Source organism: Actinomyces sp. HMSC065F11 (assembly GCF_001813085.1).
In the GTDB taxonomy this organism is placed as follows: domain Bacteria; phylum Actinomycetota; class Actinomycetes; order Actinomycetales; family Actinomycetaceae; genus Gleimia; species Gleimia europaea.
On record NZ_KV811482.1, the window covers coordinates 57,672 to 113,799 of the forward strand.

Here is a 56,128-nt window from a genome sequence, read left to right on the forward strand (position 1 = left end):
CACAAGAGTTGATCGAGGGCTTTACCGGTATTGCTGCGGTGCTGATGCTCATATACGTTTCCAACTGGATCTTCTCCAAGTCTCATGGGGCCAAATGGAATGAGTACATGCAATCTGTTGCCGGATCTAAGACTCAGTCGGGTGGCGTATTCGGACTAGCCTTGGTTGCGTTCCTGGCGGTATTGCGTGAGGGCGCGGAAACCATATTGTTCTTCTCTCCTATACTCACCGCGGCGCGTTCCGGTTCGGATTACGCATTCATTTGGCTTGGGGTGGGAGTTGCACTAGTCATTTTGATAATCCTATTCCTACTGGTGTGGGTATTTGGAGTTCGTCTACCAATCAGGAAGTTCTTCCGGTGGACTTCGGTTCTGTTGGGCATGTTGGCAGTTACCATTGCGGGTGGCGCTGCTAAAGAGTTCCAGGATGCAACTTGGCTGCATACAACTGATGTTCCGGGCGTACCGGAAATAGCTGTGCTTGGTCTTTACCCAACGGTTCAGACTTTGGTGGCACAGGCAATTGTGGTTGTAATTCTCATAATTTTGGCTGTTGTGCAATATCGCATCAGCAAAAACACAAAACGGGAGAGCTGTGCTAGCGCAGCAAATAACGAACAAAGATCGGTGAAAGATACAACTTCTGTTTAGTCAGTAACGTTACATCAGTTCTAACATCTCCAATTTTGGCCGGGAAATCCCGAAACACGAAAGGAAAAATAAATGAAGATCAAGAAAGCAATGGTTGCTCTTGGAGCGGCATTCGCGCTTACCTTGAGTCTTGCTGGTTGCTCGAATGATTCTGGTGACAAGCCCAAGGATGAAAAGGGTACTTCTGTGCAGACTACCGCCGACGAAAAGACGAGCTCTGCTGAAAAAGGGCAGGCAGTAGGAATTAACGAAATTCCGGTTGGCGATTCAGGCCCGCAGACCAGTGGTCCGTTAACTGTTGATTTGGTTTACTTCCAGGCAATCGACATGGAGCAAGGCTCGGTGCTAGTACCGCCGGCTTCCGAATCTGACATGCACTTCGAAGTTGACGTTGCTACCAATGAGAAGGCTGCTGAAATCGGTTATGAAGCCGATCAGTTCATGCCTTACTTGGAGATAAACGTGAAAATTTATGATCAGGCCACGGGTGGCTTGGTCAAGGATTTAGGGACGATGATGCCCATGGTGGCTTCTGACGGCCCGCACTACGGAAATAACATCAAGCTGGAACCGGGCGAGTACCGTGTTGAAGTTGAGATTCCTTCACCTGCTGACAAGTTCATGCTGCACACTGGAAAAGATACCTCCGCTGTTGACGGGCGTTTCTGGACCGAGCCACTGAAGTTCACTTTCGAAAACTGGAAGTGGGACGGCCAGCTGCTTTAAGCTAACCGCGTGTGAGAGCTCGGGGCATTGCCGCCGAGCTCTCACACTTATGTACAGTTTCATGATCGGTTATTTTAACTAAATAATCTAGTAGCTATTTTTAACTTTTTGCAGGGATTTACATGTTGGAATTGTTCATTGTTTCAATTCAAACGGCGCTTCCTTTGTGTCTAGCGGTGAGTATTTTGGTAGCCAGCCGAGCTCATGCACCTATGGAGCGACAAACGGTTGCCAAACTAACTTTTGCTTCAACCGCTATTGGCCTTTTGGGCGCGGGTGTTTTCACATGGTTGCGGTTGAACACCCCGCACGTTGATATTCCTGTTTTTACCGCCTGGGCGGGAATCGCGCTGTTTATTACCATGTTCGCGTTTTTGGTAATGCTTTGGTTGTTTGGCGATAGGGATTTGCATGATATAAACCAGGGAATGCGCCACCGGGGGCTGACCGTAACCGCGATATTGGCTATATGTACCTCTGCTCTTTACTATGCGGTTCCATATTTTTATTCCACCGATTCGATTGTGCACACGGGTGGATCAGTTTTTGAAACCGCCTCCCTTTTACGTTTGGCCGGGTTTTCTTTAGGAACAATTTTGGCGGTGGTTGCCTGTTGGGGATATGTCCAATGTGCGAAAAAAGTTCCTTGGTGGGTGCGCACCCTAGTCACTTCGGTAGTTTTCATGGCGATGATACTGCCCCGCATGATTTTGCTGTATCAACAGTTCGCTACGAGGCGGATAGTGCCGTCTTTCCCCGGCCTATTTGACATAGTTTTGTGGATTCAACGCAATGAGGCGATGACTCAGCTGATACTAGTGTTTCTAATTGCTTTCCCTGGTTTTATAGCGCTGTGGACGCAGGTTAAAAAACCTCCACATAATCCTGCAGAGCGCCGTTTACAAAAAGCAGACACCATAAGCCGCCGTCAATTTTTTGGTTTATCTTCGGTCCTTGCAATTGCGTTTGCCTGGTCGTTGACGGATGGAAAGAGACGCTCAGAGTATGTTCCTGAACTAACAGATTTGGAAGCCACGACCTTGGAAGGCGATTTTGTATACGTGGATCGTCTGCTGGTTTCTGATGGTCACCTACATCGTTTTGGGTACAAAACAGCAAACGGAGTGGAAGTTAGATTTTTGGTGGTGCGTAAAAATGAGGTCGCTTTTGGCGTAGGTTTAGATGCCTGTGAAATTTGCGGAGATTCGGGATATTACGAAGATAAGGGAAAAATAATTTGTTCTAAGTGTGACGTGATGATGAACGTGCAAACCATTGGATTCCCCGGCGGTTGCAACCCGATCCCAATCAAATATGAGGTGGAAGATACTCGCTTAAAGTTTTTCGCTGAAGAGTTAGAAAGCCACGAGAAGGTGTTTAGCTGATATGTTTTTCTGGATTATGATAGCCCGCGCGTTGCGTAGGCAGGCAGTTAAACGCCTGATGATAGCTGTGACAGTAATGTTGGGTGCTTCCCTTACAACATCGATGCTGGCGGTGATGTTTGATGTTGGAGATAAAGTGCAAGAAGAACTCAGCTCTTATGGTTCTAATTTGCAGGTTCTTCCCCAAGGTAGGGCAATGGCCGCGGATTTGTACAATATTGACTCTTCCGAGCAGGGCGGCGGCGCGCTGCGGGAAGATGAATTACCGAATATGAAAACCATATTTTGGACGTACAATATTGAAAACTTCACTCCCTATTTGGAAACAAAGCTTGAAGTAGACGGTAAAGAAGAGCAGGTGCGGGGTACCTGGTTTGATAAAGAACTCGCCATTCCAACCGGAGAAAAGGTTATGACGGGTATGGACGGCATGCGGGAATGGTGGAAATGGGAGGGAACTTGGGGAAAGACGCCTAAAGAGGTAATAGTGGGTTCCCGTATTGCCACAAAGAATGATTGGAAAGTTGACGATACTTTACAAATTCGTGATAAAAACGGTGATGTTGTCGATGTGGTTATTTCCGGAATTTTTACGGGCGGAGATGCAGAAGATTCGCAAATATATGCAGATCTTGATCTGGTTCAACAGCTTACCGGGCGGGATAATGAGGTTGATCGGGTAGAGGTACGCGCAATTACTACGCCGGATAATGATCTGTCTCGTAAAGCTGCTGAAGATCCTACATTGCTCACTTTGGACGAGTGGGAAACATGGTATTGCACGGCCTATGTTTCCTCTATTGCCTATCAGATAGAGGAAGTTATGACCAACGCAGTGGCTAAGCCCGTACGTCAAGTTGCAGATACTGAGGGGGAGATCCTTAATAAAACTGAGCTTATCATGGCTTTTGTTGCCCTATTTGCAGTGATTGGATCGTCTTTAGGGATTGCGAATTTGGTGTTCGCTTCGGTTATGGAGCGTTCACGTGAAATTGGTTTAATGAAGGCTATAGGTGCACGAAACCGAGAAATTATTCGACTCATGTTGGCAGAGGTTCTTATCGTTGGGTTGTTTGGCGGAGTTGTTGGATTTGCTTTAGGTTTCGGATTGGCTCAACTAATCGGACACATTGTTTTTGGATCCGCTATAGCTATGCGGCCAATTGTGGCCCCTCTAATGGCGTTAATTGTGTTTGTAACCGTACTTTTGGGATCTTTGCCTGCCATCCGTTCACTGGTACGTGTGCAGCCGGCCCAAGTGTTGCACGGGAGGTAACCGTGAAGAATAAGCATACTGCGATGTATTTGCGCATGATCTGGAAGGCGTTTTTAAATCGGATTACCCGTGTTTTCATTGCCTCCCTGTCAATAGCGGTGGGGGGTACAACTTTGGCCGCATTGGGTTTGGTGGCCTTCACTGTTCCGGCCCAAATGAGTAAGGAGTTGCGTGCGTTTGGTGCCAATATGGTTGTATTGCCTGATTCTTCAGAAAACCTTACGGATGGCACATTGCAGGAAACTGATTCCATAGTTGGCAACAGCGTACTTAAACGCGCCGGATACCAGTATGGAAACCTACTATACAATCAGCAGCCATTGCAGGTAATGGCAACGGATTTGGACGCTGTGCAAGGTGTCCGCCCATATTGGAACTTAGATGGGAAAATGCCTGCTAATGATGATGAATTCTTGGTGGGCGCAGATGTGGCTACGCGTTATCGTTTCTCAATTGGGGATGAGGTTGGTCTGATGCAACCCACGTCTGAAAATGCGGTCTCTAAACAGATGAAGGTTTCTGGAATTATTCACACCGGAGGGCCGGAAGACGAGCAGATAGTAATGAGCACTAAAACACTAAGTGAATTTTTAGGAGATCGTGGTTATGACATCATCGAGTACTCAATAGATGCAGACTCTAAAGTAATTGCGCAATACGCCAAACAAATAAACACTAAAGTAAAAAATGCTGACGCTCAAGTAGTGCGCCGTATTTCAGAGGCGGAAACCGGAATCGCCACCACTTTGCGTACCTTAATTTGGATAGTTTCGGCAATAATATCGCTGCTCACCTTGATAGCGGTTTCCACAACTCTTAATTCGATAATTTCGGAACGCTCCAAGGAAATCGGATTGAAGAAGGCTCTTGGTGCACTGCCCGGTGATGTTATGCGCGAATTCGTAGGAGAATCGCTTATGCTGGGAGTATTCGGGGGGACGTTAGGTGCAGCTACAGGGGTGTGGATCGCAGCGGAAATATCACGCCGTGTGTTTGCCATAAACCTGAATATAAATTGGTGGGTCGTGCCAATAACACTCATATTTTCAATAGTCATAGCGATGCTGGGCTGTTTGATGCCAGCACGCAGAATCACCAAAATAGATCCTTCACAAGTTCTAGGGGGAGAATAATGCCCGCAGATTCTATATATTCAGTACGCTCGGCTAGTCGGCACTACGGCGATCTTGCGGCACTCGACAACGTGAGCTTGGAAATTCCGCGTGGTCAATGGCTTTCCATAGTGGGCCCATCTGGTTCGGGGAAATCGACCCTGATGAATATTTTGGGTTGTTTGGATTCCCCCACTTCGGGTGAGGTTCTTTTAGAAGGCGACCGCCTAGATAAAATGGGCGAGGTGGAGCTGGCAGATGTGCGCCGTCATAAAATCGGCCTAGTGTTCCAACAGTTCCATCTTGTTAAACACCTAACCGCTGTGGAAAACGTGATGTTGGCGCAGTACTATCATTCGGTTCCTGATGAGCAGGAAGCGCTTGAAGCACTGGAACAGGTGGGGATGAAAGACAGAGCTACGCATCTACCTCATGAGCTTTCTGGAGGGGAGCAACAGCGTGTTTGTGTGGCCAGAGCTTTGATAAATCGTCCGGCCGTGATACTCGCTGATGAACCCACCGGAAATTTAGATGAGACTAATGAAAAAATAGTTATAGATTTCTTTCATCGCCTGCATGAAGAGGGAACAACTTTGGTAGTGGTAACGCATGATGCCGAAGTGGCTGCACAAGGGCAGCGACAAATAATTTTAGAGCACGGGCGAATTGCCCAAGAGGTTACCGATCTGGCCGATTCTCCTATAAAAGAATTACGTTTCGGTGAAACTTATTAACAGGAGCCGAATAATCACAAAATGCCAAATATTTAAAAGTTAGAAAACTTGGAGGGCCTTATGGGAAGTTCCCGATTGTTAGCTATAGCAGCGATTGTGGGAGTTGCAGTACTTGGCGGATGCTCGGCCGATGTGCCGGCTGCAAACACTTTGCCAGATGGGGAATATGAAGGAGTTTCACAAAAAGAAGCTGATGGTTCTTACGGCACAGTGAATTTCACAATTAGTGGAGGAAAAGTCACTAAGGCAAACTTTTTAGTAAAGGATGCTGATGGTACGCCCCATGATGAAGATTATGGTTTGGGAACCGATGGCAAAGCACATGATCCGATTTTTTATCAAAGAGCGCAAGACGCGATAAAGCACGAAAATAGCTATGTGCAAAAGTTCCAGGAGACGTCGGATCAAAATCAGGTTGAGCGCATCGCTGGTGGATCTCTTTCACACAGATTATTCATGCAGGCGGTTGAAGACGCCGTGCTTAACGCTGGCGCCGAAAAGTAAGACCCGGTAATCTGAGTGATCGGGCATGGTTCATGTAGCTTTCCCGCTATGGGTACGTTGGTGTGCGCCACTTGGGAACCGGCGGGGAATGTTGAAGAAATTCAGCGTCTTATTCGTCAACGAGTTAGGGAACTAGAAAATAGGCTTAGCATATTTAAGCAAACTTCGCAGGTGGTCGCACTTAGCCGTATTTTAAATGCTGGTTCGGAAGATATTTTGAAAAAATTCAGAAGCTCCCTCTTTCATTCTTCCAACGTTTACAGCTTGGCAGAGAGCGCGGAAGTTGGTTTGGAAAATCATGATGCTGGAGCTGAATTACTTTTCCGATTGGAAGATATATTGCAAGCAAATCGGTTTTCTTCCGATCTGGCACGAGTCATGGAAGCATCCGTAAAATTCGCGAATTTGACTCAAGGCGCATTTTACCCGTTTTTGGGCCGTCAAATGCATGTTTGGAAAAAATTGGTGGCTGAAAGGGCGAATAGAGAATTTGAGCTTAGTGATTCCATAATTGATTTTGGAGGTATCGCCAAGGGGTATGCGGCAGATCAGGTGCGTGATTTGGTAGTTTCTAAGGGGGGGAAAAACGTGGTGGTGTCATTTGGTTCCTCCTCTATTTCGATTGCGGGTGACCCAGTATGCGTTGGCCTGCAAAGCCCTTGGGAGGGATTAGAAGAGTTTGGGCACTTGTTGCTTACTCATCCGGCGCTTTCTGTTAGTGCTGATACAGCTACGCGAATAGGTTCGGGTAAGCGCGTTAGCCATGTTTTAGATCCAAGTACTGGAAAACCGGCATCTACGGACCTTGTTGCCGTTTTAGTTTGTACGGCTGATGGTATGGAGTGTGAGGCTTGGGCAACCGCGTTCTTAGTGTTGGGTTTGGAAAGAGCTATGGATTTGGATGCGACTCAACAGCACATAGACACGGTTTTTTTCACGGCAGATGGTCGGGTGCTAGCTAGTCCTAATTTGCAGATTACTGCTCATCCGGGAGTGCAGCAGTGGCTGGAAGCACAGCGAGTTAGGACTCAATAAAAAGCTTTTAGTTTTGGGTGTAATGCTGATTTAAAACACTGTTAAATACAGCGGTATTAGATAGGCTGGCATATTCCGAATTTGCATCGCACAAGAAGATTGAAGTCTGAGCTGTCGTCGATCCTGATTCCCTCAACTCTCGCGCTTTGTCGAGCTTGCGAATAATTTGTTCGGGCGCGTGTTTACTGGACTTTTTCACCATTGCTCCATTCTCCCCACCTAGTGGCGGGGTATCAATGGACCACACTCAAGTCACCTGGACCTAAAAACTTAGGACACTCCAGGGTGCGCCAGATTAAAAGCACCCGCAAGCCGATCGTGAAAACCCTTTTGCATAAACTTGACGACCAGGCATCCCTAAAATCATCCTACAATACGAGCAGTGTTGGTGAGCAAAGCGCGAGGTAAGTAACCAGCATGGGATTTTAATCCTCAAATGGTTAAGTGGTCTTTACAGTATCGTGTGTGAAGTGAAAAGCGTAGCTTGCTGGGGGCGAGCTGGTGTGTGATGTGTTTGTTTGCAGGGGAAAGCTATTTTTATGATCATTTAGATTCGCACCAAACACCTTAAAGACATTGGTAAGGCTTACCTAACAGGTTATTATAGCCTTGGCTCGCGACGGGTGAAGCCTTAGACTCGCACAATGCGTTCTAATCGACACTGAAGTAGAAGTAAGAGACACATGAAAAACAAATATATAGCTGGAATCCCAGCAGTTCTTTTTGGAACGATGATAGCGATAGCGCCTATGACAATCGCTCAGCCTTGTCCAATTCATGGTGACCATCCGATGATGGCTTGTCACTGGAGTGCTAAAGCCTCGCTCGGTATTGGCGCCATGATAGCCGTACTGGGTCTTATTAACTTCTTAGTAAAGGCTCCAACACGCATTGGCCTAAATATCTCAGTAGCAGCCACTGCGGTATTGGAAATATTAGTGGTTACGTTGCTCATAGGCGTATGTGATATGCCAACCATGCATTGCAGGCAGGTAATGTTGCCAACTCTCGTAATAGTGAGCGTTTTGGCGTTGCTGTGTGCGCTTGTGGCTATATGGTTTGACTGCCGTAGTGAAAAGATCGCGAAATAAAAGTGCGTAAACACTGTAAATAGGCACTCAAGAAGGGTTGTTCCATGGCAGGAAAAAGTTCGTCGGTAGGTGTCGGGCTACGAAAGCTTCCACAGGAAAATCTTAAATATTACTCGGGACGCACGTTAGGTCTTTCAATCACAGTAATTGTTTTAAGTGTTATTTTTTTCTCCGGTACCTTCATGTCATTAGCTCTTAGCCGAGGGTTTTCTGCTATGGAGGAACGCATGGGGGCTGATCTGATTGTGTTTCCAAACGAACACCAGCAGGCAGCCGAAAGCTTTCTACTTGGTAAGTCCAAAGAAAAATTTTATTTTAACGATGACTCTATATTGGAAGAGGTACGTAAGGTAGAGGGAGTTAAAGCTGCAACCCCTGAAACCTACTTGACCTCACTTGATGCTGGCTGTTGCGCGGTGGATGTACAGATCATTGGATTCAACCCAAAAACCGACTTTGTAGTGCAACCGTGGATAGCCAGTGAGTATGCTGGTGAGCTTAAAGATGACGAAGTTATAGTAGGCGCTGACGTGTTTGCTGACCCAAATGGGCAGGTGCGTCTTTTTAATGAGTTTTGGCATGTTGCTGCTAAGTTAGCGCGCACAGGAACTTCGTATGACACCGTTGTGTTCGTAAATCAAAACACAGTGGAGAAAATGTTTAAATATTCTTCGCAAGTGGAGTATATTCACAACCCTCCAAACGGTAGAGCAATTTCGTCTATCTTGGTAAAAGTTGATCCGAACTATCCGGCAGAAGCCGTAGGGGATGCTTTGGCCAATAAAATGCAACATGTGGGTGTAGTTTCCTCTGCGGGAATGGCATCGCAGGTAAAGGCTAATGCAATAACTATAATCGGTTACATTTGGTTGATAGTTGCAATGTTTTGGTTGGTTGGCCTGATAGTTTTGGTAGCAGTTGTGGCCACATCCGTAGGTGAACGTAAAAAGGAATTGGCATCATTACGAATAATGGGAGCGACTCGTAAGAACCTCATGTTTATGCTAGGGAAAGAGTGCTTTTTCATCGGCTTGGGTGGTGGATTGATTGGTGGCGTATTAGGGGAGGTAATAATGTATCCCTTTGCCAATCTTATACGTGCCAAGTTGGAGCTTCCCTATGTTGATATAAGTTTTGCAACAGCGTCTGTAATAGTTGCTTGCTGTGTAATCGGAGCCCTCCTCATTTCTATACTCGCAGCGATAATAGCTGCTGGTAAAACCTTGAAAAATGAGACTTATTTGACTTTGCGTGCGGCAAGGTAAAGGGAGGGAAAATGGCGAATTCTGTCGTTGTGCAAGCCAGTGGATTAACCCGCGAGTTTTACCGGCGTGGAAGCTATTTTAACGCTGTGGAAGAGGCAAATTTACAGGTTAGTAGCGGGCAGATGGTAATGATTCAGGGCAGATCCGGCAACGGGAAGAGCACCTTGCTTAATATGCTTGCTGGATTGTTGCAACCAACTAGAGGGCAGGTTCGCATATGCGGCCAGCTTTTAGGCGACTTGGATGATTCTGAGCTTTCGACTTTGCGTGGCAGCAGAATTGGATATGCTACGCAACAGGAAACTCTTATCGCTAGTCTTAACGTTCGTGAAAATATTTTGTTACCGGCGTTGATCGCTAAAGAACGGGGTATAGAAAAACCTTACGACGTCAATGCGCGGGCTGAATCACTAATGAAAGCTTTGCAAATTGAGGGCCTAAGCGAGGTTTACCCGCGGGAACTATCTGGGGGTGAGACGCGCCGTGTAATAATTGCGCGCACATTGATAAACATACCTGAGGTGGTCATAGCAGACGAGCCCACGGGAGATCTAGATGAGGAGTCTACCGGATTGGTAATGAATTTGTTGCGATCAGCTACTGATGACGGTGCCGCGGTGATAGTGGTTACACACGATTCGGACACATCTAGCTTTGCCGATCAGATATACACGATAACCAAAGGCGTGCTGAAATAGAATCCAAATCCGACGCGTCTAGTGTTCCCTGAATTGCACTGCACGTATCCGACACTTTCGACTGGAATAATTGCACCTTGCCTTCGGTGTCGGTGAATATAAGTGGAGTTTTGTTTTCGCATCCCTTGATAACTTGGGTTATTACGGCATTTTCATCAGCATCTATATCTAACGTTATTTCGCGTTGAATTTTATTTAGGGTGCTGGCTAGCGCTATAGGGTGCGGATTTCGATAACCTTATTCGCGTGAGTACTGAAGCGCAGGAATGGAATGCACGTTACGCCTCGGAAGAGCGCCTGTGGAGCGGTAAAGTCAACGCTCTCCTACGCAGAGAAATTGAAGACATGAAGCCAGGTACCGTCCTCGATGTTGGGGCGGGCGAGGGGGCAGACGCGATCTGGCTGGCCCAGCAAGGCTGGCAGGTGAGTGCCGTAGACATTTCACAGATTGCTATAGACCGAGCCGAGACTGCGGCTCACAAGGCCTCAGTGAATGTGCGCTGGATTGTCGCTGACGTTCGCGAAGTTAGTGGGGAATATGACCTAGTCAGTGCCTTCTACCCCGTGATTCAGAAGAGCTCCGACTTCTTCGATCATGTTTGTGCGCTCGTGAAACCAGGCGGAACCCTCCTGTTTGTGCACCACATGCCTGACCCGGATAAGCCACGCGGACACGGCCCGGACTTTTCGAAGGTTATGAGCGCGCGCGAAGTCCTCGAAAATCTGTCGCCAAAGTGGACGATCGAGAAATACGAAGTCATTGAACGAGGCGCAAACTCAAAGCACCCCTATGACGAACTGGTACGCGCCCGAAAACTCGTGTAACCAAGAAAAGCGGCCAGTAGACAGTAAGCACCGACAACGGTGCAAATCAAGGGGAATCTGGCGGGTTATTATTCGCATTTCGCCGAGCCCTAATCTTGTCCGCCTTCGCCAGAGTCCTATCCTCGCGGTACGTGCGCAACCGTTCACCAGTCTTTTGTATCTGCTCCACACCTCTCTGGCGGCTTTGGTTGACTGCTTGTACAGAGTCGCCTACAAAACCCGATACAGACTCTTTCCACCCCCGTATTTGAAGTTCGCTTTTTTCTTCAAAGCTGAGATTAACGTGAAGGGCAAAACGCTGAATTGAGCTTTCTGCCCTGTTAGCTGCTTCGATTATCTTTCTAGCTCGTTGGTAATGCGTGGCCCAAACACTGTTCCCCAAGTTCGCAGTGGCACGAATAGAATCGTTCATTCTCAGTAACCGACAGGCTACAGATTCGATTCTTTCCTGACGTGTTCTTTGGATTGAAGCGTGGTAGCCGTCGAAGTGGTCGGGTTCCAATTCTTGTGCGTGTGCGATCTCCAAGACATAAAACCGGTCATGTAGCCAAATACTCCAGCCAAGATTACCGAGCCAGAATGAAAGGTTCTCATCTAGGCTCTGGAAGGATTCGGCTGTTTTCTTCGAGTTACCTTGGCTTGCCGCCAGTTGTTCCACCAAACTCGATATCTGCTCAAGCGCGGTAGTTTCCATGGTGTGGAGGGAGGCGCCTAGGTGACTGATCGTTAACCATTTGGTTGCTGAAACACTGTTATTTGTTCGGTAGTAATCTTCAACTTCTTTGAGAGCATTCGAGATGCCTTCGAGTTCTCCCAAAGACTCCACTTTGCTCTGTCGCAGAAGCGCGTCGAGCTTTGCGTCGATGGTCTCGAGATAATCCTTGATTTCAGCTATCGCTGCTTCGATAGCTGCTTGTGCGATTAGGCTAGCTCCCGCAGTCGCGAATGCCGGGGCCAAGGTGCCAGTACTCCGTATCTCAATTTGTCGAAAAAACTGACCCGGGTTTCCGACAAGATTGAAATCACCGCGCCGAAACGCTCCTCTCACGGGCCCTTTGGTGACGCGTTGCCTCATAAGCTTCGCTGACTCCGGGCTGAGTTTCACGTAGCGGCTTGAGCGCACTTGAAATTCGCTGAATGTGGAGAAAACATTCTGAGCGCGAAATAGGACTTGGGGAGAAACCTTTGAAACGGAAAACCCATCACAGTTATCGAACTCTTCTAAATCCTCATCCTGACTGAAGATAATGAGGCCTTCGCCATCAGAGAAGAATTCGATTTGTGATCCGGAACTCGTCATAGCCAAGACTCTACCGAAAAGCTATGCCTTAAAGAGAGATATTTGGGTCGAGAAAGCTGGAACGTGCATTAACTTTCACACCCCGGTCGTGAGATGTGAAATGAGCATGGTTGTGTTGGGAGTGCTACTGTCGCCTGGACTCGTGATGCCACTTCGAGAGAGTTAGTTTAAATTTGAACAGAACCGCATTCGTTTTGAGAGGAACAGGAATGTCTAAGCCCGTATTGCAGGTTGTTGTTTCAAGTGTTCGCCCCAGTCGAGTGAGCCCAATCGTGGCCGAATGGTTTGCGGAGGAGGCGCGTAAACACGGCGCATTTGAGGTTGAGGTTACCGACCTGGCAGAGCTGAACCTGCCTCTAATGGACGAGCCGAATCACCCCATAATGCAGGCCTACCAGCACGAACACACTAAGCGTTGGGCAAAGATCGTGGAACGCTCGGATGCATTCGTTTTTGTTCTTCCGGAGTACGATCACGGCTACCCGGCGCCGCTTAAGAACGCGATTGACTATCTATTTAAAGAGTGGGCGTACAAGCCGGTCAGCTTTGTTTCATACGGCGGTATCTCCGCTGGCCTCCGTGCTGTGCAGCAGTTGAAGCCAGTGCTTTCGGCACTGAAAATGGTACCAATCACCGAGCAGGTTATGATCCCGATGATTGGCGCACATATTGTGGACGGCAAGTTTGCGCCAAATGAGATTATCGCCGGATCTGTGGCGCCCGCTCTGGATGAGCTGGCCAAGATGGAACGCGCACTCGCCTCGCTACGCTAAAACCTGATACGGCCCATCCATTTCGTGTCCGAGGACGAAGCGAGCAAACAGTCCAGGTAAAGTTTGTTGCCGGCACCAAAAGGTGCCGGCAACAACTGTATGAGCTTGCCTAGCCTCGGCCTCGAACACACATCACGTTAATCTCGGGCATGGGCGCTAGCGGGCTAGACGAGGTCTGCGAAGAACTTATCCCACGGAATATCTAGGGGAGCGTCCTCGGCAACCACGGAGTAGAGGAAGCGGCACAGCGGGTATTCCTCCTCGCGAACCACGCCGCGCTCGGTCAGCTTGCGCAAAGCCGCGCCAACAACGTTGATCGCGGCAACGCCCTCGAGCGTGACACCCTTCATCAGCTCGTCGCGCACGCGAGAGAACGGGATGCCCTCACCAACGTAGCCGCCCGCCTTCACGTTGCGGCCACCCATGGAGGTCACGAACATGTCGCCAACGCCGCCTAGACCGTCAGCCGTTTCCGGCTTGCCGCCCATGAACTTAACGAACGAGCGCAGCTCCTTCTGGCCCTGAGCAAAGAGAGCAGCCCCCATGTTGTACATGACGTAACGGTCATTTTCCTTGCCCTGGCTGCGAAGCAGGCCGTCTGCGAAGCCAGCAGCAAAAGCGTAAATGTTCTTCGTCGCGGCGCCAGTCTCGTGGCCAACGAAGTCAGTGGACGTCCATACGTGGTAGTAGTCCGTGCGGTAAAGGCCAGCCAAGTACTCCAAAGCTTCCTTGTCTTCGCCGGTGAACACAACCGCGGTGTCGTGGTGAACCGCAACCTCACCTGCAATGGAGGGGCCAACAACGGCGTTCCACGTGATCGAGTCGGCGAGCTTAGGATCGAAATAGGAGCGATAAACATCGGGCAGTAGCTTCAGGTTGCCATCCTCATCCGCGCGCATACCCTTAGTTACGCACAGGAAGTGCTGACCGGGCTGCATCATGGCGGCCAACTGCTCGCCCGCCCACTCAACGCCAAACGAGTTCACACCACCCATCACGACGTCCGCGTCCTTGATGACCTCCGTAGCCTCTTCAAGCTGGTGGGCCTGAACCGACTCGGGGACCTTCAAATCAAGGTTGGGGTGCACACCCGTGGTCTGGATCGATTCAATAATCTCGCGGTCCAAGAAGGTGCCAACCAGGTGCACCTCGTTGCCGTTCTCTGCCGAAGGGAACGCAAGTGCCGTCCCCATAATTCCCGAACCAAATACGACTATTTTTGCCATCACTTCTCCTAGTCTTCAACATTCTTCATATCGGTCATAAGCTCCGCAAGGAGTGGGTAAATACGGCTATGTAGCCGCATCCAAGTAACATATTTTTCGTGAGCCTGCGGATTCGGTTCCGTCCTCTCACCCAAATGAGCCATCGCTCGCGCAGCCGATTCAACATCGGGATACGCGCCAACGCCAGCCATTGCAATCATGGCAGCTCCGTGTGCGGACAGCTCATCAACCTCAGACATTACGATTGGAAGGCCCGTAGCGTCTGCAAAAATCTGCCTAATAAAGGGGGACCTGGCCGACCCTCCTGTGGCACGAAGTTCAACCAGCTTTCGGCCCGTCACTTCCTGCACGCGATTCAGATTCTCTGCCAGTAGCATCGCAGTGCCCTCAACAATAGATCTGAAAACGTGGGCACGCGTATGCCCCGTGGTGAATCCCACCATTGCTCCAGTCGCAAACGGATCCCAATCTGGTGATTGGCCTGCATTCCAATGCGGTAGCGTCAACAAGGCGTCAGAACCAGGGGCAATACGGCTCGCCTCTGCCTCCAAAGCTGGGTCCAAGCCTCCCTCTAGAGCAGGATCGCCAAGATTCTTCCTAAACCAGTTGTAAAGCACCGAACCAGAGTTCTGAACGATCTCCAGTACGTAAGTGCCCGGAATACCGCCGATCAGTGTGCGGTAAGCGCGATCGAACTGATACTCGTTCGAATGCGTTCCCGACACAACCGAGGTGCCGATATTCACGTAATCTACATCCGGGTCAATCGCGGCCGTGCCAAGACCAGCGGCCTGACCATCACCAACGCCCGCAACCAGTACAACCTCCGGACTCAATCTCCATTCGTTAGCGAGGCTCGGTAGCAGCGTGCCAATAACATCACCCGCCCTGGTGAACTCCACCATCTGATCTGGGCGTAGCCCCGCGATCTCAAGTAGCTCTTCAGAGAATGTTCGCGCCGCAATATCAAACAGGTTAAGAGTGTCAATCGAGCCTTCTGCAGAAACCCACTTTCCGGTAAGCGCGTGGGACAAGTATGCGTGCACATCAACCAGTTTGAAGGCCTGACTTAGAGCTTCTGGTTCGTGCTTCTTAAGCCAAGCCAGCTTATACAGTGCGGGTGTAGTATCAGCCGGCTTGCCGGACAACTCGTGGATGTGGTCAGATCCGAACTCCTTGATCTGTTCACCCGCTCGCGAATCGAGCCACAAGATTGCCGGGCGGATCGGGTTGCCATCCTCGTCGATAAGCGCAAACGATTCGCGCTGGTGCGTAATCCCAATAGCGGCAATACGCGCCCTGTCGCTCTCGCTCAGGCTACTGACCGCCTCCGTGATTGCCTGATGCGTGGAACCCCACCACTCGCGCGGGTCATGCTCGTAGTGATTCATCTGCGGGGAAAGGAGCTCAATTTCCGCTCGTCCCATCGATATAACGTTTCCCGACGTGTCGATCACAACTGCCTTCGTGGCGGTAGTTGAAGAATCAATAGCGATTACTAATGGGTTGTTCATCTGCTTATGTCCAATCTCTACGCCGTCGTATGTCTCGACCGCAGTGATTTAATCAGTAGCTAAACGCTTATAAGTGGTAGATATTTCCTTGAACTGCTTCACATGATGTCGATTAATCTGTTCATCACTAGATTAACATTGCGAATGTTATTCATAACGTCTGACGAGAGGTTTAGGACGGCGTATTCCGAGTGGTGGCCCAACCAAACCATGTTCAAAAATGCAAGGAATAGAGATGTTTAAAGAGGTCGTGCCTCGCGTGCTTTCGGACGCCGCAGACCTTGTTGAAATCGTCCACGAACTGCGTCAAGTGCTAAACGTCAAAGGGAAGTGAACGGCGCGGAAATAAATGTCAAGAACGCCACATCCGAAGTGTTCCGAGCATTACGCAGATTCCACACAATGGGGAACTAAATGAGATAACTGTCTTAAAATTCGGCACCCAGACGGGATAATTATGAACCGTAGTGGTTGCAAAAACGTCTGCGCAGAATACTAGGAGGTAGGCCTTAAAAACCGGCCGGAAGGTCGATAAACCTCGATAAAATGCCTTTCTGGTTTCTCATTTGCCACGAAATTCACTAAAGTCAATACACAGTTTTGACAATAATTCTGAAACCATCAGGAAATTTTGCGAGCTAAGAGGAATACCAAACGCCTTATGCGACAAACATGACCTGAAGAAAGTCAGAGCCTATGTTCTACTACCTGGCACGCAGGCTTGCCAACTATGCTCTCCTGCTGTTCATTGCCGTGTCACTGGCGTACATCATCGCCTCCAACACGCTAGACCCGAAGGCCGCTTACGACCTCACGGACCCCACGCGTGACTGGGACGCGCTTGAGCGAATGTTCATTGCATACAACATCTCAGACACTGTGCCCGTGTGGGATAGGTACACCATATGGCTTGGCCGCGTGTTCACCGACTGGGACTGGGGCATGACGCCAACGGGCGCCTCCGTGAACTCCATCATCGGCATTCGTATCTGGGTTTCTGTCAGGCTTATTATCATCGGCTCGATTATCGGCATGGTCGGTGGCGTGGCTGTGGGTGCGTGGACTGCAACTAAGCAGTACTCCAAGACCGACCGCATCGTTTCGATCCTCGCCCTCATCATCATCTCTACGCCGGTTATTGTTCTTGCTAACCTCTTGCAGATCGGAGCGACCCAGTTCAACGTCGCAACCGGTACGCAGTTTTTTGAGTTCACAGGCGAGACCGGAACAGTAGGTAACTACTTCGGCGCGGCCCTTGTGGACAGGATGCAACACCTACTGTTGCCTACGATTTCCATGTCACTAACCGGCATTGCCTCCTACTCGCGTTACCAGCGCAACTTGATGCTTGACACGCTCGGAGCTGACTACGTGCGGACCGCGCGCGCAAAGGGTCTCATCAAGTCGAAGGCTGTCACCCGCCACGCACTGCGTACTTCGCTAGTCCCGATGGCAACGTTCTTCGCTTTTGCAGTAGCCACCCTGTTCCTCGGCGCAACCGTTACCGAGCAGGTGTTCGGCTGGCACGGCATGGGCATCTTCGGCGTCTCATCTATTCGCGGTCAAGACATCAACGGCACCACTGCAGTAGTTGCCTTCTCAGGCGTCTGTACGCTAGCCGGTGCGCTTTTGTCTGACCTCCTCATCGTCGTTGTCGACCCGCGTGTAAGGGTGAGCTAAACATGTCGAACCAATCTCAACCGCAAGAGCGCGACGTCCGCAACGCTGAAACTGCGCGCGGCGAAACCGCCCTGACCGCAGGTTCGGACCTCACAAAAGAGACCGCGCCCAACGGGGCGGACGGCAAGAACGAAAAAGGCAAATCCAAGCGTCTCTCTCGCGCGACCCTAATTCGTCGGCGCTTCATGCGCTCAACCACCTCCAAGATCGGTGTTATCGGCTTCGCGCTGGTTGTTCTCATCGCGATCTTTGGCCCCATGGTGGTTCCGTGGGACTACCAGCAGGTCACTAGCTCCTTCCTGAAACCTCCAAACGCTGAACACTGGTTTGGCACCACCCAGGGTGGGCGCGATGTCCTCGCACTAACTTTGGAGGGGCTGCGCAAGTCACTAATCATTGGCGTTTCGGTATCAGCAATCCAGGTAACTGTTGCTGCAATCGTTGGCGCTTCCGCAGCCTATTTCGGTGGTTTCTTTGAAAAAGCTGCGCTGTGGGTTATCGACCTTTTACTCGTAATCCCGTCCTTCCTCATCATCGCTGTTATCTCGCAGAAGACCGGTGGGCAGAACTCCTCGACGTTCCTGTTTATCCTTCTGCTGGCAGGATTCGGCTGGATGCTGACCGCTCGTGTTGTTCGCTCGATGACGCTTTCGGTTAAGAACCTTGAGTACGTAACGGCGGCGCGCTACATGTCGGTACCGGCACGCGTCATCATTACCAAGCACATTATTCCGAACGTGGCGTCCTACCTGATCATCGATGCGGCGCTCGGTTTCGTTGCAGCGGTCATGTCAGAAACGGTGCTTTCATACTTTGGCTTCGGCGTGCAACCGCCGGAGACCTCGCTCGGCGTTCTCATTGCGGAAGGGCAGGGCATGGCAACTACCTCGCCGTGGATCTTTATGGCTCCGGCTGCCATCCTGACCCTGACCCTCATTTTCGTAAACTTCATCGGCGACGGACTACGCGACGCAATCGACCCGTCCTCAAAGTCTGGAGGTCAAGCATGAGCAGTAAAAACCGCAAGCTAGACAACACGCCGGTACCGCAGCGCCAAGAAGGCGTTCCGGTTCTTGACATCCAGGATCTAAACGTCAGTTTCCCCTCCGAAGATGGCGTTGTGCACGCTGTTCGCGGCGTCAACCTGAAAGTTCACCCCGGCGAGGTGCTGGGCATTGTTGGCGAATCCGGCTCGGGTAAATCCGTTACCTCGCTGGCTGTCATGGGCCTGCTTGACGAATCCGCCAAGATTGAAGGCTCTGTTAAGCTGCATGGAACCGAGATCCTCGGCAAATCTGATGCATGGATGTCAAAGATCCGCGGCAAAAAAGTCGCGATGGTGTTTCAAGACCCGCTATCTGCGCTAACCCCTGTTTACACGATCGGGGATCAGATCGTGGAAGCCTTGACCATTCACCAGAAGATGGGCAAGACTGCGGCGCGAGAGCGCGCAATTGAGCTACTCGAACTCGTTGGTATTCCAAACCCCGAGGTCCGATTTAAGGCGTTCCCGCACGAATTCTCCGGTGGTATGCGCCAGCGCGTGATGATCGCGATTGCGATCGCCAACGACCCGGATCTGATCATCGCGGACGAGCCAACCACCGCACTGGACGTAACCATTCAAGCGCAGATTCTTGACCTGCTAAAGAAGGCACAACGCGAAACTAACGCAGCTGTCCTCATGATTACCCACGACCTTGGTGTCGTTGCGGGTATGGCTGATCGCGTTGCCGTTATGTATGCGGGACGTTGCGTTGAATACGGCTCGGTTGATGACATTTACTATCACTCGACGATGCCGTACACGGTTGGACTCCTCGGTTCTCTGCCGCGTCCAGATCAGGACTCTTCGGAGCCCCTCGCATCTGTTGAAGGTAACCCTCCTTCGATGCTGCAAGAACCCACGGGCTGTCCGTTTGCGCCTCGTTGCCCGATCTCCACGGACGCGTGCCTTAACGGCGAGCCGGAACTTCGCGTCTCACCCAATAACAATCCGAACGACGGCGTCGATCACACCGTTGCTTGTGTGCGTGCTGAAGACATCGTTGAAAACAACTGGGATCACGCGGGCATTTACCCGATACCGGAAGCATTCAGTTCTCCGATTGCCGATGAAGACCGCATGAAGCGTGACGAAGTCATGCGTGTGACCGACCTCAAGAAATACTTCCCGCTAATGAAGGGCGCAGTATTCAAGCGACAGGTGGGTACGGTTCACGCGGTTGATGAGATTTCGTTGGACATTCGCGAGGGTGAAACTCTGGCCCTCGTAGGCGAATCCGGCTCCGGTAAAACCACGACCCTCCTGGAAGTTCTAAACCTGCAAAAGCCGCAGGGTGGCACCATCGTTGTGTTCGGTAAGGATGCTTCCACCATGTCTGGCCGCGAGCGCCGCAAGGTGCGCGAAGACCTACAGGTTGTATTCCAAGACCCGATGGCTTCGCTTGACCCGCGCATGCCGATTTCCGACATCATCGCGGAGCCGTTGAAGTACAACAACTATCCAAAGGACAAGATCGACGAGCGGGTTGAGGAACTCATGACACTCGTTGGCCTTGAGCCTGCGCACCTTAACCGCTACCCGCGTCACTTCTCCGGTGGCCAGCGTCAAAGGATTGGTATCGCGCGTGCACTCGCTTTGCGTCCGCGCTTACTCGTGCTTGACGAGCCGGTTTCGGCTCTCGACGTGTCGATTCAAGCTGGTGTCATTAACCTACTTGAGGAGTTGCGCGCCAAGCTCGGCCTCTCATACCTATTTGTTGCCCACGACCTCTCCGTTGTGCGCCACATCGCGGACCGTGTGGCCGTCATGTACCTGGGTAAGATCGTTGAAATTGGAGCGGTTAAAGAGGTTTTCGACAGGCCGCGTCACCCGTACACGCAAGCCCTGCTTTCGGCTATCCCAATTCCGGATCCACGCAAGGAACGTTCCCGTGAACGCATCCTGCTTGAAGGTGACCTTCCTTCGCCCGCAAACCCGCCTTCGGGTTGCCGCTTCAGGACGCGTTGCCCGAAGTTCCTCACTCTAGGCGAAGCAGAACAGCAACGGTGTGTCAACGAACATCCTGAGCTCAAGGGTGACGGCGACGTCGACTCGATGAACGCCTGCCACTACCCCGAAGAGGCCCACATGTTCTAGCCGGGTGGAGTAACGCCTTGTGCGCACGCTCTACCACTGACCAACTTCAAAGCCGGCGGTTTGCAACCAAAAATGGATGCAGGCCGCCGGTTTTTGTAAACCGATATCTAGGATCAAAATGGCGAAAGGTTGTTGACCGCATTGCGGTCAAGGGCGGAAGTTAGAAAGGTGAGCAGACATCGACAAGCGAGATCACGCGCCGCAGACATATACGAAAATCTTGGCGAATGCTCGTTTTCTCATTATTTGGGACTTTTGTTGCGATTAGAACAAGGAGGGACCGAAAGGCGGCTCTCAACTATCAAGAAGCCGGTGCGCTAAAGTAGCCTATCCATCGTGGCCGGGTACGCCCGGCAAGAGATGTCAACATTATGGAGGTACAACAGTGAAGCGTTCACTACGTTCATTCGCTGCAGTAGCTGCCGCCGCAACCCTCGTACTCGCAGGGTGTGCAGGTGGCGGAGAATCGGGATCCGGCGGCGACGCAAATCTGCCGGCGCTCTCCGATATCAACGCACAAGCCCGCGACAAGGTGCAAGAAGGCGGCGAACTACGTTTCGCAATCGGCCAGTTCCCTGAGCAGTGGAACATCCTGCATGCTGCCGGAAACCAGGTGGACAACAACGAGATTGCCGGCTGGGTAATGCCTAGCAACTGGATTTACGCAGAGGACTCCACCTTCGAGCCGAACAAGAACTACGTTCTCGATTACGAGGTAGTGGACGGACCTCCGCAGGTAGTAACCCTTACTCTGAACCCGGATGCACACTGGGGCAACGGCGAGCCGATCACGTGGGAAGACTACGAGGCAACCTGGAAGGCCGCTAACGGCTCCAACCCTGACTACCAGGTAGCTACCACCGACGGTTTCCGCGAGGTTGCAAAGGTCGAGAAGGGCAAGGACGAGTTCCAGGTCGTAATCACGTACAACACGACCTACGCTGACTGGTCTGCAACCTGGTCCGGCGTTGAGCCGAAGGCTGCCATTTCTACACCTGAAGACTTCGACAACGCGCGTAAGGATAACCCAAACAACGACTTCACCGCAGGTCCGTTCAAGTTCGGTGAGGTAGACCGTTCGCAGCGCGTCGTCACCCTCGTTCCGTCCGACACCTGGTGGGGCGATGCTCCGAAGCTCGACAAGGTAAGCTTCCGCGAGCTCGACCCGTCGACCTCGACCCGTTCCTTCGCTAATAAGGAGATCGACGTCGTATCCGGTCTTATCAACGCCGACCAGTACCAGACTGCTGCCGGCCGTGCAGATGCGGAAATCCGTGAAGCAGGTGGCAAGCAGTGGCGTCACTTCACGTTCAACACGAACTCTGGCCTCTTGCAGGACAAGGGCATTCGCCAGGCAATCGTTAAGGGCCTGAACCGTGAAGCTATCGCAGCATCTGACCTTGCTGGTCTGCCCGTTGAGCCGGCAGAGCTCATGATGGGTAACCACTTCTTCATGCCTGGCCAGGAAGGTTACGCCGACAACTCCGAAGACTTCAAGTTCGATCCCGAGGCTGCAGGCAAGCAGCTTGACGAGCTCGGCTGGAAGCTTGATGACGGCGCAGAATTCCGTACCAAGGACGGCCAGACCCTCGAAATCGAGTACCAGCTACTCCAGGGCATCCCAACCTCTGAAAACGAAGGTAAGCTCCTTCAGTCTGACATGGCCAACATTGGCGTAAAGGTCAATATGGTTAACAAGTCGCCGGATGACTTCCCCGGATTCCTGCTTGATGGCACCTTCGGTATCACCTCGTTCGCATGGCAGGGTACCCCGTACCCGATGGCTAACGTAGGCCAGATCTACGGTTGCGATTCCGACTCGAACTTCTCGGGCCTATGCGACGATGAGATCAGCGAGCTGATCAAGAAGATCGACGTCGAGATGGACCACAACAAGCGCGTTGAGTACACGAACGAAGTTGACGCTGCCATCTGGGACCGTGTCATGACTGTTCCGCTGTACCGCCGCGTCGAGTACGTTGCAGTTCCGAAGACCCTCGCCAACTACGGCGCCTTCGGCTTCTCTTCCGGCAAGGTTGAGGACATCGGCTACGTCTCGGAGTAACACTTGGTGAAACGAGCCTAGCTGAATAGCTAACGTAGCAGGATCGCCCCGCACAATGTGCGGGGCGATCCTTCATGTATCGGCAAACCTGCGCGGGGGATAAAAACTAACTGAGTCAGAGGCGCGGAATGAATGTGGCCAGAAGCAACACGAGTGCAGCCAGCAGGGGAGCGGTGTTGAGCTTGCGCTCTACCTTCGTAGTGGCATTCGTCATCCCCGCCTCGAGGTGGCGTTCATAGTAGGTGCGCAGCAACTCGGCTGTTTGAGATGAATCCAAGTCAAGAAGTTGGCTCGGCACCTCCTCGTCAATGTGCGGAAGTTGCAGGGGGCCGTACTGCGCTTTCATGTTTCGAACGCCGGTACGAGGACGAGCAGCGGCTGCGCGAATATCTATGTCGCGTGTCTCTAGGATGAGGCCCAGGTTCAGGCGCGCGCCCGTGTAGCGCTCCCACGGCACGGTCCACGAGAAAATCATGTTACGCACCGTTATTTTGTCTGGCGCGATAGTAAGGCGCGGCATCCACCACAGCATGAAAATCGCCCAAAATACCAGCCAAACATACGGCAGGGCTGCAACAGCTACGGAAACGCCATCACGCGTAATAGTCACAATTGAAACGGCCAGCGCCAGCACGGCAAAAAAATATGTTCCGTAGCGTGCAGGAGCAGAGGCGATCTTAATCGTTGGATGCATGCCTCCATTTTAGATGGCAACGCATTATCGGGTAGTGGCGCATTTCGCAGAAACCTAAGTGCGTGATCGAAAGCTCCGGGGCATAAGGTAGTAGGGCGCATGTTTTAGCGAAACCACGCTGGCGCGCACGCTTAGAAGAGGAGACCTGGAGGCAAAATGACTATTCGCGAAGATATTCGTAACGTCGCGATCGTTGCCCACGTGGATCACGGTAAGACGACTCTCGTGGATGCAATGCTATGGCAGTCCGGAGCCTTCTCTGACCACGACACCGTGGAGTCGCGTGGTGAGCGCGTCATGGATTCTGGTGATCTAGAGCGGGAAAAGGGCATTACGATCCTCGCGAAGAACACGGCCGTTCACTATCGGGGTCCTTCTGCACAGAAGCTAGGCTTACCTGAAGGCATCACGATTAACGTGATTGATACGCCTGGACACGCAGATTTTGGAGGCGAGGTCGAGCGTGCTCTCTCCATGGTTGATGGCGTGCTCCTCCTGGTGGATGCGGCTGAGGGCCCGCTACCGCAAACGCGTTTTGTGCTCCGCAAGGCGCTGGAGTCGCAGCTACCGGTTGTTGTGGTGGTGAACAAGGTTGATCGCCCGGATCAGCGTATTGAGGAGGTCGTGGAAGAGACCATGGACCTGCTCCTATCCATCGCGGAAGATCTGCAGAATGAGGGGCGCGAGGTTGACGTGGACGGCCTGCTTGAAGTGCCCGTCCTGTACGCGTCGGCAAAGCTTGGTAAGTCCTCACTTGAACAGCCCGCTGTTGGGGAGGTTCCCACGTCGGGCCTGGAGCCACTGTTTGAAACGCTGCTCCACCGTATTCCCGGTCCCTCCTATGACGAAGACGCGCCCCTGCAGGCGCACGTCACGAACCTTGACGCATCCCCGTTCCTTGGCAGGATCGCCTTGCTGCGCATTCACAACGGTGAACTCCACAAGGGACAGAACGTGGGCTGGGCGCATGCCGATGGTTCCCTCACCTCCGTGAAGATTACCGAGCTGCTCCGCACCGAAGGCCTGGATCGTGTGCCAGCCCAAACCGCGAAAGCCGGCGACATCGTGGCGGTTGCGGGTATTCCAGATATTACGATTGGTGAAAGCCTCGTTGATTTAGAAGATCCGCGTCCGCTACCTCTGATTACGGTTGATGAGCCCGCGATCTCTATGACCATTGGAACAAACACGTCGCCGATGGCTGGCCGCGAGAAGAACACTAAGGTTACCGCGCGCCAGGTGAAGGACCGCCTTGACCGTGAGCTGGTCGGCAACGTTTCTCTGCGCGTCCTACCCACCGAGAGGCCGGACGCGTGGGAGGTGCAGGGCCGCGGTGAACTGGCCCTCGCAATCCTTGTTGAACAAATGCGCCGCGAGGGCTTTGAACTGACGGTTGGCAAGCCCCAGGTTGTTACCCGCGTTATCGATGGCGTCAAGTGCGAACCTATGGAGCACATGACGATTGACGTGCCTGAAGAATACATGGGCGAGGTAACGCAGCTTCTGGCCGCTCGCAAGGGCCGCATGGAAAGCATCGCTAACCACGGTTCGGGCTGGGTGCGCCTAGAGTTCCTAGTCCCCGCTCGCGGCCTGATCGGCTTCCGCACGCGCTTCCTTACCGAAACGCGTGGCACTGGCATCGCTTCTTCCTACGCGGCGGGCTACGAACCGTGGCAGGGCACCATCATTTCGCGCAACACTGGCTCACTCGTAGCGGATCGCGCCGGACAGGCAACGCCTTACGCGATGATCAATCTGCAAGAGCGCGGCACGTTCCTTGTGCAGCCTGGCAGCCAGGTTTACGAGGGGCAGGTTGTGGGTGAAAACTCGCGCAATGAGGACATGGATGTGAACCTCACGCGTGAAAAGAAGCAGACGAACATGCGCGCAGCATCGGCAGACTCCTACGAAGGATTGAATACGCCGCGCACGCTCACGCTTGAAGAGTCGCTAGAATTCGCGGCTGAGGACGAGTGCGTTGAGGTTACACCCAACGCTGTTCGCATCCGCAAGAACGTGCTTTCCACTCAGGATCGTTTCAAGATAGCTGCGCGCGCACGCCGCGAATCAAAGTAGTTCGATACCCGAGGCCGCGCGGGCGCGCACTGGTATTAATGCCGCCATGCTGGCTAAAACCGGAGCGGGCCTTTTGCCTGGGCGAACTGAAATCATCTAGTTGCCGAACGGTGATTCTGGCACTCGCTTGCCGGTAACCATGACGCTAGCTGGAACGGTAACGAGCCCTTTGCGTGTGTTTACCGTGACGTGGGTTGGCGCCACCTCCGTCAGGTGGCCGAGGGCGTCATACAACCCATCAGGTTTGCGGTAGCGGACAACAACGCGCTGGCCCACCTGCCACTGCATCCACGGCAGGCTTGGGGGAGCCTCGTTCGGGTCGGGTGTCGAAAAACTGCTCATGGTGAGATAATAAACCCCATATGAGGCACGAAAAGTAGCCGGGGTTTTCAGCCCGCGAATTTTCGACGCAAAATGACTTAAGGAGACCGTTTTGACCTACGTTATCGCGCAACCTTGTGTAGACGTTAAAGACCGCGCATGCGTTGATGAATGCCCAGTTGATTGCATTTATGAAGGCGCGCGTAGCCTATATATCCATCCGGATGAGTGTGTAGACTGCGGTGCTTGCGAGCCCGTTTGTCCGGTTGAGGCGATCTTCTACGAAGATGACCTTCCTGAAGAATGGTCCGAATACTACCAGGCAAACGTGCACTTCTTCGACAAGCTTGGCTCACCAGGTGGCGCTGCCCGCACGGGCGCTGTGGATTACGACCACGAGGTCATTGCGAAGCTACCTCCCCAAAATCAGGATTAGCCAGATTTTTGTAATGGGGCTCGGCGTTTGTCGGGCCCTTGTTGCATATCTTTATTGAGGGGAAAGCTCGGCTGAAACTCGTGCACTTGAACTTTGCGACGCATGCAAGACGCAGAGGGTTTCGCATATGTCGAGGCGGGTGCAAAAGGTCGCTAGAGTGCAACCAGGTATAGCGGGGGAGAAGAGGGGCAAGCTATGACAAGCTCATTACCGCGCGGCGTTGATCTGCCGCAGTTTCCGTGGGACACGCTAACTGAAGCGAAGAAGGTAGCTAGCGCGCACCCGGGCGGAATCGTGGACCTGTCCATCGGCACGCCCGTAGATGAGACCCCGCAAATAATCCAAGATGCCTTGAAAGAGGCAGCAAATGCGCCGGGATATTCCACGGTGGTTGGAACGGAGGAGGTCCTCGAAGCCACCAAGGTTTGGGCCAGGGCACGCGGAATATCCGCATTGGACGAGGGTGCCACTTCGATCCCCACGATCGGCTCTAAAGAAATGGTTGCGTGGCTTCCCCTCATGCTGGGGGTGAGGCCAGGAGACCGCGTTCTAATCCCGCGGTGTGCCTACCCGACCTACGACATCGGGGTGCGCCTGGCTGGCGCCGAGCCCATTGCGGTGGATGAGGATCCCGCGCAGTGGCCAGACGCTCAGATGGTTTGGCTCAACTCGCCGGGAAACCCAAACGGTCATGTGCTCGACGTGGAGCAACTGCGCAAAATCGTCTGGTGGGCAAGGAAGCGCGGCGCGGTTGTGGCGTCGGATGAGTGCTACGCCGCCCTCGTTTGGGATGAATCCTTGCTTGACGGGGGAGTTCCTTCGTTGCTGTCCGACGCGGTGTGCGAGGGCGATGTGAGCGGTCTGTTGGTGCTGTATTCGCTTTCCAAACAGTCCAACATGGCCGGGTATCGCGGGGGCATCATGATGGGTGACCCGAAACTGGTTGAGGCGGCGGTGGCCGTACGCAAGCACGCGGGAATGATGGTGTCTTCACCCGTGATGCACGCAATGAGCGTGGCGCTACTCGATAGCGCGTCGGCATTCGCTAACCCCCGCGAAGGACTCGAACACGTCCCCGATAATGCAGAAGCGGACATGCGCGATCAGATTTCACACGTGTCTATTCAACGGGGTATCTACGCTAGGCGCCGGGCTAAACTCGAAGCCGCGTTTGCAAGCGTCGGCCTCGAAAATGACCCCCAATCGCGTGCGGGCCTATACCTGTGGCTGCGTGATAAGCGGGGCGAGGTGGATGGGCGCGCTCTTGTGGAACGACTTGCCCAGCTCGGAATCCTTGTGGCCCCGGGAGAATTCTATGGGGAAGGTAACGAAGGATTCATAAGAGTTTCTCTATCGGGTAAGGATGAACGAATCCGCGCTGCTGTCGAGCGTTTGTCACAGGTAAAAACCTTATTCGCCGCGAAATAATCTCGATGTTGAGATAATCTGATTTTGACGGCTTCGTCAAAGGAGCGAAGCTCAAGGTTTTCCGCAAGCTCAGGAGGAAGGCGGAGATGGCAACTGAAAAGGGCAAGACCCCAAAGGCAGAAGTAGCCGAGAAGGTGGACGAGACCAAGAAAGCGAACGGGCTACTCACGGTTGATGAGCACAAAGTTGAGCTTCCGCGAGTAGTGGCCACCGCCGGCTCGGACGGTCTAGGCATCAACAAGGTTCTTGCAACCGCCGGCGTAACCACTTACGACCCCGGCTTTACCAATACGGCATCCGCCTCGTCCTCGATTACCTACATCGATGGTGGTGCAGGCATCCTTCGCTACCGGGGATACCCGATTGAGCAACTCGCAAAGAGCTCCAGCTTCCTCGAAGTCGCATACCTGCTCATCTACGGCGAGCTTCCCGATGCGGTAACCCTCGAAGCGTTCATCCGTCGCGTACAGCGTCACCGTCTGTTGCACGAGGACTTCCAGGCTTTCTTTGGTGCTTTCCCCAGCAACGGCCACCCCATGGCCATCCTGCAGGCTGGCGTTGCCGGCCTCGCAACGTACTACCAGCACACGCTGGATCCGGACGATGACGAGGCGATGGATAAGGCATCCGTGCTGCTACTAGCAAAGGTGCCAACCATGATTGCGACCATCGCGAAGCGCGCTGCCGGCCTGCCGCCGCTCTACCCGGACGCACAGCGTTCCTACACCGAAGATTTCATTCGCATGACGTTTGGCCTGCCGTACCAGTCGTATGACATTGACCCGGCCATCGTTCGAGCTCTCGACATGCTTCTGATTCTGCATGCTGACCACGAGCAAAACTGCTCCACCTCGACCGTACGCATGGTTGGATCCGCGAAGGCGAACATGTACGCATCCGTGGCTGCGGGTGTTGGCGCTCTTTCCGGTCCGCTTCACGGTGGTGCTAACGAGGCCGTGTTGCGCATGCTCGCGGAGATTCGCGACTCGGACATGACGGTGAAGGACTTCGTAGCGAAGGCCAAGGACAAGTCTTCGAGCGTCCGCCTCATGGGCTTTGGTCACCGCGTGTACAAGAACTATGACCCGCGCGCCGCCATCGTCAAGGGCGCGGCCCACGATGTTTTGGAGCGCCTGGGTAAGCAGGACGAGCTTTTGGACATCGCGTTGGAGCTTGAAGAAATGGCTCTAAACGACGACTACTTCGTTGAGCGCAAGCTCTACCCGAACGTCGACTTCTACACGGGGCTCATCTACTCGGCTTTGGGCTTCCCAACCAAGATGTTCACCCCGCTGTTCGCCATGGGCCGCCTGCCCGGCTGGATTGCTCAGTACAGGGAGATGGCTCGCGACCCGGAGGGCCGCATTGGCCGGCCGCGTCAGGTTTACGTTGGTGAAACCGAGCGCGAATACATTCCGCTCCGCAACCGCCTTCGCAAGAGCAACTAAAGCTCACTCACGAAGCTACTAAGCAGGAGGTGGGTTGGACCGGTTCTCGGTCCAACCCACCCCCTATCTGCGTATTGCGGTAGCCGCCCTACCTGTTCCACAGGCTAGGCCAAAAAACGCCGAGCTCTTTCGTTATTCGGCGCAGCAGGGGAAGTGAGATTCCAACCACCGAGTGGGGATCGCCAGTCACTCCCTCAATGAACGGGCCACCGAGGCTATCAATAGTGAATGCTCCGGCAACCTCCAAAGGTTCTCCCGTGGCCACGTAAGCGCGGATCTCATCTTCATCAAGCTCGCCGAAATGAACCGTAGTAGCACACGAGTCATAGCGAGTCTCCAGAACCGTTAATCCGGTTGGGCTACCGTTCGAGCTTCCTCGCGAGACGGCCGAATCATGATCTATGTGTAGTGCCGTGATCGCGTGACCAGTATGCAACACCACGTCATTGCGTGAAAGCTCGCGAATGCGACGCGCCGCCACCTCAGGGGAATGAGGCTTGCCAACCAGCGCACCGTTTACCTCCAGCATTGAATCGCAGCCAACCACGATTGCCGAGGACGGGGCGGGCATTCCTTGCTGGCGTGCGAACTCGAAGATCTCAGTTGCGCTAAGTGCCTGAGCTACTGACCCGGCCTTCGCCTTCGCTAGGGCCATGACCTTTTGCGCCGCCTGATTAGCGGACCCCGAGTTCTCAAACTGGGCGAGGACGGCGTCTTCATCCGCATTCGACACGCGGATAAGTGGCTCGATGCCCGCCGCGCGAAGCGTTTTGGCCCGCGCGGGTGATGCCGAAGCCAGCACCAGGACAGTGCTGGCCTCCCCGTGATTGCCAAGAGAACGGGCTGGGGATTCACTCACCGCTCATCACGTCCTCAAGCACGGCGAGTGGAAGGCCGCCAAGTGCAAGCGCAGTGTCGTGGAACTCGCGCAAACGCGTGTGACTGGACCTGCTCTGAGCCGCTTGTGCAGTCGGCGCGGACAACCACTTGCTACGCAGATCCTGCCAGACCCGCTGGCCCACCTTGTAAGAAGATGCTTGCCCTGCCCAACCCAGGTAGCGGGTGGTCTCGAACTCTAGGAACTTCGGATCCATAGCCACATTCAAGCTCATAAATGCCCACAGGTCGTTGCGATCCCACACGCCTTTTGCTGTGTCAGGTTTACCGAGGTCTAAGTACGGGGAGGAGTTCAAGGCATCCTCGTATGCGGCGTTGCAAATGCCAATAGAAGACAGGTAAGCGTTTGAAGGCCTTTCAAGACCCAGGTGAACGCCAATATCCACGAGGACTCGTGCGGCGCGTAGTCTTTGCGCATCCAGCATGCCGAGCCGCTCAGCAGGGTGCTTTAAGAATCCGAGCTCATCCATGAACTGTTCGGCATACAGGGCCCACCCCTCACCGTGACCGGAGAACCAGCACAACTGGCGGCGCCACGTGTTAAGCGTGTCTTTCAAAGACACTGCCCGGCCAAGCTGCATGTGATGGCCCGGCATGCCCTCATGGTAGACGGTTGTCTTCTCCTGCCAAGTGTGGAACACCTCCACGCCCGGCGGCACAGCCCACCACATCGTTCCCGGCCGGGAAAAATCATCCGTTGGCTGAGTATAGAAAATGCCTCCGTCGCCGGCTGGTGAAATCTTCGCCGCCAACTGGCGCATCTGGTCCGTCACCGTGAAATGACGACCCGACAAGTACTCCACCGCCTCGTCCGAGGTCTCCTGCATCCAACGCTGGAGCCCGTCCACTCCGTGAACCTGGTGAGCCGGATCGTTATTCAACTTCTCAAACGCTTCACTTACCGTCACCGAAGGTCCGTAAAGCTCCTCGACGATTGCCTTTTGCTGGGCGTGAATATCGCGCAGTTCCTCCAGTGCCCACTCATACGTTTCTTCTGGATCAATCTTTTTGCCCAAGAAGTGAGCAGACTTCAGGATGTACTCTTCTCGTCCAACCGCATCGCGATTAGTTGCAACCGGAGCTACCTTTTGTTTAAGCCAAGTATTGAAATCACGCGTTGCAGCCTGTGCGCTCCGTGCGGCTTCCTCCAGTCTCTTGTGCAGCCCCGTATCGCTGGCCACGCTCGAAGCATTGAACTCCTTCAATAACCTGCCATAGGGATCCTGCGCGCCGCCTTGGGCCGCCAGGTCGCCAAGCACGAACTCAACCTGCGCTCTCGTGGGGACACGCCCGGCCTCAATCGCCCATTCAAGACCACGCTTATAAGAGCTGAACGCCTGGGGAACCTCCTGCACGCGCCGAACCAAGTCATCCCAGTGCTCCGCGGTCTCCATTGGCATCAATGTAAACGGGTCGCGGATTGCCTGCACCGGCGAATCGATATTGTTCAGCTCGCCAACTGCTAAACCGGCTTCGAACAACTCCAGCTGGTTACCCAAATCCCACGCCAAAGCCTTGCGAGTAACCGAATCAACCTCGTCCTCATCCTGCACGCTGGCAACATTTTCAAGCGTGTGCCTATAAAGCTGTGCAAGCTCCGCGGCGCCCTCGGGAGAAAAATCCGAGATTGTCCTGTCCGCGAAAGGCGCACCCATGCCAATCGCTACTTCCGGAACCAAACCAATAAGACTTGCTACAAAATCATCCGTTACGCGATCCAACGCAGAAGGTATACGCATCATCATCCTTTCTATGCTTGCCTCTCAACTCTAAAACACGGAGTAGGGCAAACAATACAGAACAAAACAACCCTCTGGCTCGGCTAGAAGCACCGGCGCCCGAATAATCTGCCCAAAATCTAAAAACACCCGCGGGAAGCCCATGAACACGCGCAAAACTTGCGATCCTAACACGATTTTTAACGTGCGTAAAAATACGGCTAAAAAATGTGGGAAATTACCCCAAAACGCTCAAAACTCGCTGTTTCAAGCTGACAACACGCCCTTAAAGCCTTAGTGTGTGGGTGTTAGAGCGAAACTCGCTCGTAACTGTTCATATTGGTTTTCTACCGGAAGGTTCCAACATGTCCGTAAACCGCACTCAGCTTGTCGCTAAGATCGCCGAGAAGGCTAACCTCACCAAGGTTCAGTCTGACGCTGCCCTAGCCGCATTCCAGGAAGTCCTGATTGAGTCCCTGTCCGCTGGCGAGCCCGTCAAGGTAACCGGCCTCTTCTCCGTCGAGCGTGTTGAGCGCGCTGCCCGCACCGGTCGCAACCCGCAGACCGGCGAGCAGATCCAGATTCCTGCTGGCTTCGGCGTGAAGATCTCCGCTGGCTCCACCCTCAAGAAGGCTGTCCAGAAGTAAGCATCGCATGAAGCGAACCAAACAAAGTGGCGGGGATAACCTCGCCACTTTTCTTCTTCCTAATCAATCTACCCAAGTGAGGGTGCATATAATCTAATGCGTAGCTTGGCTACGCTAACCAATCTAGTTAAGGAAAACGAATGAAGATCGCAATTCTTCCAAACAACGAAGCTATTGGTAAAGTCGGCGCCGATATTCTCGAATCGGCACTCAAAGACAAGCCTGATTCAGTAATTGGTTTGGCCACGGGTTCTAGCCCTTTGCCTCTGTACAAGGAACTCATCGCACGCCACCAGGCAGGCAAGATCAGCTTCGCTCAGTGCCGCGCTTTCACTCTTGACGAGTACATCGGCCTCGAAGCTGGACACCCGGAAAGCTACGTGAACTTCATTCACCGCGAATTTACCGACCAGGTTGATTTCGCTGAGGGAGCGGTAAACACTCCGAACGCGCTTGCCGCGGACCTCAACGCCGCTGCCGCCGAATATGACGCTTCCATTCGCGAAGCTGGGGGAGTTGACTTCCAGGTTCTCGGCATCGGTTCAGACGGTCACATTGCGTTCAACGAGCCGGGAGATTCCCTCGCATCGCGCACCCACGTTGTGTACCTTCACGACCAGACGCGCCGCGACAATGCCCGTTTCTTTGATGGAGACATTGACCAGGTGCCTACCAGCGCCATGACGCAGGGCCTTGGCACCATCCTCGAAGCGCGCAAGATCATCCTGTTTGCTCAGGGTAAGGGTAAGGCGCGTGCAATCCGCGAAATGGTTGAGGGCGGTATTTCGTCGCGCTGGCCGGCGTCCGTGCTCCAGCTCCACCCCTTCGTCTACGTGCTTGTAGATGAGGAAGCGGCTTCCGAGCTTGAACTTGCCTCCAACTACCGTGAAGACTGGGATAACTACTACTCAGCTAACTTCTAAGCTAACTAGAGGGGCGTGCAGGCGAACTTTTCAAGTTCTGCCCTGCACGCCCTTTTATGTGCTCTAAGCCAGGCGGGGGTTCGAGGCGCGCGAGCGGGGCCTCTAGAACCACGTGCGTGAGGGGAAGTGCCGGTTCTGGCGCCTGTTTTGGGTGTTTTGGGTCGGAATACTGTTTCGGGTGGCGTCTAAAACCACGTCCGTGAGGGGAAGTGCCGGTTCTGGGGCCTGTTTTTGCCACTTTGGGTCGGAATACCGTTTCGGGTGGCTCCTGGAATCACGTGCGTGAGGGGAAGTGCCGATTTGGTTGCTGGTTTTTGCCGCTTTGGGTCGGAATACCGTTACGGCAGTTTGGGTCTGAATCGTTGTGTTGGCGGGCGGCGGTGGATCAGGGGCTGGAAACTACCTAAACTAGAGGTATGTTCAGCCTCAACTTGGATGCGCCAGACCAGCCGCAGGCGCCAAGCGCGCCCTCGCGCTCAACCAGCACTTCGGTGCTGGAGCGAACCGAAACTAAAGAGCAACGCTCTCCAGGTGATGGTGACCGATTTGCTCACTACGTGCGTCGCGACCGCGTAACCAAGTCTTTGATCACCGGGCAACCCGTGATCGCGCTGTGCGGCAAAGTGTGGATCCCCATGTCGGACCCATCCAAGTTCCCAGTCTGTCCGCGTTGCAAAGCCCTGCGCGACGAAATGGGGGCACACGGACCCAACTGGCCCTACTCCGACGGTAACGAGTAACCAAGCCGATCAATCTCTGATAGAGAAACAAGCCTGAAAAGGAAACCGCCCAAGGGGGCGGTTTCCTTCATAAACGAGTGGTGGCGGCCAAACGCGGCCGCCACCAAACTTCCATGCGGGAGTGCCCCTTCTGAGGGGCTATCCCTCCAAACGCTGGGCTAGTCGTCGAGTTTGACCATCCTGGTGGGGATAGCCGGTTCGCCAGCCGACAGGCGCCACGCGGCGTACGGCAACTCGTTGCGCGACTGGCGGTGGCGTTCCGCGGCCGCCTCCAGCGCGCCAGGCCCCCATAGCTCCGAACGGATCTGTCCGCCCGTAACCAGCGGAATCTGCAGCGGACGAGCCCCCTCCGCCTCCAAAATCTTGTGTGCCTCCTGCACGGTTCCACCGGCAACGATTAGCTCTTCGGAGGCGTATCCCTCCTCATCCCTAATGCGGCCCGCGATCTTGCGACCACCAACTGTGGACTTTGACGCGGACTTCTTCCCCACCTTCACCATGTTGCCGGCGCCATCTTCGCGCGCAACAAGTTTGTAGACGAGGGCGGCGGTGGGAACACCTGAACCCGTCACCATCTTTGTGCCTACACCGTACGAATCCACGGGAGCGGCACCGAGGGCGGCAATCGCGTACTCATCGAGGTCGTTTGTCACCGTGATCTTAGTGGACTTCGCATCCAGCGAATCGAGCAGTCCGCGAACCTTAAATGCCAGGGCCACAAGATCGCCCGAATCCAAGCGGACTGCGCCAAGCTCGCCGCCCATCTCACGAGCGAGCTTCACACCCCGCTCCACCGCCTCAAAAATGTCGTAAGTGTCCACGAGGAGCGTGGTCGAAGGGCCAAGGCTTTGAATTTGGAAGCGGAACGCATCTTCCTCGCAGTCGTGCAAAAGCGTGAACGAGTGTGCGGACGTGCCAACGGTAGGGATTCCGTAGCGGATGCCGGCCTCCAGATCTGAAGTACCCACAAACCCTGCAATAACAGCGGCGCGGGCGGCTGAAACAGCGGCGCGCTCATGCGTCCTGCGTGCCCCGAAGTCCACGCACGGGCGGCCATGTGCTGCGATCGTCATACGCGAGGCGGCAGAGGCAACCGCACAGTCATGGTTCAAGATTGACAGAGCAAGCGTTTCCAAAAGCACGGCCTCGGCAAACGTACCCTCAACGGTCAGCAGGGGAGAACCCTCAAAGTAAACTTCGCCCTCGGCATACCCAAAAATGTCGCCCGAAAAGCGGAAATCCTTCAAATAGTCCAACGCCACATCAGACACGATCTTGTTCTTATGCAAGTAATCGATCTGATGGGTAGAGAAAGTGAAGCGCTCCAGCGCCTCCAATATTCGGCCTGTACCCGCAACCACGCCAAACCTGCGCGTTGCGGGCAAACGCCGCCCAAAAAGTTCAAAAACGGACTTACGCTCCGCTGTTCCCGCTTTCAAAGCGGCGTCCAGCATAGTGAGCTCGTACATGTCGGTTAACAGTGCTGTAGATGTAGAAGCAGGCATAAGTCGAGTTTATCCCCAAACCGGCACTTTGCACGCCTCAATCTCTTAGGCTGAAAACATGAGTGCAACTCCCACAACCACCACCCGCGTCAGGGCTGATGCCGCCACTACGCGCGAAAACCACGCGCAGTGGTGCACCGTGGTGTGGGATGACCCCATCAATACGCAAGCGTACGTCGTTGGCGTATTTCGGCGCCATTTTGGCTATACCGAAAGTCGCGCCCGTGCCCTCATGCTTCAAGTTCACCAAACCGGTAAAGCGATCGTTTCAACCGGCCTTCGCGAACGCATGGAAGCCGACGTTTACGCAATGCATTCCTACGGCCTTAAAGCCACTATTGAGCCTGCGACTAATGCTACTTAGCGAATTCAGATCCACGCCCGGCGGCTACGAAACAACGATTGACGAGGACGTAGCTGTCTTAATGCAGACCCTGCTTGGCGAGACGATCCTCATCCTCGACGCGCCCACCCAAGAACCTTTGTTATCCGCTCTTCTATCAGAGGATGAGCGTGATGAGCCCGATGATCCGACGCTGAAGATCCTCCTGCCCTCGATGAGTAGCGATCCCGGAGAAGCGAGCAACCTGCGTGCCCTCACCGAGGATGCTCTGCGCACGCTCAAGACGGAACGTCTGCAGATAATCGGCCGAAAACTCGCCGAGTTAGCCGCCAGCGAATCGCGCACGTTCACCATCGAGCGTGAGGACGTGTGGCAGTGGCTGTCCGGCCTCAATGATCTTCGACTAGTTCTCGCTGGTCGCCTCGAGGTGAATTCTCCTGATGACACACAATACTGGTACGAGCGCGCCGCCGCACTCCTCGCTCACGATTCTGCTAAGCCGCGCAAGATTAGTGCTGAAGAGCTTGTGGGCCTCGTGTTTGTACTAGTGTCTTGGTGGCAAGATTCACTACTTCAGGCCGTCCAAGAGGGAGATTCTGCTAGTAACCTCTAAACTATGGATTCCGCTCCAATCGGCATACTTGACTCCGGCGTAGGAGGCCTAACTGTTGCCCGCGCGGTAATGGATAAACTGCCGGGTGAACAGATCCTTTACGTTGGTGACACAGCGCATTCGCCGTACGGTACAAAACCCATTGCCTACGTGCGCGAACTCGCGCTGGACGTCATGGACCGTTTAGCCGAGCGCGGCGTGAAAATGCTTGTAATTGCGTGCAATACGGCATCGGCTGCCGTGCTTCGGGACGCGCGTGAAAGGTATGAAGTTGACGCCGGCATCGCCGTGGTTGAAGTTATCCAACCGGCCGCCCGCCGAGCGGCCCGCACAACCCGAACTGGCCGTATTGGAATCATTGGTACCGAAGCCACAGTCACATCCGGTGCCTATCTGGATGCGCTCGCGGCTGTTCCCGGCCTCGAAATAGTGCAACAAGCAGCCCCTAAGTTTGTTGAATTCGCTGAAGCTGGCATCACTACCGGCGATGAAGTTCTGGAAGTTGCGCGCGAATACTTAGAGCCAATTAAAGAGGCCGACGTTGACACCCTGGTGCTCGGGTGCACGCACTACCCGCTACTGACAGGTGCTATCTCCTATGTGATGGGGGAGGACGTGCAGCTCGTGTCTTCGTCAGAGTCCGCGGCTCGCGACGTTTACCGCCGTCTCGTTGAAGAGGATAAGCTACGCGATCCGGACCTAGGTGAGCCCGTCCCGGAGTTTTATGTGACCGGAGATGAGCGCAAGTTTGCCCCTCTGGCTAAGCGTTTTCTCGGCCCGCAGGTGGGAGATATTTCGCGCATGGAGGTGCACTCGTGAGGCTAACCGTAGTTGGATGCACCGGCTCCATGTCGGGGCCGTACTCTGCGGCGTCCTCATACTTGGTACAAGCTCGAGGAGCAGACCCCGACACTGGTCAAGTGCGCACGTGGAACGTAATGATGGACCTTGGGCCCGGCTCGTTTGGTGCGCTGTGGCGCTACATTGACGCGCGGAAGCTAGACGCCGTCCTGTTTTCACATCTGCACGCCGACCACATGGGAGACGTGATTTCGCTACAGGTGCACAGGCGTTGGTATCCCACCGGGCCGCTACCGCCCCTGTTACTTGCCGGGCCGGAGGGGATGATGGATCGGGTGCGCGGCATTGACGGGTACGCGCCTGACGAGACCTATGAGAAAGAGTTCGTGCCGGTGCAACTGGCCGACCGAGAACCGCTTCGAGTAGGCCCTCTCACCATCACGCCGTACGCGGCTAACCACACTGTTCCCGCGTTTGGATTCCGCGTGGAAGGCCCCTCCGAGGGCGATCCTTCGAGCCGCGTGGAGCTCGCCTACACCGGAGACACAGACACCTGCGACAGCATTCAAGAAATGGCGAACGGGGTCAGCCTACTTCTGTCTGAGGCTGGCTTCACCCGTGCCGACGCCGCCCGAGGCATCCACCTAACGGGCGGGAGAGCCGCGAAAATCGCGCGCGAGGCAGGCGTGGAGTCGCTCGTCCTCACCCACATTCAACCCTGGACCGACCCGAAGATCGTCATCGCGGAGGCACGTGAGGAGTGGGACGGCGCGATCTCCACCGCATACGCGGGAGCGACCTACTCGCTGTAAGGATCTGCCGCACGGCGGGCAGGGCCCAATGAAGCTAAGCACACCTGGGGCGGAGTAACGGCGCTGAAGCGCAGAAATCCCTGTTTTAGTTAGCTTTTGAGGGCCTCAACGATTCGCGGTGCAAGGGCCGTGAACGCCTTAGCCCGATGCGAAATCTTATTTTTTTGTTCCGGGGCAAGCTGCGCATTTGTCTGGCTCATGCCCTCCGGTACGAAGATCGGATCGTAGCCAAAACCATTGTGGCCACGCGGCTCGTCAAGGAGCGTGCCGCGCATAACCCCAACCTCAACCGTTTCACTTCCACCCGGCATTACTAGCGCGGCAGCACACACAAACTGGGCGCCTCGATGCTCGGCATGAACGTCGTGTAACTGCCCCAATAAGAGGTTCAGATTCCCCGCGTCATCGCCGTGGTGGCCCGCCCAACGAGCGGAGAAAATCCCCGGTGCACCGCCTAAAATATCCACGGCCAGGCCTGAATCATCAGCAACCGTAGGCAGACCCGTTGCCGCAGCCAGCGCCCTCGCCTTAATGAGAGCATTGCCCTCGAACGAGGTCGCGTCTTCAACTGGCTCCGGCACATCAAAATCGCGAGTAGTGGCAATCTGATCCGCCGTGAGCGCAGGCATCAGGGGAGTGAGGATTGCGAGTAGCTCATCCACCTTATGCCTGTTCCCAGTAGCCAAAACCAGCTTGAAATCCGGCATTGTCTTGCCTCCTGCAAATTTGTTTCCAGCTTCTAACGATCTTCGGCAGGGCGCTTATTTTCCTTTTTGGGCGCCTGCAACTTCGCGTTGAACCGTTACAGTTCCTCAGCTAACGCAGCCAACTGGATATCACGCAGCTGCTCACAGCCAACCTGGGCCAAACCAAGTAGCTGGTCAAGCTCACCTCGGTCAAACGGGGCGTGCTCAGCCGTGCCCTGCACCTCAATGAACTTACCCGACCCGGTCATCACCACATTCATATCCGTATCAGCGCGCACGTCCTCCTCGTACGGCAAATCCAACATTGGCACGCCATCGATAATGCCTACTGAAATAGCCGAAACCGAATCCGACAACACCTTACGATTTGCCTTATCAGGCGCGATCAAACCCTTCTTTTGTCCCCAGCTAATCGCGTCGGAAAGCGCCACAAAAGCACCCGTAATTGACGCGGTACGAGTGCCCCCATCGGCCTGCAAAACATCGCAGTCAAGAACAATCGTGTTCTCACCCAAAGCCGCCGTGTTCACAACCGCGCGCATACTGCGGCCAATAAGACGGGAAATCTCGTGCGTACGGCCCCCAATCTTGCCGCGCACAGACTCACGCTGCGAACGCGACGAGGTTGCACGCGGGAGCATCGCATACTCGGCGGTTACCCAGCCCTCGCCACTACCCGTGCGCCAGCGCGGCACGCCCTCAGTCAAAGACGCCACACAAAGCACGCGAGTATTACCAAACTCGATCAGGCAAGAACCCTCCGCATTATCAATCCAGCCGCGCTGAACCTTAACTGGACGAAGCTCGTCAAGAGCGCGCCCATCATGCCTAACCATTGAAACATTCTTCGAATCACTCATACTTCAACCGTACCGCGTAATAGCGTGGAAACATGAACATGCCACTACCGCTCTCACAAGGCAACTGGGACCCCTGCACCTATGCGCGCCCATTCATTGACCCGCGAGCAGTCGCCAAACGCGAAATCCCCGCCAAAACAATGTACGACACCATTGCGCAACACTGCGGCGACCTCCAAGTTGAAACCACCTTTGCCTACCTGATCAGTGAACGAGGCCGGTTCATCCCCAACTCTCAAGGCGGAGCAAGGCACGGCCTCGACGGCGTGGATCCGCACCAGATCAAACGAGTTTTCTTTCTGGGAGCGCAGGGCCGCGCGGCCCTCCTCGGTATTCAACTACACCCCACCGACAGTGACGGATATGCCGACCTGCGTCAAAATACCCACCTTGACCCAACGGATGTGCAACTGCTGGCAACCTGCTCCGGGCTGGCAAACTGGCACGACAATGGCGCTTTTTGTGCGCGCTGCGGCGAGCGCACAATCTACGCAGCCGCAGGGTGGGAGCGCAAATGTCTGGGCTGTGCGCGCATCGAATACCCGCGCACCGACCCGTCAATAATCGTTGCGATTCATGATCAAAACGATCGCATTCTGGTAGCGCACAACACGAGGTGGCGGCCAACATACGCCTCCCTAGTTGCCGGATTCATGGAAATGGGCGAAGCACCCGAACAGACCGTCGCGCGAGAAACACTAGAAGAAGTTGGACTACGCGTAGACCGGATCGAGTACGTCGCATCCCAAGCATGGCCCTTCCCCCGGTCCCTCATGCTCGGCTACCGTGCGCGGGTTGTGGACGGAGCCGGGCTGGAACCGACTGTGGACGGAGTCGAGATCGACTGGGCCCGCTGGTACACGCGCGAAGAATACGGTGCCGCCCTCAAAAACGGGCAGATCGAAGCACCCGGCCCCATCTCCATCGCCCGCGCCATCATCCGCCACTGGTACGGACAGCCCCTGCCCGGCGACGAGTAACCCTGTTACGGGGCGCGCCGCTTTGGCGAGCAGGCGCAACCCAAGCCTGACAGCGGCTTTGGTTTCCTCTGCCCCGAGTAGCCACCCCCTGCGCAACCCAGGGCAACAAGGAACACCTTGACCATCGTGTGGTCACTCGCTCAAACCGTCATCCACCGGCCTGAAAACCGGGAAAACCACGCGAATTAGGTAAGTTTTGCAATCCACAACCAACGCGCCCACAATTTGATGTCCGTCCCCTAACGCATAATGGTTAAGGACAGGAGGTAAAGCAGATTGGGACAAAATCCAGACGCCCTACTTGAAGCACTTGACCCGGAGCAACGCCAAGTGGCCATGCAAGTTACCGGGCCGCTATCCGTGCTGGCCGGCGCCGGAACCGGTAAAACCCGTGCCATCACCTACAGGCTTGCATACGGCAGTGCTATAGGCGCGTTTGATCCGGCATCCGTCCTCGCTGTCACCTTCACCCAACGCGCAGCCGCCGAGATGCGCACGCGGCTACGAGACCTGGGCGTGCCCGGCGCACAAGCCAGAACTTTCCACTCTGCCGCACTACGCCAACTTCGCTACTTCTGGCCCCGAGCCATTGGCGGGCCCATGCGGCCCATCATGGACTACAAAGCACCCATCGTCGCCAACGCCGCCAGACGCCTGGGGCTGTCCATAGACAAGACCGCAATTCGCGACATGTCCGCAGAGATTGAATGGGCAAAAGTCTCCATGATCGGGCCCGACGCGTACGTTGACGCCGCCACAACGCAGCTACGCGAAGCGCCCGCCGACCTCGACCTCGAAACCATGGCAAACCTGCTGGCCGCATACGAAGATTCCAAAGACGAGCGGGGCGTCATCGACTTCGAAGACGTCCTCCTTCTGCTAACAGGCCTTCTTCAGGAACGCGACGATATCGCGCGAGCCGTGCGATCCCAATACCGCAACTTCGTTGTCGATGAATTCCAAGACGTCTCAGCTCTTCAATTCGCACTCCTCCAAGAATGGCTTGGCGGCCGGCACGATGTTTGCGTAGTAGGAGACGTAGCCCAAACAATTTACTCCTTCGCCGGAGCAGACCCGGCCTACCTCGTAAATTTCGAAAAATACCATCCTGGAGCGCGGCGCGTGCAACTCAACCGAGACTACCGCTCCACGCCGCAAATCGTTTCCATTGCTAACAAAGTCCTCGAAGGAGCCGCGAATACCCGACGTAGAGATACCGCTGCGGGCAAAGGCATGCCCGAAGGCGCCGTTCGACTCAAATCGCAGCGCCCCTCAGGGCCGGCCGTGTCTTTCGTCTCCTACGCCGACGACCAATCCGAAGCAGCCGGTATCGCCGCCCACATCAAATCCCTAACAGAAGACGGCGTACCACTTCAAGACATAGCGATCCTTTACCGCACTAATGCGCAATCCGAAGCCTTCGAACAAGCGCTCGCGGACGCCGGCATAGGTTTCATCATTCGCGGGGGAGAGAAGTTCTTTGAACGCGAAGAAATTCGACGCGCGATGGTGATCCTGCGTCAGCTGGTACGCATTAACCTGCCCGGTGCTGCCACGAATTCTGGAGGAGGGAACGAGGCAGGAAATCTAGACGCACCCGGTAAACCAGAACAGGTGGACGCTAGCGGGCTGGGTCTTGAAGAGAACACCGTCGAAGCAGTCAAGAATGTTGCTTCCGGGCTGGGCTGGACGGTGAAACCTCCATCAGGACAAGGCGCGGTACGAGAAAAATGGGAGAGTCTCGACGCCCTCGTGAACCTTGCCATTGAGCGAGAAGATTTGCCGCTTGCCGAGTTTGTGCAAGAGCTCAATGAAAGAGCCGAAGCTCAGCTGGCCCCCACCATTTCTGGCGTCACCCTCTCATCACTACATGCCGCGAAAGGCCTGGAATGGGAAGCCGTCTTCCTCGCGGGTACATCCGAGGGTTTACTTCCCATCTCGCTTGCAAAAACACCGGAGGCGATTGAGGAGGAGCGGCGTTTGCTCTATGTGGGAGTGACCAGAGCAAAAACGCACCTCGTGGTTTCCTACGCCAAATCGCGCGGAGCAGGCAGAAATAAGACGCGTGAGAACTCGAGATTCCTCGACTCGATTTGGCCCGTTGAAGAGTACAAACCCATCAAGCCTAAACGTGTCGCTCCCAAGTTGAAAGACGAGCTTGCCGACGCTCCCGAAGATGTAAAGCGTCTATTCGAAGAACTCAGACAATGGCGCTTGCAACTATCGCGGGAGATCTCTAAACCGGCGTACACCATATTCACCGACCGCACGCTTATGACCATAGCCGACGCGAAACCCGAAACGCTGATTCAACTGCGGACAATCCCCGGTATTGGAGCCACTAAGAGCGAAAAGTACGGCGCCAATGTTCTGAAGATTATTCGGGACTTCGCGGGGGAATGAAACGCGGGTGAGGGCCGCTTTGTTTATGCGTCCGGGGAAGCGCCGCTTTGTTGCTGCAGCCTCGGCGCTCGCCAGGAGGCGGGGGCGAAAACCTGCTTTGCGCTCCCACTGCAGCACTAGCGTGTTTCCTCCATTTCGCTGACTTATCCTTTTATTCGTGATCCGATTGCTTCCGCACCGGAACCTTCACACTGGCAGGTAGGCCAGTGCATGAGCATTCGCGGTGGATCGGCCAGCTGAATCTATCCACAACAAAATTCTCGTCAATGAACCGCACCTCACCCGGCGGTAAACCGTAACCGTCAATCTCGTTCGCCACCAGGCGCGCCGTCATCATTGCCGAGGCTGCTATCAAGTCAGGGGAGAGGCTCGGAAATGGTTGATGGCGACACTGAACCTGCAACGCGGGCCACTCCTCATCGACGTCGCGTAAGTTGCGGTCCACGCACTCCAGACACGGGGATCCGCCCGTGCGGACAAATGGGCCAACCTGGACATTATCCTCGTTAAAAATTACTGATAGTAACGGGATACCCGAATCCTGCCACTCACGGATCAGCGAGTATGACGATGCCCTCGCGAACAACGCAATAATGAGATGTGGTTCAGATGCCAACGGCTTGCCCAGACCGACACTCCGATTTAACGTTGTGCGCGAAGAATTACCCATGTCATCGCCCAAATACCGCAGGTCAAGTCGTTTGATCGACGCGCCGCGAAGCGACTCCACGAGGGCTGACAAATAGGTCCTCATCTTGAGGAACTGTGTGGGATCGCCACAACTGTGCGCCACTATGTCAACGCGGATCTGCTCGCGTTTGCCGAGGGCATTGGTGGTGCCATCTCTTCGCATTAGTCGCTTACTGTCACTGGTTGACTGCACCTCTGCGGCAAGCTGGGTTAGATGGCGCTGTTTTAGTAGATCTTCAAGCTTTTGGACGCGAGCTTCAGAAATGTTGCGCTTCTTCGCGCGTGCATGTGTGGCTGTGTTGGACGAGTGGAACTTCAAACTCTGTAAGTAGGACTGCTCTACGGGTTCAAGACCGGTGAGCACTGTGCTCGCTGGCCCCATGCCAACTTGTACGTCTCCGTTCGCGCGAACAAAAACGGCTGTTCCTTCACGAAGCTGCATTGCTCCTCCTTGGATCCGCGTGGGGATCTACTTGTGGCAACCGGGCAGCAGGTTGACCGGGCTTATGTCTTTCTATAGGGTTCACGATTCCAGAATGTGATGGCAGGGTCCAGGGGTGAGCCGCCGCTGTGGAAAACCTGCTCTTTCATCGATTCAGACCCAAAGCGGCCAAAACGGGGTGCTGTTTGTACAGTTCCCCTCACAGATGTAGCTGCAGCCACCGCCTCGTGCGTGATTCAGACCCAAAATGGCCGAAAGCAGTCTCCAATTTGCCGCTTTCCCTCATGGATGCGGTGAGGAGGTTTCGACTCTTGATGGTATTCAGACCCAAAGCGGCCAAAACGGGGTGCCATTTGGACAGTTCCCCTCACGGACGTGGTTGCAGTTGAGCCGCGTTGCGGTATTCAGAGGTGAACTGGCGGTTAAAGAGCCCAAAGATTGTAGCGCGTCCCTATAACTGTTGGTGAATCTGTCTTAGCTTTGCCGCCTATCTCGCTTACGGCGCAATTGTTGCTTTCCGAGTTCTGCATCCATTGTTGAAGCTCGACACGAGCAATATTCAGGTGATTATCCTCGGGGCGGTTGTCGGAGCTATGTGCGTCGGGCTGATCGAGGTTTCCTGGAGGGTTCTTGACAGATCCAGAGATCGCCATCCGGTTTAGTAAATTTTCTCTCCTATCCATAGGCGCCGATAATTCATAGGGCATTCACAGTTTTTAATTTTCCGGGCTACTATTGAATGTTGATTACGGAGATCATCCGTTAAATAGACGTTTTTGTAGGAGGCATCATGGATGAGTTCTTTTGGGGCGTTGAGAGCCCTGGCATGATCGACTGGTCGGCTATGCCGACATACAACACGATTATGGCGGTGGCAGCAGGTGCTGCGCTGATCGCTTTGGCGATGATGCTGGGGGACTTGAGGAAGTCGCTGGAGGGCAAGCCGTTTAAGGCTGATGGCTACTCGATGGCATTCGGTGCTCTTGGGCTGATTCTGGTGACTACCGGTTTCCACATGACCACTACTTGGCCACTAGCCGCTGGAGGCTTCGCGTACGACAACATCATCTTCGGTGAGACCTGCCTCGGTTTCGGTGCGTTGCTGATCTTCGCATGTTTTTACCTTTGGAAGCGTCGTAATGACCTTATGGAGTCTCAGGACGCTTACTCAGATCTGCTAAGTACTGCTAAACCACTTTCCATCTTCGCGGGTGGTTTGGGCTTGGGGCTTTGGGGTATTTCCCTGGCCGGCGTCATGTACAAGCTGTTCACTGCGCCGCCTCAGGAACCAATCTCCGGTTTCTTCGCTACCTGGCCTTGGTTTGAAGCAATCTTCATGTCGGTCTTCTTCTTCGTCATCGGCCTGGCTTGCGTGCTGTTCCCGTTTGGCGTTTTCCGGGCTTCGAATGAGGCCAACAGCGAAGCTAAGGGCGGCGGCCTGATGGCTCTCGTGATGCGTTTGTGGATGATTTGCGGCATTCTGATCGGCCTGTTTGGCTGTTTGAACTTCTACACGCACATCGGACTCATCGTAAACACGATGTAGCATTTCATAACTTCAAAAATGTGGGAGCCTTAGCTCCCACATTTTCTATGTCAGGACGGATAGGAGAGTTCCCGTCGAGATGCCCAGGCCGGTGAAAAGGCGGATGACGAGGGCGCCGAAGCTTCGCGCATCAACGTCCTCTAAGAGAACATAACTAACCCCGGAGGTCAGGTATGCCTGGTATTGCCTTCGCTACCGATCCTCGTCATCGCGAGAGGTAGCATCATCACCGGAGTCGTCGGCGGACCCATCCCGGCTATGATCCGAATCCGACCCTTCAGCACCAGACACTGACCCTCTATCCTGAGAGCCTGATCCGTTGGCATCAGAATCTGACGCATCGGAAACGGCATCGGGAGAGCCGACGCGCTTTGCATCGCCCTCCGAATCTTGGCCCGGCTCAAGTCCTTCAGCCCAGCCCAGGGTGCCCTCCAACAACTGTTCCAGAGCTGCGTCAATGTCTGCATCGGCGTCGGCCTTTTGCTTACGCGCAAGAAGGAAAGCCTCTGGGTTGGCAAGCTCCGTAGCCGTTGGAGCAAAGTCGGGGTGATTCCAAAGCGCATCGCGCTCACTGCGGCCTCGTTCGCTTGAAACAATCTGCCAAAGCTGCGCGGCATTACGCGCCTGACGAGGACGCAACTTAAGGCCGATCAGTTTTTCAAGCATCTGCTCCGCGGCACCGCCCGAAATGCGCCGGCGACGCATCAACTCGCGCAACTGCTCAATGTGTGGCAGGTACGGGCGACCAGCTTCGAGAGTGATCACCTCAACCCAACCTTCTACGAGCGCAAGTTGGGTTTCTAAATCCTCAAGCGCCTTCTCCTGCGAGGGAGTGGGCTCCCCGTTGAACGCCCCAGCCGTCATCGCATCCTGGAGTGCCGCCATGTCTGTCGGGTCAATCGAAGTGGCAGCCTCGTAAATCGCATCCGTATCAATACGGATCTCGGCCGCGTAGTTCTGCACGGACTGCAAGATTTCTGACCGCAACCAGGACACGGAATGGAACAGTCTGGCGTGCGCGACCTCTCGTAATGCGAGGAACTGGTAAACCTCATCCGTTGGGATATCCAGACCATCCACGAAGGAGTTCACATTAGGAACAACGAGGGCAGTGCTACCCCCATCGGTTAACGGAATGCCTACATCGGTTGAGCCAAACGCTTCATGAGAGAGACCACCGAGGGCCTCGCCGATCTGGCCGGCAAAAACCGCTGCGGAGAGACGCTCCATCATGGGTTGCGCCTGGGTGAACATGGCAGACAACCCCTCCGGCAATTCGCCGATTCCCTGATTCGTCATCTGATCCATCTGCTGCTTCAAAGCATCCGAGAGGGCGCGCGCCGCATTCGCCGCAACCGGCTCGACCATCTGCTTCCACGTGTCAAGGGTGTTGTCCACCCAGTCAGAGCGGCGCCATGCGTGGCGTTCACCTTGCGGAGGAGTTAAATCCGTAACCGCATCCAGCCACAAATCGCCAACCTGTAGTGCTTGGCGGATACGCTGGCCCTCCGCTGCAGAAATCTGCAAGTCGCCGTCCCCCCATGCGCGGTGGCGGGCGATCTCATGGGCCATCTTCCAGTTGATTGGACCGCTACTTGAACTCATCATGTAGTTCAGTTGCCCAAGCATCGAGCGCATCTCTTCGGGAGTGCCGGGGAACTTCATGCCGGCGCCCATCGACGCGGGGTCAACGCCGCTAGAGCGCATCGCCTTTATCATCTCGTCAGCAGCTTCACTGCCGAGCATGCTTCGTAGCATGTCCTCCCACGGCGACCTCTTGCTGTGATCGTTCGAGTCAAACATGTCCGGGTTGTTTTCACTCATGTCCTACAAATTACCGCCTCTTTTGAAATGTCGCGCTGAGAGAGCGTGGGATGAGGGTGTTTTTGGCTGGTATTTAGCGGTTTAGCCCGTAGCGAACTGATTCTATACGTGAAGGGAAGTGGTGGAGAAGAAGGGGTGTAACTGCCGGGGAGTGAACCATGGCATTCACGTGCGTGAGGGGAAGTGGGCTGTAGTGCGCGAGATTACTAAAGATATGAGATGGCATTCACGTGCGTGAGCGGAAGTGGCTGGTTTCGTGCTTAGACCCGCCACTTCCGGTCTGAATGCCGAAGGAGCGCTTGGTTGGAATCAGCTGCGTGAGTGGAAGTGGTCAATCAAACTCCCTTTTCGACCACTTTGTATCTGAATACGCATTGGTGAGTAGAGACTTAACTGCATCCGTGAGGGGAAGTGACGGTTTTGGGGGCTGAACCTGCCAGCTCCCCTCACGCACATAATGACCCCGCGCCTCTTTACACTTGGAAAAGGTCGAGTCATTCGCGCAAAATGGTTTCGGCGGTCCACACAGTGCTAGACCGGTTGGAGGAACACATGGCTATCGAGTATTACAACGCTCCCTCGGAAATGAACGAGGGCGGCGAGAATCGGCCTGCTCATGCGCGTTCCCTCCGTAGAAAAATCGGACGGTGGGGTGCGCTAATAGGCGCGTTAGTTCTGGTCGGGGTCATTGCATTAGCGGTTCCGATGCCGTATGTGATTACGTCTCCGGGGCCGACGTACGACGTCCTCGGTTCTATGAATGGTGATCCTGTAATCGAAATTGCCGCCCCCGACGTTGCGAAGCAGTCCGAGGGGCAGCTACGCATGGTCACTGTGTCGAGTTTAGGCGGTCCGGATGCACACGTGTCCCTCGTGGATTTTCTACTGGCGAAGCTAGATCCGTCGAGCAATGTAAGGCCGGTGGAGGAGGTCTATCCGCGTGACCTTACCCGCGAAGAATTGGATGAGCTCAGTAAAATCCAGATGACCTCCTCGCAGTCGACCGCCGCCTCAGTGGCGCTGGAGGAGCTCGGCTACGACGTGGACGTGACCATGACGGTTGCGGGCGCAACATCGGGATCGCACGCTGAGGGTGTGGTCGAGGAGGGCGATGTGCTCCAAGCGATCATCACTCCGGATGGGGAGAGGCATGCGGTTGACCGACCGTCGGTTCCGTTCGCGCTTCCAAAGACTCTCCCGCCAGAAACACCCGTGAAACTGGAAATCTTGCGTAACGGTGAGAAGAAAACCCTTGCTATGCGCACCTATCTGCCTGAGGAGGCGGGGCCGGACTTTATGGGTTCTCGGTTCGGTATCTACCTGAGCGCGGACGTGAAACTACCTGTCGACGTAACAATTCACCTGGAGAACGTCGGCGGCCCATCGGCCGGTTTGATGTTCGCACTCGGAATCATAGATAAGTTCACCGGCGGCGATTCGACCGGCGGTGCGATTATCGCGGGCACCGGCGCGATCGGATATGACGGTGAGGTGCAGCCAATCGGCGGCATTGTGCAGAAAATGTACGGTTCAAAGCGCGATGGTGCCCAATGGTTCCTTGCCCCGAAGTCGAATTGCGACGAGGTGGTGGGAAACATCCCCGATGGCCTAGAGGTCTGGCCGGTTTCGACGCTTGCGGAAGCACGCGAGGCGGTGCAGGCCATCTCGAAGGGAGCCACTATCGATCACCCGGTGTGCGAGGCCAAATGATCCTTCGCCGGGCATGAAGGCGCTTCGGGTCCTCTCCCACTGGCCCAGGGTTCCTGCGGCGTACACCATTCCGACCCAAACTGGCGTGTGCCCGGCTTCGATTAGGCTCTTCCCCTCACAGACGTGGCAAGGCGATTACTTATCTACAAGTATTCAGACCCAAACTGGCAAAAACCGAGCGCTGATTAGGCGCTTCCCCTCACGGATGTGGTTGAAGCCGTATCGTTTTGCGGTATTCCGAGGGGAACTGGCAGATTCAGCGTGCAAAACCGCCACTTCCCCTCACAGAGGTAGCTAGGTCTCCGCTTGCCGACGAGCATTCAGACCTGAAGCGGCGATTCTCACGTCGCTTCAGGTCAGTTTCCCTCACGCACCTTCACTAGCGCGAGGAGTGTAGAACAACTAGCGCGAGAAGTGTGAAGCCGCCGCAAGAGCGGGAGGTTAGCAGCCGCAGCCGCCGCCCCCACAGCCAGCGTCGCTGCCTTGTCCGCTCCCGGATCCGCAGCCTCCTCCGGACCCGCAGCCGCAGCCGCTACCGCATCCTCCGGACCGGCGCTCTTCGGCGGGCATGAACGTGGTGAACAAGGCTTCAACCAGGCCAGGAACGAGGTTGGTGCCTTCGGCGACCTCATCATCGTTATCATGCGAGCGGGCTCGCACAGCACACCAGGACTCGCCGGTACGGAGAACGCCCGCAACAATGCGGACCTCGTCCCGGTCAGGGTGATTAGCGAAGAACTCGACGGCCTCTACCGGATCGGCGGGCGCCTGCTCCTGCACGGCGGGCGGAACCATCACTCGTTCGGTGGCAACTGCTGCGCCCGCAACCGACTCGGGCCAGCCCAGTTGCGCGAGGGTTTCCTCCAGATCTTCGCCAGGCAAATCCTCCTGAATGACTGCAGTGAGGGCGGTCTCGGTGCCGTCCCAGCTGGCCTCGAGGTGTGCGCGCATGTCCGCGGGGAGTTCCTCCAAAGCCAACAACTCTCCCGTGGGTACCAGTGCGTAAACAGTGGAGGCGTGATCCCAACCCAAGGCCGAGGCCGCTCGCTCAATCTCGTGCACAGCGTGCGTGAGGCCAAGCTGGGCACTGGTTACGCCATTTGACTTGGGGGAGGCTGGTGCAGCCTCGTCCTCGTTAAACATTGTTCACTTCCTTTGTCCGTAGCTCGCCCTACACTTGAACCAGAACGTTCAGCCCCGATCGGTAGCGCGTAAGGCAGGTATGTTAAGCACCATTATTCCCGTGTGCCTTATGCCTCGCCAATCGGTAGACTGGACGGACGATGTAAGCAAACTCGCTAGTTTTCGAGAGGAAAAACGTGAGCGGTTTTCCATTCCAGGGCTTTCCTGAGCAGCCTCGGCCGCAAAAGCCCAGTCATCCTAAGAAAGGGATGACGCCTTTCCGGATCACCATCTTGGTGCTTGTGATTCTTGGGGCGTTCATCTACGTTGCGTCCGATTTGTGGACGCAGGTCCTTTGGTTCAACCAGTTGGAAGCCCAACGAGTGCTGTGGACCAAGTGGCTGTCGATTCTAGCGATTGTCGCTGTGGCAACGGTTGTGAACGCTACTATTGTTGGCCTGAACATGAACTGGGCGCACAAGAAACGTCCGCGTTCAATGCTTGGAGGCCGTAGCGAAAGCCTAATGCAGTATCAGGAGAAAATGACGTCGCTGCGACGCGTCATTTTCTGGGGAGTTCCGCTGGTAATCGGTCTATTTACTGGCCTCGGGCTTGCCGCAGATTGGCGGCAGATCATCATGTGGATGAACCGAACTCCGTTCGGAGTTACGGATCCGCAGTTCAACACCGACGTTTCGTTCTACGTGTTCACGTTGCCGCTCTTGAAGATGATCCTCTCGCTTTTCACAACGGTGTTTGTCGTGAGCCTTCTCGCTTCCATCGTGGTGCACTACCTTTACGGTGCTATTCAGGTGGCTCCTCGTTTTCGGGTTACGAGGCCGGCTCGGCGTCAGGTTGGAATCCTTGCGGCAATCCTGTCGCTAGTGGTTGGCCTGCGCTATTGGATTGCCCCTTACCGGGCGCTGGTTGAGACCACCGGATCACCTTCGGATGGCGCCCTGTACACGCAGGTTAATGCTTACATTCCGGCGCAGCTGATACTCGCGGTTATCTCGGTGCTTGTAGCGATACTCTTCGTGGTTGCGGCCTTCCGCGGCACATGGCACCTGCCCGTGGCGGGTGTTGCTGTTACGGTGGTTTCCGCCCTTGTTCTGGGAATGGCATACCCTGCGCTGATCCAACAGTTCAAGGTGCGTCCAAACGAGCGCGCCCTGCAGTCGCCCTACATTCAGCGCAACATTGACGCGACGCTTGCGGCATATGACCTCGAGGATGTTGAAGTTCAGACCTACGCGGCGAGGACTGATACCGCCACTGGCCAGCTCCGTGACGATGCGGCGTCAACGCAGCAGATCCGTCTTATTGACCCGGACATAATTTCACCGACTGTTCGACAGCTAAAGCAGTCGCGCTCGTACTATACGTTCGAGGATCAGCTGAACGTTGATCGTTACGAGATTGACGGTCAGAAGAGGGACACGGTTATCGCGGTTCGCGAGATCGACCTCGAGGGCCTCGACAACAACGAACAGAACTGGGTTAACAGGCACACCATTTTCACGCACGGATACGGCGTGGTGGCCGCTTACGGCAACAGGGTTGACTCGAAGGGTGAGCCGCAGTGGTGGGAGGACGGTATTCCTTCCACCGGCGACGTTGGAGAGTATGAGCAGAGGGTGTATTTCTCGCCGAACTCGCCCGAATACTCGATTGTTGGCGCTCCTGAAGGATCCGACCCGCTCGAGTTGGACTATCCCGATGAGCAGTCCGGCGGCCAGGTTCCAACCACGTTCGATGGTGATGGTGGCCCGTCCATTGGTAACTTCTTCAACAAACTCCTATTTGCAATCAAGTTCCAGTCGACGAACATCTTCTTCGCGTCTCAGATTAACTCTGAATCGCAGATTCTGTACGACCGTGACCCGGCACTACGAGTTTCGAAGGTTGCACCCTACCTCACGCTTGACCGTAGGCCCTACCCGGCAGTGGTAGACGTGGATGGTGACCCGTCCACGCCTAAACGCCTCGTGTGGATCGTGGATGCTTACACCACGTCGAACCACTATCCGTATGCGCAGCACGTGAATGTTTCCGCAGCAACTGCGGATGCCTCCACGCAGGATTCAGCGCTGTACGCCGCGCAGCCGAACATCAACTACATGCGTAACTCGGTGAAGGCAGTGGTTGATGCCTACGATGGTTCAGTTTCTCTCTACCAGTGGGATGAGGAGGATCCGATCCTTAAGTCCTGGATGAAGACCTTCCCCGGTCAGGTGAAGCCGCTCGCGGACATTTCGGGTGACCTGATGGCGCACCTTCGCTACCCGCAGGACCTGTTCAAGGTTCAGAGGTCGTTGCTTGCCGCATATCACGTGACCGAGGCCGGCGATTTCTACACGGGCGGTGACCGTTGGAGGCTGTCCGAAAACCCCACGTCAGTGCGAAACGTTGATGGCTCTACGCCAGTTCAGCCTCCGTACTACTTGACGATGCAGATGCCGGGCCAAGAAAGCGCAGAGTTCTCACTGACCTCGGTATTCGTGCCGGGCGGACGTGCGGATCGAGAACCGATGGCAGGCTTCCTCGCTGTTGACTCTGAGACGGGGTCTGAGGCAGGTAAGGTGCGTGAGGGGTATGGTCAGTTGCGTCTGCTCGCGCTTCCATCCTCGACCACGGTGCCGGGGCCGGGCCAGGTGCAGAACAACTTCAACGCGAACGCGGAGATTGCGCGAGAGCTGAACCTGATGGACCAAGAAGGGTCCGAGGTAATCCTCGGAAATCTGCTGACTCTGCCTGTTGGTGGCGGCCTGCTATACGTGCAGCCGGTCTACCTACAGGGTACGGGTTCAACCAAGTACCCGGTTCTGCGTAAGGTCATGACCGCGTTTGGTGATTCCGTTGGCTTTAGTGAGACGCTTGAGGGCGCCCTCGATATGACATTCAAGGGTGACTCGGCGGCGGAGCTAGCTGAAGGCACGGGAAGTACGGACGGATCCGGATCGGGAGACGGTGAGGATTTGGACCTGTCGACCCAGCAGAAGCTGACCAGCGCCTTGCAAGGTGCACGTGATGCCATCATTGCGGGTGAGGACGCGATGAAGGCTGGCGATTGGGCCGAGTACGGTAAGCAGCAACAACGCTTGCAGAACTACTTGACTCAAGCACTGCGTTTGCAGAACGAGCTGGACACGCAAACTCAGCTCAGCCCTGAGGAACTCACTGTTGACGCGCCTGAACCGACGGCCGCGCCCACTGAGCCGGAGGGCACAGCCGCTAAGTAGTAGGGCAAACCTGGGGCCTCCCGTCTGCCGCTGACAAGCTGGTAGGCGGGAGGCCTTGCTTTACCCCGGGGTGGGCGCCGCGGCGTTGCCTCCGGCGATGAGGGCTCATGGGCCTGGCTTCGGCCCGCGCTTTTGGTGGGCCCGGCCTCTGCATAAGGCTCGAATTCTCGGTTGGCAGCTCTAAACCACGTGCCCGACGGGAAATGCCTATTTTGGTGGTAATTCTGGCCGGTTGGGTCGGAATGCGGTCACAAACGGATTGCCTTGCCGCGCTGCGTGAGAGAAAGCGCCTGATTTCTCCCTCGTTCTCGCCGTTTTGGGTCTGAAAGCTAGTGGAGCGCTCGAGCGCCTAACGGTTTCGAGAGGGGAAGTGCCTCCATGATCAGGATTTTGTGTCACTTTGGGTCTCGCACGCGATCGGGACGCGCATGACATACGGTTGTAGCGGGTAGCCAGGAAGGGAGGCCGTTTTGAACCTAATCGTCGAGGTAGCAGATATAACTTTGTTCGAAGTCGATGTGATTGTGAATGCGGCAAATTCCTCGCTGCTGGGAGGAGGCGGGGTTGATGGCGCAATTCATCGGGCAGCCGGTCCGGGTTTGCTTAAAGAATGCCGCAAGATACGGGACACGGAGTTGCCGGACGGGCTACCAACTGGGCAGGCCGTAGCTACAAAGGCTTATGAACTGCAGGCACTTTGGGTCATCCACACGGTTGGTCCGAATCGGCATGCAGGCGAGGGAGATCCGCATCTGCTCGAGTCGGCATTCCGGAGCTCTTTGGAGTTAGCTACACAGTTGGGTGCCCGATCGGTGGCTTTCCCAGCTATTTCTGCTGGCGCCTACGGTTGGGGAATGGACGAGGTCGCGCGGGTCGCGGCTTCAGCTGTTATGGCCTGGAACAGTGCAGAGAATGGTGCTTGCAGGGCTTTACAAACGATTATTTTTGCGGTTACGAATGAGAATGCTCGCGCGATATTTGAATCGGCGCTAACGCTAGCCGCGGGCTCGTTCGAAGTTGATTAAGGAGGACGCTGATGGCGTGGGTGATTCTAGTGGTTTCTGCGATGTTTGAGGCCATGTGGGCAAGTGCATTGGACCGTATGGCGGGTGGTGCTCTTACGTTGCTAAATGTGCTGAGTTTTGTGGTCGGTTCGATAATCTCTGTGGGTGGCCTGTATTTGGCGCTACGTGACTTGCCGGTTGGAACGTCCTACGCGATTTGGGTTGGGATTGGTGCGGCAACAACGGTGTTGTGGGCAGCGTTCGCTGGGGTTGAGACACTAACAGCTTTGAAGTTGGTCTTCATTGGCATGATCGTTGCTGGCGTTGCCGGCCTAAAAGTTGTGTCATAGCGTGGGGGAGCACACGCACGAGTCTTGAAATAGGCTTCCCACACGTGGGGTGGTGCTTCGTTTCAATGTTCAGATGAGGCGTCTCGTTAATGCTCCGGGAAAGTATCTGGATCTAAGCTTGCCGAGGCGAGTGGACAGGCTCCCAGATTTGAACTCTCCCCAGGTGAACCGTTCGAGGTGTGGGAGTTTGCTGCGAATAGTCTCTTCTCGTTGACGCTCGTCATGTAGGACAGTCTCGGGACTGACCAGGCTGCCGTCGTATTTGATCATGCCGTCAAATTCGAGCGCTAGCCCCTTCGATGGGTAGGCGAAGTCCGCGAAGTAGCGGCGTCTGCCTTCTCCGATTTCGAATTGCTCGGTGGCGGGAGGAAATCCAAAACGGTGAAGTTCGAGTCTTAGTAGCGATTCGCCGATGCTTTCCGACCAGGGGGAGACGAGACGCAGATTGCGGCGTGCGCGTCGTTTGCCACGGTGATCTTTTCGGCTTGCCAGGATTGTTTCGAACCTTAGAAGGATGGTCCTAAAGGCTGTTTCGACGGCTGCCCGGTCACGTTTGTGTTCACGGACGCGTTGTTGGATGAACCAGTCGACTATGGGCACACAATGGCGTGCGGGGTGGCGCGCCAGTAGCTCCACACAGAGGTAGTCCCACCTCAGCGTTTTCATGCCATCGATTGTTGTGTAGGCGGACGCGGGAAGGGTTCTGGAGCTTCGTTTGACCACTGCCTCGTGGATTCGAGGCAGAGTGTGGCTGTGCGTTGGTGCGGATGCCTCTAGGCTTGTTCCGGGCGATCCCGAGGGTGCTTGTGCGGGCAAAAGACCGAGGGCGTTGCCGAACCACTGGT

The 56,128-nt window shown here is 54.8% G+C and carries 49 protein-coding genes and 1 pseudogene (1 of these 50 running past the window's edge); 35 read left to right on the top strand and 15 right to left on the bottom strand.

The features are described from left to right. The 8 genes from HMPREF2891_RS06715 to HMPREF2891_RS06750 form a co-directional block, all read left to right on the top strand. Positions 1-650, top strand: the 3' portion of a protein-coding gene (locus HMPREF2891_RS06715) for an FTR1 family iron permease (RefSeq protein WP_062614283.1). It extends 985 nt beyond the left edge of the window; 650 of the gene's 1,635 nt are visible here — the last part of the coding sequence; its start codon lies off the left edge, out of view; its stop codon occupies positions 648-650. A gap of 72 nt (positions 651-722) precedes the next feature. After that, positions 723-1,376: an iron transporter gene (locus HMPREF2891_RS06720; protein ID WP_186822309.1), complete on the top strand. Its 654-nt coding sequence runs from the start codon at positions 723-725 to the stop codon at positions 1,374-1,376. A gap of 122 nt (positions 1,377-1,498) precedes the next feature. Beyond that, a complete protein-coding gene (locus HMPREF2891_RS06725) occupies positions 1,499-2,761 on the top strand; it encodes a DUF2318 domain-containing protein (RefSeq protein ID WP_034509282.1) in 1,263 nt (420 codons plus the stop codon). A gap of 1 nt (position 2,762) precedes the next feature. Next, a complete protein-coding gene (locus HMPREF2891_RS06730; RefSeq protein WP_016444850.1) occupies positions 2,763-4,037 on the top strand; it encodes an ABC transporter permease in 1,275 nt (424 codons plus the stop codon). A gap of 2 nt (positions 4,038-4,039) precedes the next feature. After that, positions 4,040-5,170, top strand: coding sequence for an ABC transporter permease (locus tag HMPREF2891_RS06735; RefSeq protein WP_083311290.1), 1,131 nt, complete (start codon positions 4,040-4,042; stop codon positions 5,168-5,170). Next, positions 5,170-5,883 carry an ABC transporter ATP-binding protein gene (locus tag HMPREF2891_RS06740; RefSeq protein WP_016444852.1) on the top strand — a complete coding sequence of 238 codons (714 nt, stop codon included), beginning with the start codon at positions 5,170-5,172 and terminating at the stop codon, positions 5,881-5,883. Before HMPREF2891_RS06735 ends, HMPREF2891_RS06740 begins: the two co-directional genes overlap by 1 nt. Positions 5,884-5,979: 96 nt before the next feature. After that, positions 5,980-6,387 carry an FMN-binding protein gene (locus HMPREF2891_RS06745; protein WP_230205928.1) on the top strand — a complete coding sequence of 136 codons (408 nt, stop codon included), beginning with the start codon at positions 5,980-5,982 and terminating at the stop codon, positions 6,385-6,387. A 48-nt stretch (positions 6,388-6,435) separates the two neighbouring features. Next, positions 6,436-7,422, top strand: a complete 987-nt coding sequence (locus HMPREF2891_RS06750; RefSeq protein WP_070664634.1) for an FAD:protein FMN transferase — start codon at positions 6,436-6,438, stop codon at positions 7,420-7,422. Between the two features lie 7 nt (positions 7,423-7,429). Here the strand turns inward: HMPREF2891_RS06750 and HMPREF2891_RS09555 are convergent, their stop codons facing one another. Next, a complete protein-coding gene (locus tag HMPREF2891_RS09555; RefSeq protein ID WP_148131736.1) occupies positions 7,430-7,669 on the bottom strand; it encodes a hypothetical protein in 240 nt (79 codons plus the stop codon). A 436-nt stretch (positions 7,670-8,105) separates the two neighbouring features. Here HMPREF2891_RS09555 and HMPREF2891_RS06755 point away from each other — a divergent pair, with 436 nt between their 5' ends. The 4 genes from HMPREF2891_RS06755 (at position 8,106) to HMPREF2891_RS06770 (ending at position 11,301) form a co-directional block, all read left to right on the top strand. Then, complete coding sequence (locus HMPREF2891_RS06755) at positions 8,106-8,513, top strand: DUF4418 family protein (RefSeq protein ID WP_034509278.1); 408 nt, start codon at positions 8,106-8,108, stop codon at positions 8,511-8,513. A 44-nt stretch (positions 8,514-8,557) separates the two neighbouring features. Then, a complete protein-coding gene (locus tag HMPREF2891_RS06760; RefSeq protein WP_034509276.1) occupies positions 8,558-9,778 on the top strand; it encodes an ABC transporter permease in 1,221 nt (406 codons plus the stop codon). A gap of 11 nt (positions 9,779-9,789) precedes the next feature. After that, entirely contained in the window at positions 9,790-10,476 is a 687-nt protein-coding gene (locus HMPREF2891_RS06765) for an ABC transporter ATP-binding protein (RefSeq protein WP_070620975.1), read from the top strand. A gap of 246 nt (positions 10,477-10,722) precedes the next feature. After that, positions 10,723-11,301 (top strand): class I SAM-dependent methyltransferase, encoded by a 579-nt coding sequence (locus HMPREF2891_RS06770; protein WP_070620973.1) that lies wholly within the window; start codon positions 10,723-10,725, stop codon positions 11,299-11,301. A 46-nt stretch (positions 11,302-11,347) separates the two neighbouring features. Here HMPREF2891_RS06770 and HMPREF2891_RS06775 read toward each other — a convergent pair whose 3' ends face one another. Next, positions 11,348-12,601 carry a hypothetical protein gene (locus HMPREF2891_RS06775; RefSeq protein ID WP_052038924.1) on the bottom strand — a complete coding sequence of 418 codons (1,254 nt, stop codon included), beginning with the start codon at positions 12,599-12,601 and terminating at the stop codon, positions 11,348-11,350. 209 nt (positions 12,602-12,810) lie between these two features. On the opposite strand from HMPREF2891_RS06775, the gene HMPREF2891_RS06780 reads away from it, so the two are divergent. After that, the gene (locus tag HMPREF2891_RS06780; RefSeq protein WP_070620969.1) at positions 12,811-13,374 is read left to right on the top strand and encodes an NADPH-dependent FMN reductase; all 564 of its coding nucleotides are present in this window, start codon (positions 12,811-12,813) and stop codon (positions 13,372-13,374) included. Between the two features lie 164 nt (positions 13,375-13,538). Here HMPREF2891_RS06780 and HMPREF2891_RS06785 read toward each other — a convergent pair whose 3' ends face one another. Together HMPREF2891_RS06785 and HMPREF2891_RS06790 are read right to left on the bottom strand one after the other, a co-directional pair. Beyond that, a complete protein-coding gene (locus tag HMPREF2891_RS06785; RefSeq protein ID WP_034509267.1) occupies positions 13,539-14,600 on the bottom strand; it encodes an NAD(P)H-dependent glycerol-3-phosphate dehydrogenase in 1,062 nt (353 codons plus the stop codon). A gap of 8 nt (positions 14,601-14,608) precedes the next feature. After that, positions 14,609-16,114: a xylulokinase gene (locus tag HMPREF2891_RS06790; protein WP_083311291.1), complete on the bottom strand. Its 1,506-nt coding sequence runs from the start codon at positions 16,112-16,114 to the stop codon at positions 14,609-14,611. A gap of 696 nt (positions 16,115-16,810) precedes the next feature. Here HMPREF2891_RS06790 and HMPREF2891_RS06795 point away from each other — a divergent pair. The 4 genes from HMPREF2891_RS06795 to HMPREF2891_RS06810 all read left to right on the top strand — a co-directional run bounded on the left by HMPREF2891_RS06795 (position 16,811) and on the right by HMPREF2891_RS06810 (position 23,001). Beyond that, positions 16,811-17,794, top strand: a complete 984-nt coding sequence (locus HMPREF2891_RS06795; RefSeq protein ID WP_034509261.1) for an ABC transporter permease — start codon at positions 16,811-16,813, stop codon at positions 17,792-17,794. Between the two features lie 2 nt (positions 17,795-17,796). Next, on the top strand, positions 17,797-18,804 hold the full coding sequence (locus tag HMPREF2891_RS06800; RefSeq protein WP_034509259.1) for an ABC transporter permease: 1,008 nt from the start codon (positions 17,797-17,799) through the stop codon (positions 18,802-18,804). Beyond that, positions 18,801-20,936: an ABC transporter ATP-binding protein gene (locus HMPREF2891_RS06805; RefSeq protein WP_070664638.1), complete on the top strand. Its 2,136-nt coding sequence runs from the start codon at positions 18,801-18,803 to the stop codon at positions 20,934-20,936. The genes HMPREF2891_RS06800 and HMPREF2891_RS06805 overlap by 4 nt, the downstream gene beginning before the upstream one ends. Before the next feature lie 385 nt (positions 20,937-21,321). Then, the gene (locus HMPREF2891_RS06810; RefSeq protein WP_034509255.1) at positions 21,322-23,001 is read left to right on the top strand and encodes an ABC transporter family substrate-binding protein; all 1,680 of its coding nucleotides are present in this window, start codon (positions 21,322-21,324) and stop codon (positions 22,999-23,001) included. 115 nt (positions 23,002-23,116) lie between these two features. On the opposite strand, the gene HMPREF2891_RS06815 is transcribed toward HMPREF2891_RS06810, so the two are convergent. Continuing rightward, on the bottom strand, positions 23,117-23,695 hold the full coding sequence (locus HMPREF2891_RS06815; RefSeq protein WP_034509252.1) for a PH domain-containing protein: 579 nt from the start codon (positions 23,693-23,695) through the stop codon (positions 23,117-23,119). A gap of 156 nt (positions 23,696-23,851) precedes the next feature. Here HMPREF2891_RS06815 and typA point away from each other — a divergent pair, with 156 nt between their 5' ends. Then, on the top strand, positions 23,852-25,771 hold the full coding sequence (typA, locus tag HMPREF2891_RS06820; RefSeq protein WP_034509248.1) for a translational GTPase TypA: 1,920 nt from the start codon (positions 23,852-23,854) through the stop codon (positions 25,769-25,771). A gap of 96 nt (positions 25,772-25,867) precedes the next feature. On the opposite strand, the gene HMPREF2891_RS06825 is transcribed toward typA, so the two are convergent. After that, on the bottom strand, positions 25,868-26,113 hold the full coding sequence (locus tag HMPREF2891_RS06825; protein WP_083309450.1) for a putative acetyltransferase: 246 nt from the start codon (positions 26,111-26,113) through the stop codon (positions 25,868-25,870). A gap of 91 nt (positions 26,114-26,204) precedes the next feature. On the opposite strand from HMPREF2891_RS06825, the gene fdxA reads away from it, so the two are divergent. The 3 genes from fdxA to HMPREF2891_RS06840 all read left to right on the top strand — a co-directional run bounded on the left by fdxA (position 26,205) and on the right by HMPREF2891_RS06840 (position 29,404). Then, the gene (gene fdxA, locus HMPREF2891_RS06830; protein ID WP_070664640.1) at positions 26,205-26,528 is read left to right on the top strand and encodes a ferredoxin; all 324 of its coding nucleotides are present in this window, start codon (positions 26,205-26,207) and stop codon (positions 26,526-26,528) included. A gap of 195 nt (positions 26,529-26,723) precedes the next feature. Next, positions 26,724-27,956 carry a succinyldiaminopimelate transaminase gene (dapC, locus tag HMPREF2891_RS06835; protein WP_070664642.1) on the top strand — a complete coding sequence of 411 codons (1,233 nt, stop codon included), beginning with the start codon at positions 26,724-26,726 and terminating at the stop codon, positions 27,954-27,956. 86 nt (positions 27,957-28,042) lie between these two features. After that, positions 28,043-29,404 (top strand): citrate synthase, encoded by a 1,362-nt coding sequence (locus tag HMPREF2891_RS06840; protein ID WP_083309449.1) that lies wholly within the window; start codon positions 28,043-28,045, stop codon positions 29,402-29,404. A gap of 88 nt (positions 29,405-29,492) precedes the next feature. On the opposite strand, the gene HMPREF2891_RS06845 is transcribed toward HMPREF2891_RS06840, so the two are convergent. Together HMPREF2891_RS06845 and HMPREF2891_RS06850 are read right to left on the bottom strand one after the other, a co-directional pair. Beyond that, positions 29,493-30,263 (bottom strand): Maf family protein, encoded by a 771-nt coding sequence (locus HMPREF2891_RS06845; protein WP_052038922.1) that lies wholly within the window; start codon positions 30,261-30,263, stop codon positions 29,493-29,495. Further along, complete coding sequence (locus HMPREF2891_RS06850) at positions 30,256-32,040, bottom strand: DUF885 domain-containing protein (protein WP_186822310.1); 1,785 nt, start codon at positions 32,038-32,040, stop codon at positions 30,256-30,258. The genes HMPREF2891_RS06845 and HMPREF2891_RS06850 overlap by 8 nt, the downstream gene beginning before the upstream one ends. 344 nt (positions 32,041-32,384) lie before the next feature. Between HMPREF2891_RS06850 and HMPREF2891_RS06855 the strand changes: the two genes are divergently transcribed. The 3 genes from HMPREF2891_RS06855 (at position 32,385) to HMPREF2891_RS06865 (ending at position 34,329) form a co-directional block, all read left to right on the top strand. Beyond that, positions 32,385-32,666, top strand: coding sequence for an HU family DNA-binding protein (locus HMPREF2891_RS06855; RefSeq protein WP_016444879.1), 282 nt, complete (start codon positions 32,385-32,387; stop codon positions 32,664-32,666). Between the two features lie 140 nt (positions 32,667-32,806). Next, positions 32,807-33,589, top strand: coding sequence for a glucosamine-6-phosphate deaminase (gene nagB, locus HMPREF2891_RS06860; protein ID WP_034509239.1), 783 nt, complete (start codon positions 32,807-32,809; stop codon positions 33,587-33,589). A gap of 416 nt (positions 33,590-34,005) precedes the next feature. Continuing rightward, positions 34,006-34,329 (top strand): DUF3039 domain-containing protein, encoded by a 324-nt coding sequence (locus HMPREF2891_RS06865; RefSeq protein ID WP_034509238.1) that lies wholly within the window; start codon positions 34,006-34,008, stop codon positions 34,327-34,329. A gap of 158 nt (positions 34,330-34,487) precedes the next feature. Here HMPREF2891_RS06865 and HMPREF2891_RS06870 read toward each other — a convergent pair whose 3' ends face one another. Further along, positions 34,488-35,834: a nicotinate phosphoribosyltransferase gene (locus tag HMPREF2891_RS06870; protein ID WP_070620944.1), complete on the bottom strand. Its 1,347-nt coding sequence runs from the start codon at positions 35,832-35,834 to the stop codon at positions 34,488-34,490. 58 nt (positions 35,835-35,892) lie between these two features. Here HMPREF2891_RS06870 and clpS point away from each other — a divergent pair, with 58 nt between their 5' ends. From clpS to HMPREF2891_RS06890, 4 genes are read left to right on the top strand one after another with little or no spacing between them, the layout of a single operon-like run. Next, positions 35,893-36,198 carry an ATP-dependent Clp protease adapter ClpS gene (clpS, locus tag HMPREF2891_RS06875; protein WP_070664644.1) on the top strand — a complete coding sequence of 102 codons (306 nt, stop codon included), beginning with the start codon at positions 35,893-35,895 and terminating at the stop codon, positions 36,196-36,198. Next, on the top strand, positions 36,173-36,790 hold the full coding sequence (locus tag HMPREF2891_RS06880) for a DUF2017 family protein (protein WP_222566277.1): 618 nt from the start codon (positions 36,173-36,175) through the stop codon (positions 36,788-36,790). The genes clpS and HMPREF2891_RS06880 overlap by 26 nt, the downstream gene beginning before the upstream one ends. A gap of 3 nt (positions 36,791-36,793) precedes the next feature. Beyond that, positions 36,794-37,609, top strand: coding sequence for a glutamate racemase (murI, locus tag HMPREF2891_RS06885; protein WP_070664648.1), 816 nt, complete (start codon positions 36,794-36,796; stop codon positions 37,607-37,609). Then, positions 37,606-38,403: an MBL fold metallo-hydrolase gene (locus tag HMPREF2891_RS06890; protein ID WP_070664650.1), complete on the top strand. Its 798-nt coding sequence runs from the start codon at positions 37,606-37,608 to the stop codon at positions 38,401-38,403. The genes murI and HMPREF2891_RS06890 overlap by 4 nt, the downstream gene beginning before the upstream one ends. An 89-nt stretch (positions 38,404-38,492) precedes the next feature. On the opposite strand, the gene rdgB is transcribed toward HMPREF2891_RS06890, so the two are convergent. Then, positions 38,493-39,110, bottom strand: coding sequence for an RdgB/HAM1 family non-canonical purine NTP pyrophosphatase (rdgB, locus tag HMPREF2891_RS06895; protein WP_070664652.1), 618 nt, complete (start codon positions 39,108-39,110; stop codon positions 38,493-38,495). A gap of 95 nt (positions 39,111-39,205) precedes the next feature. Then, positions 39,206-39,970 (bottom strand): ribonuclease PH, encoded by a 765-nt coding sequence (rph, locus tag HMPREF2891_RS06900; RefSeq protein ID WP_070664654.1) that lies wholly within the window; start codon positions 39,968-39,970, stop codon positions 39,206-39,208. 32 nt (positions 39,971-40,002) lie between these two features. On the opposite strand from rph, the gene nudC reads away from it, so the two are divergent. Together nudC and HMPREF2891_RS06910 are read left to right on the top strand one after the other, a co-directional pair. Next, a complete protein-coding gene (nudC, locus tag HMPREF2891_RS06905) occupies positions 40,003-40,950 on the top strand; it encodes an NAD(+) diphosphatase (protein ID WP_070664656.1) in 948 nt (315 codons plus the stop codon). 276 nt (positions 40,951-41,226) lie between these two features. Beyond that, positions 41,227-43,353, top strand: a complete 2,127-nt coding sequence (locus tag HMPREF2891_RS06910; protein ID WP_070664658.1) for an ATP-dependent DNA helicase UvrD2 — start codon at positions 41,227-41,229, stop codon at positions 43,351-43,353. A 151-nt stretch (positions 43,354-43,504) separates the two neighbouring features. Here the strand turns inward: HMPREF2891_RS06910 and HMPREF2891_RS06915 are convergent, their stop codons facing one another. Next, positions 43,505-44,485, bottom strand: coding sequence for a hypothetical protein (locus HMPREF2891_RS06915; RefSeq protein ID WP_070664659.1), 981 nt, complete (start codon positions 44,483-44,485; stop codon positions 43,505-43,507). Positions 44,486-45,275: 790 nt separating this feature from the next. On the opposite strand from HMPREF2891_RS06915, the gene HMPREF2891_RS06925 reads away from it, so the two are divergent. After that, positions 45,276-46,031, top strand: a complete 756-nt coding sequence (locus HMPREF2891_RS06925) for a DUF981 family protein (RefSeq protein WP_070664662.1) — start codon at positions 45,276-45,278, stop codon at positions 46,029-46,031. Between the two features lie 192 nt (positions 46,032-46,223). Here the strand turns inward: HMPREF2891_RS06925 and HMPREF2891_RS06930 are convergent, their stop codons facing one another. Next, entirely contained in the window at positions 46,224-47,855 is a 1,632-nt protein-coding gene (locus HMPREF2891_RS06930) for a zinc-dependent metalloprotease (protein ID WP_083311293.1), read from the bottom strand. A 552-nt stretch (positions 47,856-48,407) separates the two neighbouring features. Here HMPREF2891_RS06930 and HMPREF2891_RS06935 point away from each other — a divergent pair. Continuing rightward, positions 48,408-49,565, top strand: coding sequence for a YlbL family protein (locus tag HMPREF2891_RS06935; RefSeq protein ID WP_261666849.1), 1,158 nt, complete (start codon positions 48,408-48,410; stop codon positions 49,563-49,565). A 441-nt stretch (positions 49,566-50,006) separates the two neighbouring features. On the opposite strand, the gene HMPREF2891_RS06940 is transcribed toward HMPREF2891_RS06935, so the two are convergent. After that, on the bottom strand, positions 50,007-50,708 hold the full coding sequence (locus tag HMPREF2891_RS06940) for a PPA1309 family protein (RefSeq protein ID WP_070620925.1): 702 nt from the start codon (positions 50,706-50,708) through the stop codon (positions 50,007-50,009). 176 nt (positions 50,709-50,884) lie between these two features. Here HMPREF2891_RS06940 and HMPREF2891_RS06945 point away from each other — a divergent pair, with 176 nt between their 5' ends. The 3 genes from HMPREF2891_RS06945 to HMPREF2891_RS06955 all read left to right on the top strand — a co-directional run bounded on the left by HMPREF2891_RS06945 (position 50,885) and on the right by HMPREF2891_RS06955 (position 55,283). Further along, positions 50,885-53,929: a UPF0182 family membrane protein gene (locus HMPREF2891_RS06945; protein ID WP_034509202.1), complete on the top strand. Its 3,045-nt coding sequence runs from the start codon at positions 50,885-50,887 to the stop codon at positions 53,927-53,929. Positions 53,930-54,399: 470 nt separating this feature from the next. Beyond that, positions 54,400-54,954, top strand: a complete 555-nt coding sequence (locus HMPREF2891_RS06950) for an O-acetyl-ADP-ribose deacetylase (RefSeq protein ID WP_070664663.1) — start codon at positions 54,400-54,402, stop codon at positions 54,952-54,954. Between the two features lie 11 nt (positions 54,955-54,965). After that, entirely contained in the window at positions 54,966-55,283 is a 318-nt protein-coding gene (locus HMPREF2891_RS06955) for a DMT family transporter (protein WP_070620914.1), read from the top strand. Positions 55,284-55,352: 69 nt separating this feature from the next. Here HMPREF2891_RS06955 and HMPREF2891_RS06960 read toward each other — a convergent pair. Then, positions 55,353-56,128 (bottom strand): annotated as a pseudogene (locus tag HMPREF2891_RS06960) (hypothetical protein); the annotation flags it as partial.

Coding starts and splice junctions, on each gene's coding strand:
- HMPREF2891_RS06765 (WP_070620975.1), top strand. CDS start 9,790: ATGGCGAATTCTGTCGTTGTGCAAGCCAGTGGATTAACCCGCGAGTTT.
- HMPREF2891_RS06865 (WP_034509238.1), top strand. CDS start 34,006: ATGTTCAGCCTCAACTTGGATGCGCCAGACCAGCCGCAGGCGCCAAGC.
- nagB (WP_034509239.1), top strand. CDS start 32,807: ATGAAGATCGCAATTCTTCCAAACAACGAAGCTATTGGTAAAGTCGGC.
- HMPREF2891_RS06730 (WP_016444850.1), top strand. CDS start 2,763: ATGTTTTTCTGGATTATGATAGCCCGCGCGTTGCGTAGGCAGGCAGTT.
- typA (WP_034509248.1), top strand. CDS start 23,852: ATGACTATTCGCGAAGATATTCGTAACGTCGCGATCGTTGCCCACGTG.
- HMPREF2891_RS06915 (WP_070664659.1), bottom strand. CDS start 44,485: ATGCAGCTTCGTGAAGGAACAGCCGTTTTTGTTCGCGCGAACGGAGAC.
- HMPREF2891_RS06825 (WP_083309450.1), bottom strand. CDS start 26,113: ATGAGCAGTTTTTCGACACCCGACCCGAACGAGGCTCCCCCAAGCCTG.
- HMPREF2891_RS06740 (WP_016444852.1), top strand. CDS start 5,170: ATGCCCGCAGATTCTATATATTCAGTACGCTCGGCTAGTCGGCACTAC.
- HMPREF2891_RS06795 (WP_034509261.1), top strand. CDS start 16,811: ATGTTCTACTACCTGGCACGCAGGCTTGCCAACTATGCTCTCCTGCTG.
- HMPREF2891_RS06725 (WP_034509282.1), top strand. CDS start 1,499: ATGTTGGAATTGTTCATTGTTTCAATTCAAACGGCGCTTCCTTTGTGT.
- murI (WP_070664648.1), top strand. CDS start 36,794: ATGGATTCCGCTCCAATCGGCATACTTGACTCCGGCGTAGGAGGCCTA.
- HMPREF2891_RS06780 (WP_070620969.1), top strand. CDS start 12,811: ATGTCTAAGCCCGTATTGCAGGTTGTTGTTTCAAGTGTTCGCCCCAGT.
- HMPREF2891_RS06720 (WP_186822309.1), top strand. CDS start 723: ATGAAGATCAAGAAAGCAATGGTTGCTCTTGGAGCGGCATTCGCGCTT.
- nudC (WP_070664656.1), top strand. CDS start 40,003: ATGAACATGCCACTACCGCTCTCACAAGGCAACTGGGACCCCTGCACC.
- HMPREF2891_RS06775 (WP_052038924.1), bottom strand. CDS start 12,601: ATGACGAGTTCCGGATCACAAATCGAATTCTTCTCTGATGGCGAAGGC.
- HMPREF2891_RS06790 (WP_083311291.1), bottom strand. CDS start 16,114: ATGAACAACCCATTAGTAATCGCTATTGATTCTTCAACTACCGCCACG.
- HMPREF2891_RS06760 (WP_034509276.1), top strand. CDS start 8,558: ATGGCAGGAAAAAGTTCGTCGGTAGGTGTCGGGCTACGAAAGCTTCCA.
- HMPREF2891_RS06855 (WP_016444879.1), top strand. CDS start 32,385: ATGTCCGTAAACCGCACTCAGCTTGTCGCTAAGATCGCCGAGAAGGCT.
- clpS (WP_070664644.1), top strand. CDS start 35,893: ATGAGTGCAACTCCCACAACCACCACCCGCGTCAGGGCTGATGCCGCC.
- HMPREF2891_RS06785 (WP_034509267.1), bottom strand. CDS start 14,600: ATGGCAAAAATAGTCGTATTTGGTTCGGGAATTATGGGGACGGCACTT.
- HMPREF2891_RS06815 (WP_034509252.1), bottom strand. CDS start 23,695: ATGCATCCAACGATTAAGATCGCCTCTGCTCCTGCACGCTACGGAACA.
- HMPREF2891_RS06755 (WP_034509278.1), top strand. CDS start 8,106: ATGAAAAACAAATATATAGCTGGAATCCCAGCAGTTCTTTTTGGAACG.
- HMPREF2891_RS06940 (WP_070620925.1), bottom strand. CDS start 50,708: ATGTTTAACGAGGACGAGGCTGCACCAGCCTCCCCCAAGTCAAATGGC.
- HMPREF2891_RS06870 (WP_070620944.1), bottom strand. CDS start 35,834: ATGCCTGCTTCTACATCTACAGCACTGTTAACCGACATGTACGAGCTC.
- rdgB (WP_070664652.1), bottom strand. CDS start 39,110: ATGCCGGATTTCAAGCTGGTTTTGGCTACTGGGAACAGGCATAAGGTG.
- HMPREF2891_RS06750 (WP_070664634.1), top strand. CDS start 6,436: ATGGGTACGTTGGTGTGCGCCACTTGGGAACCGGCGGGGAATGTTGAA.
- HMPREF2891_RS06805 (WP_070664638.1), top strand. CDS start 18,801: ATGAGCAGTAAAAACCGCAAGCTAGACAACACGCCGGTACCGCAGCGC.
- HMPREF2891_RS06935 (WP_261666849.1), top strand. CDS start 48,408: ATGGCTATCGAGTATTACAACGCTCCCTCGGAAATGAACGAGGGCGGC.
- rph (WP_070664654.1), bottom strand. CDS start 39,970: ATGAGTGATTCGAAGAATGTTTCAATGGTTAGGCATGATGGGCGCGCT.
- HMPREF2891_RS06925 (WP_070664662.1), top strand. CDS start 45,276: ATGGATGAGTTCTTTTGGGGCGTTGAGAGCCCTGGCATGATCGACTGG.
- HMPREF2891_RS06840 (WP_083309449.1), top strand. CDS start 28,043: ATGGCAACTGAAAAGGGCAAGACCCCAAAGGCAGAAGTAGCCGAGAAG.
- HMPREF2891_RS06800 (WP_034509259.1), top strand. CDS start 17,797: ATGTCGAACCAATCTCAACCGCAAGAGCGCGACGTCCGCAACGCTGAA.
- dapC (WP_070664642.1), top strand. CDS start 26,724: ATGACAAGCTCATTACCGCGCGGCGTTGATCTGCCGCAGTTTCCGTGG.
- HMPREF2891_RS06850 (WP_186822310.1), bottom strand. CDS start 32,040: ATGCGTATACCTTCTGCGTTGGATCGCGTAACGGATGATTTTGTAGCA.
- HMPREF2891_RS06930 (WP_083311293.1), bottom strand. CDS start 47,855: ATGAGTGAAAACAACCCGGACATGTTTGACTCGAACGATCACAGCAAG.
- HMPREF2891_RS06955 (WP_070620914.1), top strand. CDS start 54,966: ATGGCGTGGGTGATTCTAGTGGTTTCTGCGATGTTTGAGGCCATGTGG.